At 69.8% G+C, this 56574-nt stretch carries 51 protein-coding genes, 3 tRNA genes and 1 pseudogene (2 of these 55 cut by a window edge); 24 read left to right on the top strand and 31 right to left on the bottom strand.

Annotated elements, in window-relative coordinates:
• Nucleotides 1-50 carry the 5' portion of a cell wall anchor protein gene (locus tag AAHG09_RS21250; RefSeq protein WP_342109481.1) on the bottom strand. The gene continues 547 nt to the left of window position 1, outside the view, so only the first 50 of its 597 coding nucleotides appear in the window; the start codon lies at nt 48-50; its stop codon lies beyond the left edge, outside the window.
• A 535-nt stretch (nt 51-585) separates the two neighbouring features.
• Between AAHG09_RS21250 and AAHG09_RS21245 the strand changes: the two are divergent.
• Nucleotides 586-768, top strand: a pseudogene (locus tag AAHG09_RS21245) (hypothetical protein).
• Nucleotides 769-833: 65 nt separating this feature from the next.
• Nucleotides 834-1151, top strand: a complete 318-nt coding sequence (locus AAHG09_RS21240; RefSeq protein WP_342109480.1) for a hypothetical protein — start codon at nt 834-836, stop codon at nt 1149-1151.
• A gap of 296 nt (nt 1152-1447) precedes the next feature.
• Here the strand turns inward: AAHG09_RS21240 and AAHG09_RS21235 are convergent, their stop codons facing one another.
• From AAHG09_RS21235 to AAHG09_RS21225, 3 genes are all read right to left on the bottom strand, one after another.
• Entirely contained in the window at nt 1448-2605 is a 1158-nt protein-coding gene (locus AAHG09_RS21235; protein ID WP_342109479.1) for a GGDEF domain-containing protein, read from the bottom strand.
• Nucleotides 2606-2760: 155 nt separating this feature from the next.
• Entirely contained in the window at nt 2761-3789 is a 1029-nt protein-coding gene (locus AAHG09_RS21230; RefSeq protein WP_342109478.1) for an acyltransferase family protein, read from the bottom strand.
• A 348-nt stretch (nt 3790-4137) separates the two neighbouring features.
• Nucleotides 4138-4213, bottom strand: a tRNA-Asn gene (locus AAHG09_RS21225).
• A 457-nt stretch (nt 4214-4670) separates the two neighbouring features.
• On the opposite strand from AAHG09_RS21225, the gene AAHG09_RS21220 reads away from it, so the two are divergent.
• Entirely contained in the window at nt 4671-6350 is a 1680-nt protein-coding gene (locus AAHG09_RS21220; protein ID WP_342109477.1) for a methyl-accepting chemotaxis protein, read from the top strand.
• A 96-nt stretch (nt 6351-6446) separates the two neighbouring features.
• Here AAHG09_RS21220 and AAHG09_RS21215 read toward each other — a convergent pair.
• From AAHG09_RS21215 to rocF, 3 genes are all read right to left on the bottom strand, one after another.
• Nucleotides 6447-6520: transfer RNA gene (locus tag AAHG09_RS21215), tRNA-Cys, on the bottom strand.
• 117 nt (nt 6521-6637) lie between these two features.
• Entirely contained in the window at nt 6638-7489 is an 852-nt protein-coding gene (locus AAHG09_RS21210) for an urease accessory protein UreD (RefSeq protein ID WP_342109476.1), read from the bottom strand.
• A complete protein-coding gene (gene rocF, locus AAHG09_RS21205; RefSeq protein WP_342109475.1) occupies nt 7489-8457 on the bottom strand; it encodes an arginase in 969 nt (322 codons plus the stop codon). The genes AAHG09_RS21210 and rocF overlap by 1 nt, the downstream gene beginning before the upstream one ends.
• A 365-nt stretch (nt 8458-8822) precedes the next feature.
• On the opposite strand from rocF, the gene AAHG09_RS21200 reads away from it, so the two are divergent.
• A complete protein-coding gene (locus AAHG09_RS21200; RefSeq protein WP_342109474.1) occupies nt 8823-10979 on the top strand; it encodes a methyl-accepting chemotaxis protein in 2157 nt (718 codons plus the stop codon).
• A 108-nt stretch (nt 10980-11087) separates the two neighbouring features.
• Here the strand turns inward: AAHG09_RS21200 and AAHG09_RS21195 are convergent, their stop codons facing one another.
• Together AAHG09_RS21195 and AAHG09_RS21190 are read right to left on the bottom strand one after the other, a co-directional pair.
• Entirely contained in the window at nt 11088-12497 is a 1410-nt protein-coding gene (locus AAHG09_RS21195; RefSeq protein WP_342109473.1) for an ATP-binding protein, read from the bottom strand.
• Nucleotides 12494-13249 (bottom strand): response regulator, encoded by a 756-nt coding sequence (locus AAHG09_RS21190; protein ID WP_342109472.1) that lies wholly within the window; start codon nt 13247-13249, stop codon nt 12494-12496. The genes AAHG09_RS21195 and AAHG09_RS21190 overlap by 4 nt, the downstream gene beginning before the upstream one ends.
• A gap of 280 nt (nt 13250-13529) precedes the next feature.
• Here AAHG09_RS21190 and AAHG09_RS21185 point away from each other — a divergent pair, with 280 nt between their 5' ends.
• Complete coding sequence (locus AAHG09_RS21185) at nt 13530-15395, top strand: glycoside hydrolase family 15 protein (RefSeq protein ID WP_342109471.1); 1866 nt, start codon at nt 13530-13532, stop codon at nt 15393-15395.
• Between the two features lie 50 nt (nt 15396-15445).
• Here AAHG09_RS21185 and AAHG09_RS21180 read toward each other — a convergent pair whose 3' ends face one another.
• From AAHG09_RS21180 to AAHG09_RS21165, 4 genes are all read right to left on the bottom strand, one after another.
• Nucleotides 15446-16960 carry a DUF2336 domain-containing protein gene (locus AAHG09_RS21180; protein ID WP_342109470.1) on the bottom strand — a complete coding sequence of 505 codons (1515 nt, stop codon included), beginning with the start codon at nt 16958-16960 and terminating at the stop codon, nt 15446-15448.
• On the bottom strand, nt 16957-18042 hold the full coding sequence (locus tag AAHG09_RS21175) for a lytic transglycosylase domain-containing protein (RefSeq protein ID WP_342109535.1): 1086 nt from the start codon (nt 18040-18042) through the stop codon (nt 16957-16959). The genes AAHG09_RS21180 and AAHG09_RS21175 overlap by 4 nt, the downstream gene beginning before the upstream one ends.
• A 90-nt stretch (nt 18043-18132) precedes the next feature.
• The gene (locus AAHG09_RS21170) at nt 18133-18762 is read right to left on the bottom strand and encodes a flavin reductase family protein (protein WP_342109469.1); all 630 of its coding nucleotides are present in this window, start codon (nt 18760-18762) and stop codon (nt 18133-18135) included.
• 158 nt (nt 18763-18920) lie between these two features.
• Nucleotides 18921-19484 carry a nitroreductase family protein gene (locus AAHG09_RS21165; RefSeq protein WP_342109468.1) on the bottom strand — a complete coding sequence of 188 codons (564 nt, stop codon included), beginning with the start codon at nt 19482-19484 and terminating at the stop codon, nt 18921-18923.
• A 149-nt stretch (nt 19485-19633) separates the two neighbouring features.
• Between AAHG09_RS21165 and AAHG09_RS21160 the strand changes: the two genes are divergently transcribed.
• Entirely contained in the window at nt 19634-20557 is a 924-nt protein-coding gene (locus AAHG09_RS21160) for a hypothetical protein (protein WP_342109467.1), read from the top strand.
• A gap of 13 nt (nt 20558-20570) precedes the next feature.
• On the opposite strand, the gene AAHG09_RS21155 is transcribed toward AAHG09_RS21160, so the two are convergent.
• Complete coding sequence (locus tag AAHG09_RS21155; RefSeq protein ID WP_342109466.1) at nt 20571-21464, bottom strand: DMT family transporter; 894 nt, start codon at nt 21462-21464, stop codon at nt 20571-20573.
• A 266-nt stretch (nt 21465-21730) separates the two neighbouring features.
• On the opposite strand from AAHG09_RS21155, the gene AAHG09_RS21150 reads away from it, so the two are divergent.
• Nucleotides 21731-22129: a PRC-barrel domain-containing protein gene (locus tag AAHG09_RS21150; protein ID WP_342109465.1), complete on the top strand. Its 399-nt coding sequence runs from the start codon at nt 21731-21733 to the stop codon at nt 22127-22129.
• Between the two features lie 87 nt (nt 22130-22216).
• Here AAHG09_RS21150 and AAHG09_RS21145 read toward each other — a convergent pair whose 3' ends face one another.
• Nucleotides 22217-22459, bottom strand: coding sequence for a hypothetical protein (locus tag AAHG09_RS21145; RefSeq protein ID WP_342109464.1), 243 nt, complete (start codon nt 22457-22459; stop codon nt 22217-22219).
• Nucleotides 22460-22725: 266 nt separating this feature from the next.
• On the opposite strand from AAHG09_RS21145, the gene AAHG09_RS21140 reads away from it, so the two are divergent.
• The 5 genes from AAHG09_RS21140 (at nt 22726) to AAHG09_RS21120 (ending at nt 26121) form a co-directional block, all read left to right on the top strand.
• Nucleotides 22726-23220 (top strand): phosphohydrolase, encoded by a 495-nt coding sequence (locus AAHG09_RS21140; RefSeq protein ID WP_342109463.1) that lies wholly within the window; start codon nt 22726-22728, stop codon nt 23218-23220.
• Nucleotides 23221-23406: 186 nt separating this feature from the next.
• A complete protein-coding gene (locus AAHG09_RS21135) occupies nt 23407-23898 on the top strand; it encodes a DUF2231 domain-containing protein (protein ID WP_412760067.1) in 492 nt (163 codons plus the stop codon).
• Nucleotides 23899-23924: 26 nt separating this feature from the next.
• Nucleotides 23925-25247 (top strand): sorbosone dehydrogenase family protein, encoded by a 1323-nt coding sequence (locus tag AAHG09_RS21130; RefSeq protein WP_342109534.1) that lies wholly within the window; start codon nt 23925-23927, stop codon nt 25245-25247.
• A gap of 25 nt (nt 25248-25272) precedes the next feature.
• Nucleotides 25273-25473 carry a hypothetical protein gene (locus AAHG09_RS21125; protein WP_342109461.1) on the top strand — a complete coding sequence of 67 codons (201 nt, stop codon included), beginning with the start codon at nt 25273-25275 and terminating at the stop codon, nt 25471-25473.
• Nucleotides 25474-25962: 489 nt separating this feature from the next.
• Nucleotides 25963-26121 (top strand): hypothetical protein, encoded by a 159-nt coding sequence (locus AAHG09_RS21120; RefSeq protein ID WP_342109459.1) that lies wholly within the window; start codon nt 25963-25965, stop codon nt 26119-26121.
• A gap of 554 nt (nt 26122-26675) precedes the next feature.
• Here AAHG09_RS21120 and AAHG09_RS21115 read toward each other — a convergent pair.
• The 3 genes from AAHG09_RS21115 to AAHG09_RS21105 all read right to left on the bottom strand — a co-directional run bounded on the left by AAHG09_RS21115 (nt 26676) and on the right by AAHG09_RS21105 (nt 29030).
• Complete coding sequence (locus AAHG09_RS21115; protein ID WP_342109458.1) at nt 26676-27083, bottom strand: hypothetical protein; 408 nt, start codon at nt 27081-27083, stop codon at nt 26676-26678.
• 207 nt (nt 27084-27290) lie between these two features.
• Nucleotides 27291-27366: transfer RNA gene (locus AAHG09_RS21110), tRNA-Lys, on the bottom strand.
• Nucleotides 27367-27467: 101 nt separating this feature from the next.
• Nucleotides 27468-29030: a 2-isopropylmalate synthase gene (locus AAHG09_RS21105; protein ID WP_342109457.1), complete on the bottom strand. Its 1563-nt coding sequence runs from the start codon at nt 29028-29030 to the stop codon at nt 27468-27470.
• A 414-nt stretch (nt 29031-29444) separates the two neighbouring features.
• Between AAHG09_RS21105 and leuB the strand changes: the two genes are divergently transcribed.
• The 3 genes from leuB to ubiB all read left to right on the top strand — a co-directional run bounded on the left by leuB (nt 29445) and on the right by ubiB (nt 33067).
• Nucleotides 29445-30554, top strand: a complete 1110-nt coding sequence (gene leuB, locus AAHG09_RS21100; protein ID WP_342109533.1) for a 3-isopropylmalate dehydrogenase — start codon at nt 29445-29447, stop codon at nt 30552-30554.
• Nucleotides 30555-30660: 106 nt separating this feature from the next.
• Complete coding sequence (gene ubiE, locus AAHG09_RS21095; RefSeq protein ID WP_342109456.1) at nt 30661-31446, top strand: bifunctional demethylmenaquinone methyltransferase/2-methoxy-6-polyprenyl-1,4-benzoquinol methylase UbiE; 786 nt, start codon at nt 30661-30663, stop codon at nt 31444-31446.
• 58 nt (nt 31447-31504) lie between these two features.
• On the top strand, nt 31505-33067 hold the full coding sequence (gene ubiB, locus AAHG09_RS21090; RefSeq protein ID WP_342109455.1) for a 2-polyprenylphenol 6-hydroxylase: 1563 nt from the start codon (nt 31505-31507) through the stop codon (nt 33065-33067).
• A gap of 11 nt (nt 33068-33078) precedes the next feature.
• Here ubiB and AAHG09_RS21085 read toward each other — a convergent pair whose 3' ends face one another.
• The gene (locus AAHG09_RS21085; protein ID WP_342109454.1) at nt 33079-36039 is read right to left on the bottom strand and encodes a response regulator; all 2961 of its coding nucleotides are present in this window, start codon (nt 36037-36039) and stop codon (nt 33079-33081) included.
• On the bottom strand, nt 36036-37268 hold the full coding sequence (gene zapE, locus AAHG09_RS21080) for a cell division protein ZapE (RefSeq protein WP_342109453.1): 1233 nt from the start codon (nt 37266-37268) through the stop codon (nt 36036-36038). Before zapE ends, AAHG09_RS21085 begins: the two co-directional genes overlap by 4 nt.
• A gap of 306 nt (nt 37269-37574) precedes the next feature.
• Between zapE and AAHG09_RS21075 the strand changes: the two genes are divergently transcribed.
• Nucleotides 37575-38174, top strand: coding sequence for a GNAT family N-acetyltransferase (locus tag AAHG09_RS21075; protein ID WP_342109452.1), 600 nt, complete (start codon nt 37575-37577; stop codon nt 38172-38174).
• A gap of 11 nt (nt 38175-38185) precedes the next feature.
• On the opposite strand, the gene AAHG09_RS21070 is transcribed toward AAHG09_RS21075, so the two are convergent.
• Both AAHG09_RS21070 and AAHG09_RS21065 read right to left on the bottom strand, forming a co-directional pair.
• On the bottom strand, nt 38186-38947 hold the full coding sequence (locus AAHG09_RS21070; RefSeq protein ID WP_342109451.1) for a ComF family protein: 762 nt from the start codon (nt 38945-38947) through the stop codon (nt 38186-38188).
• Nucleotides 38948-38973: 26 nt separating this feature from the next.
• Nucleotides 38974-39219, bottom strand: a complete 246-nt coding sequence (locus tag AAHG09_RS21065) for a hypothetical protein (RefSeq protein WP_342109450.1) — start codon at nt 39217-39219, stop codon at nt 38974-38976.
• Between the two features lie 167 nt (nt 39220-39386).
• Between AAHG09_RS21065 and AAHG09_RS21060 the strand changes: the two genes are divergently transcribed.
• On the top strand, nt 39387-40277 hold the full coding sequence (locus AAHG09_RS21060) for a methyltransferase domain-containing protein (protein WP_342109532.1): 891 nt from the start codon (nt 39387-39389) through the stop codon (nt 40275-40277).
• Complete coding sequence (locus AAHG09_RS21055; protein WP_342109449.1) at nt 40274-40636, top strand: DUF427 domain-containing protein; 363 nt, start codon at nt 40274-40276, stop codon at nt 40634-40636. Before AAHG09_RS21060 ends, AAHG09_RS21055 begins: the two co-directional genes overlap by 4 nt.
• Nucleotides 40637-40648: 12 nt before the next feature.
• Here the strand turns inward: AAHG09_RS21055 and AAHG09_RS21050 are convergent, their stop codons facing one another.
• Nucleotides 40649-42142 carry a DUF6880 family protein gene (locus AAHG09_RS21050; protein WP_342109531.1) on the bottom strand — a complete coding sequence of 498 codons (1494 nt, stop codon included), beginning with the start codon at nt 42140-42142 and terminating at the stop codon, nt 40649-40651.
• A gap of 108 nt (nt 42143-42250) precedes the next feature.
• On the bottom strand, nt 42251-42490 hold the full coding sequence (locus AAHG09_RS21045; RefSeq protein ID WP_243996681.1) for a hypothetical protein: 240 nt from the start codon (nt 42488-42490) through the stop codon (nt 42251-42253).
• A gap of 140 nt (nt 42491-42630) precedes the next feature.
• Between AAHG09_RS21045 and AAHG09_RS21040 the strand changes: the two genes are divergently transcribed.
• Nucleotides 42631-42882: a hypothetical protein gene (locus AAHG09_RS21040; protein WP_342109448.1), complete on the top strand. Its 252-nt coding sequence runs from the start codon at nt 42631-42633 to the stop codon at nt 42880-42882.
• A 6-nt stretch (nt 42883-42888) separates the two neighbouring features.
• Here the strand turns inward: AAHG09_RS21040 and fabI are convergent, their stop codons facing one another.
• The 3 genes from fabI to fabA all read right to left on the bottom strand — a co-directional run bounded on the left by fabI (nt 42889) and on the right by fabA (nt 45988).
• Nucleotides 42889-43719, bottom strand: a complete 831-nt coding sequence (gene fabI / locus AAHG09_RS21035; RefSeq protein WP_342109447.1) for an enoyl-ACP reductase FabI — start codon at nt 43717-43719, stop codon at nt 42889-42891.
• A 365-nt stretch (nt 43720-44084) separates the two neighbouring features.
• Entirely contained in the window at nt 44085-45311 is a 1227-nt protein-coding gene (gene fabB / locus AAHG09_RS21030) for a beta-ketoacyl-ACP synthase I (protein WP_342109446.1), read from the bottom strand.
• Between the two features lie 140 nt (nt 45312-45451).
• Nucleotides 45452-45988, bottom strand: a complete 537-nt coding sequence (fabA, locus tag AAHG09_RS21025; RefSeq protein WP_342109445.1) for a bifunctional 3-hydroxydecanoyl-ACP dehydratase/trans-2-decenoyl-ACP isomerase — start codon at nt 45986-45988, stop codon at nt 45452-45454.
• 256 nt (nt 45989-46244) lie between these two features.
• On the opposite strand from fabA, the gene irr reads away from it, so the two are divergent.
• Entirely contained in the window at nt 46245-46760 is a 516-nt protein-coding gene (gene irr, locus AAHG09_RS21020; RefSeq protein ID WP_342109444.1) for a Fur family transcriptional regulator Irr, read from the top strand.
• Nucleotides 46761-46960: 200 nt separating this feature from the next.
• On the opposite strand, the gene AAHG09_RS21015 is transcribed toward irr, so the two are convergent.
• Nucleotides 46961-47524 carry an SH3 domain-containing protein gene (locus tag AAHG09_RS21015; protein WP_342109443.1) on the bottom strand — a complete coding sequence of 188 codons (564 nt, stop codon included), beginning with the start codon at nt 47522-47524 and terminating at the stop codon, nt 46961-46963.
• Between the two features lie 251 nt (nt 47525-47775).
• On the opposite strand from AAHG09_RS21015, the gene AAHG09_RS21010 reads away from it, so the two are divergent.
• Nucleotides 47776-48774 carry a 2-hydroxyacid dehydrogenase gene (locus AAHG09_RS21010; protein WP_342109442.1) on the top strand — a complete coding sequence of 333 codons (999 nt, stop codon included), beginning with the start codon at nt 47776-47778 and terminating at the stop codon, nt 48772-48774.
• 10 nt (nt 48775-48784) lie between these two features.
• Here AAHG09_RS21010 and AAHG09_RS21005 read toward each other — a convergent pair whose 3' ends face one another.
• The gene (locus tag AAHG09_RS21005) at nt 48785-49411 is read right to left on the bottom strand and encodes a Crp/Fnr family transcriptional regulator (protein ID WP_342109441.1); all 627 of its coding nucleotides are present in this window, start codon (nt 49409-49411) and stop codon (nt 48785-48787) included.
• A gap of 90 nt (nt 49412-49501) precedes the next feature.
• Complete coding sequence (locus AAHG09_RS21000; RefSeq protein WP_342109440.1) at nt 49502-50788, bottom strand: flavin monoamine oxidase family protein; 1287 nt, start codon at nt 50786-50788, stop codon at nt 49502-49504.
• A gap of 177 nt (nt 50789-50965) precedes the next feature.
• On the opposite strand from AAHG09_RS21000, the gene AAHG09_RS20995 reads away from it, so the two are divergent.
• The gene (locus AAHG09_RS20995; protein WP_342109439.1) at nt 50966-51676 is read left to right on the top strand and encodes a sulfate transporter family protein; all 711 of its coding nucleotides are present in this window, start codon (nt 50966-50968) and stop codon (nt 51674-51676) included.
• 87 nt (nt 51677-51763) lie between these two features.
• Nucleotides 51764-53035: an efflux RND transporter periplasmic adaptor subunit gene (locus AAHG09_RS20990; RefSeq protein ID WP_342109438.1), complete on the top strand. Its 1272-nt coding sequence runs from the start codon at nt 51764-51766 to the stop codon at nt 53033-53035.
• 275 nt (nt 53036-53310) lie between these two features.
• Here AAHG09_RS20990 and AAHG09_RS20985 read toward each other — a convergent pair whose 3' ends face one another.
• A complete protein-coding gene (locus AAHG09_RS20985; RefSeq protein WP_342109437.1) occupies nt 53311-53628 on the bottom strand; it encodes a cupredoxin domain-containing protein in 318 nt (105 codons plus the stop codon).
• Between the two features lie 272 nt (nt 53629-53900).
• On the opposite strand from AAHG09_RS20985, the gene AAHG09_RS20980 reads away from it, so the two are divergent.
• Nucleotides 53901-56574, top strand: partial view of an EAL domain-containing protein gene (locus AAHG09_RS20980; RefSeq protein WP_342109436.1) — the 5' portion only. Its footprint extends 200 nt past the window's final position; only the first 2674 of its 2874 coding nucleotides appear in the window; the start codon lies at nt 53901-53903; the stop codon falls past the right edge of the window.

Genomic DNA, 56574 nt, shown 5'->3' with positions numbered 1-56574 from the left:
CCGACGAGATCCTGCCTGAGACTCGTTCCCGATACCGCATTCACCGACATGATCAGCCCTCGAACTCTTGCCGGGGTTCTGGCAGGCACGGGGCGTTCCAGAAATTCGCTTTGCATTTCAAGGACCCGTCCGGGTGGGAGGCCGGCAGGATCGGCCGCGCGGCAAATCCTGCCGGGGCGGCTGGCCCGTACGGGACCGACCGGGGCTACAGACCGGGGGTGGGCGAGGAACACCGGGAGCACGACGTTCGGCAGCGCGCGGAGCCGTACCAGGACGTCGGGTGCCCGCCGCAAGCTCGGAGCGGTATCGGCTCGACCCGCACACCCCAACCCCTGCGACGTTGCGTCAGGGCCCGCACGGCCAATCGCGTTGTGGTGCCGGCGTTACAAGCTGATCTGAAGAACTGCCACCGTTTGACGCTCATATTGATGTCGACGGTCTAAATAGAACGCAATGTTGTTGCGCTCTGCTCCCAATCAAACGGGCCAAAGATCGTGAAGCTTTGCAGGAAAGGCTTCGCCCGGAACGATGCGGCCGGCTCCGGGTTTGCCTTTCACTCGAACGTCACGCCCAGACGGGGATCCCATGACCACGAAGCCACCGCCCGTTCCGCCGGCGAACCGGTCCGACAAGGGGCCTGGAAGCGCGACCGAGGCGCCAAGCGTCTAAGGGCAGGCAGGCACGCAGTCGAAGGACCCCGACAAGGTCGGGCAGGCGGGGAACGCAAAGGTGAATACCACCCACCAGGGCTATCAGCAGGCTCGCTGACGGCCGGTCGCGACGACATTTGGCGTCGCCGTCCAGGAATCCAATTCTCGCAGCGGAGAGTGAACATGGCCAATGCAAGTCGGCACAAGGTCGGTCCGGGCGCGCAAGGCAAGGGGGATGGGAGCGGTGCCCTCGCGGAACTGCCGGAGGGCGTGCTGCCGGAGAACATGGTGCTCAGCAACCGGGACAAGTCGCGCCACAGCGATGAGCGGGGGCTCGATAGCAAGAATGTTCAGACCGAGCAGTATCAGGATCATGCCGGCAATCGGCAGATCGAGGCCGGCACCTCACCGGACGCGGACGGCAATACCAGCGGGCTGGCCAATCCGCAGTCGGACGAGTCGGGCGCGCAGAGCAGTCTGAAGACACAGCAAAACGGCTAACCCGATGTGCCACCACCGGAACGGGGCCATGCTGCGCCTCCGTGCCGGTGCTGGCGCGGGCGGGATACGGATCGTGATCAGGCCTGGCCGCGCTCCTGACCTCCCGGGCTTCCATCGCCGCCACGATCGGCCGAGAGGTGCATTCGGTCGCCGCATACCGAGACCGCGCAGTCGAACACTCTCCTGGGGCTGCCGCTCCTGATCCGCGTCCGTGCGAGCGTCGCCCGTTGCCCGCAGGCGGCGCTCGAGAGAGCCCCGTTACGGCTTCGGCCTAAGCTGCGTTTCCGGGAGCCGAATCAGGACACCGCACCCGCGTGCAGGTTCGGCCGCGGGTTGATGGTCTGACAAGCCGCTCGCCGCGTGGCCGCGTCGCCCTTGCCCGCCTTCGCGCGGTAGAGCGCGGCATCCGCTTCGGCCATGAGAGGATCGAGTTCCAGCGAACCCGGCGGCGCGGTGGCGATGCCGATGCTGGTCCCGATGTGGATTTCCCGACCCTGGATCAGGAACGGTTCGGCGATCGCCCGGTCGACCTGCAGGGCGAGGCGCTCCGCATCGCCGGGCTGCAGGACCGGTCCGTGGACGATCACGAACTCGTCGCCACCGACACGGGCGACCGCGGCCCTGGGCGGGGCGACGGCCCGCAGCCGGTCGGCGATCGCAAGGAGGACCTGATCCCCGGCCGCATGGCCATATTGGTCGTTGACCGGCTTGAAGCCGTCCAGGTCGAGGCAATGCACGGCGATCACGGATCCGCGCGCCTCGGCGGCGACGCCGCGGAATGCCTCGCGCAGTCCGAGGCGGTTCAGCAGATGCGTCAGCGGATCGTTCTTGGCGAGCGTCGCCATATCGTGCCGCAGGATGATCTGGCGACGCGTGTTCAGGTAGAGATACCGGATGGTCTCCAGGCCTCCGCAGAGGAAGACAGTGAACATTGTCGCGATCACGAGGCTGGTCGCATCGCCCCGGTAAGCCGCCGCCGCGATGGCCGGAACCGTGACGATCCCGACGGCAGCGCTCGCGATGAGCGGCCTGAAGGCGAGGCGCGTCACCGCCCCCGAGCAGTAGCCGAAGATCAGTCCGGTCACGAGGACGGGGAACGCAGGATCGGCAGCGAGGAACCCGCGCGCGGCGACCCAGCCGATATGGACCGTGAAGCCGAAGGTGAGTGCGGCATGCGCCATCTCCCAGCGCAGCGCCCGCCGGCGTGTCCACGGGCCGTCGTTGAGGGCGCGCTGGTGGCGCCGTTTGAGGCCGCATTTCGAGGCTTCGACGAGCGTGCCGGTGACGGCGATCAGCAGCAAGACCGAAGACTTGAGCCGGAACGCGATGAAGCTCGCGACGCCGCAGTAAGTTGCGGCCATGATGGCGGCCGGAAGCATCCCCGTCGCGAGCTCGTTCACGAGGGCGATGAACAGGCTGTCTGTTTCAGAGTTGTGGCCGACTCGACGCAACATGCCGCATTTATCGCGCGTCCGGCTTGGGAATTGAAGCACGCCGTCGCGTTGGCCGGCCGATTGCGGTCGGGTTATTCAGCCTTGAATCGGCGCGCCAAGGCCATCCGATTCACGGGCCATCGCCCGCGACGGACGCGGGCGCGGAGGCCGCTTGGTCACTCTGCCGGTTGACCGATGCCCTGTTCCACCGGGCCAAGCCTCATGCGGCTGCGCACCCAGGCATGCCGCATCCGATTGATCGGCCGATCCCACACCGCCCAGATCGCGACGCTGACGACGAAGACGACCCCGATGGCGAGACCGGCGTAAGGCAGCCTCTGCACCGGCGGAAGCGATCCGAAGTGGTTGTGGACGAAGATGAATGCCGGCCAGTGCATCAGATAGACGATGTACGAGAGATCACCGAACGCCCGATCCAGCTTGGACGACTTCACGTGGACCGTCGATATCGCAAGCGGAACCGCAGCGAGCGCCAGCACCAGGTTGAACACCGGATTGTAGACGAAGTTCGCACCGGCGTTGCTTCCGCCGAGGATCATATCGCGGATGGCGGGTACCCCGGCCCCCACACCCAGCATCCCCACGACGAGGGCCAGCGATGTGAGGACCAGGCGCCGTGAGGGGACCCATCGCCACCGGGCCGCCGCCGCGCCGATCATGAAGAGGACGAGAATTTGCGGAAGCGGCTCCGTCATCACGGCGCCGCTCCTGACGTAGAGGATCGCGACCGAGAGCAGCGCCCAACAGGCCAACGCGGCCACGGCCACGCGGCGGTCGGCTCGGTAGAACAGCAGATAGAGGAGCGGAAATATGATATAGAATTGCAGTTCGACATCCAGCGACCAGGCGGGCACGATGGGCAAGTGCTCCAGGTTCCGGTACCCGATGACGAACAGGCTTGACGCGATCGCGGTGTACTCAGTCGGAATGTACTGAGGATACAGCGCAAACGTTATGGCCGAGCACAGGAGGAACGTCGGGACGATCCTCCAGAACCTCGAGACCAAGAACGTAAAATATCTATGCTGTGTGTGGGAGTATTGCTTCTCCCACATGATGAAAATCCAGTAGCCGCTCAGCACGAAGAATAGGCACACGGCAGCATCGCCGAGGCTGACGCGACTGAAGTGCTGTACGACGACCACCAGGGCAAGGCACAAACGGAAGAAGCCCGGAAATAACAACGTGCGGCACTCCCAACGCCAAGCCGAGCTTTTTTAGATCGATTGTCTTTTTGTATATGATCGCAAACCGATTTGCAGTCCAGTTCGCGGATGTAATCTACCGATCAGCACAATGGCATCGCGGCTTCTATCGTGCGGAACGGCGGACGGTTCCCCTGTGATCGCCCGCGGGCGCCGAGGCGGGCGGGTGGGGCGCGTTGGCTGCAACGGCCACAGACGCAAACGTGTAGGGTTCGGGCCGGAGCGCGTTCCAGTCGCCGCTTCGCTAAGCCGCGTTGCGCACGACGGTCGATCGATCGGCACATCGCTGCGCCGGTAACAATCGCATTGGGCAGTCAGGAGGATCGGTGGCTCCCCGAGCAGGACTCGAACCTGCGACAAGGCGATTAACAGTCGCCTGCTCTACCAACTGAGCTATCGGGGATCACGGAGGCGTCTCTACACACCGGCGCTGCCGGACGCAAGGGCTTTGATGTCAATCGCAGCATCCAATCCCGCAATGTGGCGTGACGTCCGCGGTCGGGGGTTTCGGTTGCGGGACGCCGGCCGGGGCCTCGTCGCACCCGCCCGGCACCCCCGGGGTCCCGGATGTCTTCCCACTGGACTGAACGCCACGCGCGCAACGCGCCGTATTCCGGATCGAAGGACGTTTTTCGGCGAGGTCGAAGCTCTAACCGGGGTTTGGCCCCTGAGCATCACGTTATTTCCAGGTACGAAGCTGAGATTTGGTCGTGGGACTGGACCGTAATACCCGCATAAATTCGTCAAAATCAGCAGCATTCAATTTTTTATGCTTTTGCCGGCTACGGTTCACTGCGGAAGACATCGGATCGCGGTATGGCTCCTCTCGTCGAACCCCATGCAGTAGCGGCCTCGCCTCCATGCGCATTTCCTTGGGCCTCAAGCTCTCAGTCGTCGTCGGCCTCCTGGCGGTCGTGGCCATCGGCATCGCGATCTTCGCGTTGCGCCAGTCCGCCCTGGAGCAGGAGCGCGCGGCCGCGACCGACAAGATCTGGAATGCCGGGCTGCAAGCCGGTGCGCTCGGGCAGGCGATCGAGCACGCAGTGGGGCAGGCGACGGCGCTCTTCACGTCCGAGGACGTGACCGAGGCCCGGACCCGCCTGTCCGCGCTCCATGAGGCGCTCGCCACCGTCGAGCAGGTGCGTGTGCCGTTTCTCGAAGCCATGCAGGACCAGCTTCCCGAGGATCGGCGCCGTCGGTTCGATCTCTTCGTGAAGGAATTCATCGCCTATCAGAACGACACCGCCGAGCTCGGCCTCACGGTCTCGCCCAAAGCCGCCCTCATCCAGGCGACCGATGAGGCGACGGTGAAGAACCGGGAGCACATGGTGGCGGAGATCGGCTTGCTGGGGCGGGAAGTGCTCAGCCGGTTGAACGCCCGGCGCGCCGCGGATGCCGCCGACCGCAGGCAGGCGCGGATCACGCTGATCACCGTACCGGCCATCGCCCTCGCCTTCGGGACGCTCGCGGCGATCTGGATCATCCTGACGCAGGTCCGGCAGCCCCTGAATCGCCTGAAGGCGAGCATGACGGCTCTCGCCAACAACGCGTTGGGTCAGCCGATTCCCTTCACGCATCGCCGCGACGAGATCGGTGAGATGGCCGGATCGATCGCGGCCTTCCAGCGGGCCCTCATCGAGAAACGCGATCTCGATGCGGATGCGCAGGCCCGGCGCGACCGCGATCGCGTCCGGGCCGAGAAACTGGTGGCGGCAACGGACGCGTTCGAAAGCGAGACGCAGCGCGCGGTCGCCGATCTCGCGGGGTCCGCGGAGGCCATGCAGGCGGCGGCCGACACGCTTTCGGGCAATGCCAGCGACATGGCGGCCCGGGCGACCGTGGTGGCGGATGCCTCCAGCCAGACCGCGGGCATCGTCGACAGCATCGCCGGTGCCGCGGAGGAACTGTCGGCGTCGGCCCGCGAGATCGAGGGGCGGGTCCGCCACACGAGCGAGATCGCGTCCGCGGCGCTGACCGACACGCGGGGCCTGGAGCAGACGGTGCGGTCACTCTCCCAGGCGGCGGAGGAGATCGGTGCGGTGGTGACGCTCATCCGCGACGTTGCCGAGCAAACCAATCTGCTGGCGCTGAACGCCACCATCGAGGCGGCCCGTGCCGGTGCCGCCGGTCGCGGCTTCGCGGTGGTGGCGGCCGAGGTCAAGGCGCTGGCCGGCCAGACCGCCGTCGCCACCGACCGTATCACCGGGCAGGTTGGTTCCATTCAGGGCGCCGCCGACCGGACCGTCAGCGCCATCGAGGCCATCGCGCAGACGATCGCCCGCATGAGCCTGATCGCATCGGAGGTCGCGGAGGCGACCGATCAGCAGGGCAGCGCCAGCCAGGAGATCGCCCGGGCCATCGTGAGCGCTGCGGCCGACGCCCGGAAGGTGTCGGAGAGCGTCGCCCGCGTGCGCGCCGCCGCCGCCTCCAACGAGGCGCAGGCCGGTCAGGTGCGCGGCAGCGCGGCGCGGGTGAACACCGGGACGCACAGCCTGCAGCAGGCGATCGAGACCTACATGATCCAGGTCCACGGCGCCTGAGCCTTGGGCCCGGAGGCGATCGCCGTCTCTCGGACGGGCGCTGCGCGGCCCGCAGCGTCGCGGGCCGTGCGAAAGGTCTGATGTCAGAAGGAAGAATGGAGGCCTCGCCCGGAATCGAACCGGGGTGCAAGGATTTGCAGTCCTCTGCGTAACCACTCCGCCACGAGGCCATCCTGACGGCGCGTCGGCGCCGTGCGGAGCTTGGCGGACAGCTCCGGGTGCGCGTCTCTAGCAGAGGTCGATGGCCCCAGGCAACGGCTTCGATGCGGCCGTTGTGCAGGATCGCGTCAGCACTGCCAGACCCGCGGCATCGGGCGACCGCCATAGGGGGTGAGAAAGCGAGCCGTCACGGCCCGCAGGGGACCCACGGCCTGCGCGAGGATGCGGATCACGAGATGCCCGTTCCAGGCGCTCGCCGCCGCCTCGATTCCCGGCTGATCCGCCGCCGCCAGGAGGGCGCGGGCCTCGTCCAGGCGGGCTTCCGCACCTTCGGAGACGTCGAGGAGCGTCGCGCAGGCACGCGCGCCGCCGCCGATCGCCGGGCGGGCGAGGAGGTCGCTGATGGGTCCCTCGATCCGGAAGGTGTCGGCATAGATGAGCCGGCCGGCGCGGCGTACGCGCCACGAATCCGAGAACAAACCGGCGGTCAGCCGCTCGCCCCGGGCCACGCGGCCGAAGGCGACGATCTCCACGGCGAGCAGGGCGGCGGCGGGGGCGAGATCGGCCTCGAAGGATCGGCAGATCCTGGCCTGATCGAACAGGATCGTCTCCTGAGGCAGCCAGGCGAGACGTGCGCCGGCGCCCAGGCTCAGGCGGTTCTCGATGCGGCTCACCGGCCCGTCGGACCGGTAGATCTTCTCGGCCGCCGTGGTGGTGAGGGTGAGGTCCCCCGCGGGTTCGAGATCCAGCGCGATCGTGAAGCTGTCGCCGCACGCCACGCCGCCGGCCGTGTTGACCAAGACGGCTTCCAGGGGGCCCTCCCCGCGTGGGAAGCGCAGGCGCGCGGGGCCCGCCTCCGCCAGGTCGAGGATCCGCGTCGCCCCGCCCGCGACTGCCGGACCGGCGCGCAGATGGACGCGGCCGTTCGAGCGCTGGCGTGTGGGTGGGGAAGGGTCCGCAGCCGCGAGAGGATCGTGCATCAGGCGCGCTCGGCCGCGTCGCGCGACACCGCCTCGATGGGGACGGTCGGGCGATCGAGAATGCGACGCCCGAACAGGCTCGCCGCCAACTCGACCAGCACCTTGGCGCTGCGGCCGCGCTCGTCGAGGAAGGGGTTCAGCTCCACGATGTCCAGCGAGCGCACGAGGCCGGAATCGTGCAGCATCTCCATGATCAGGTGGGCTTCCCGGAAGGTGGCGCCGCCCGGCACCGTCGTGCCGACGCCCGGGGCGATCGCGGGATCGAGGAAATCGATGTCGAAGCTGACATGGAGATGCGCACCCTGGGCTTCGACCTGCGCGAGGATCTTCCGCAGGGGCGCGACCACGCCGAACTCGTCGATGGTGCGCATGTCGGTGACGCCGACATGCCGGGCCGTGACCAGGGCACGCTCGCCGGCATCGATGGAGCGTAGGCCGAACAGGTGGACGCTGGTGGGGCTGAGCGCGGGCGGCGCCGGCTCGGCGAACAGCTGAGGGAAGCCCGCCTCCCCGCACAGGGCGGCGAGGGGCATCCCGTGGACGTTGCCGGAGGGGGAGGTCTCCGGCGTGTTGAAGTCGGCATGGGCATCGAGCCAGAGCACGAAGAGCGGCCGGCCCTGCCGGGCGCAGTACCGCATGACGCCATCGATCGAACCGAGCGAGAGGCTGTGATCGCCGCCGGCGGTCACCGGCACCGCCCCCCGATCGAGCACGTCCTCGACGATGCGCGACAACGCGCGTGTCCAGGCGGCGACGGCATCGAGGCCGCGGCCTCCGGCCGGGCCATCGGGGGCGATGTCGCCGTGGTCGGTGACCGAACAGCCGAGATCGGACAGGGCGCGGACGAGGCCGGCGGTGCGCAGGGCGGTCGGCCCCATCAGCGCGCCGGGTTCGCTGGTCCCCACCTCGATCGGCGCGCCGATCAGCGCGATGCGGCATTCCCCGCCGGGGCTGGCCTCGCTCGTCATCCCGTCTCCCGCAGATCTTCAAACCCCTCCCGCTCTAGCAGGCGGCGGGCCGCTGTTCGATGACGCGTCGCGGCCGGAGCAGCGGATGGTGGGGCGGAGATCCGACGCCGGCCCGGCGGACGGGTTGCGGCTCGCTGGCGAAATCTATCGCAACCTGTCTTCGTCGATCTATGACTTCTACAGCCCACATGGTTAAGTCCGAACAGCAGTCAAATTTGGTCGATCGGCGTCGGCGATCGCAAGTATTCAATCTTTCAGGTTGATTCTGATCGGCTTGTTTGGCGCGCTTCGTCGCCGTCACCAAAACTTAAAGGCAATGATGCGATATAGCGTGCGATTATCCCCTCAAATGGTCGCAGAAAAATATGTCCCTGTTGTCCCGGTTAAATGTGCGGCTTCCCGCGATGATCATCGGCTTGGCCTTGCTGAGTGCGACCGTCATGGGCGGGTTCAGCTGGTATACGGCGCGGTCCGGACTGATTCGCGCGGCATTGGAGCGGCTGCAATTGGCGGCCGTGGCACGCCGGGACGGCATCGAACTGGTGGCGGATCGGATGCAGGCCGATCTGCTCGCGGTCGCGGCCCATCCCCAGATCGTGTCCAACTTCCCGGATCTGATCGAGACCCTGGACCTCGGAAAACCCGACACCGCCGCGCTCGTCGAGACCTTCCGGGCGCCTCAGACGGCCGCGGAGCGGGTCGCGCTCGACGGCAGCGGCATGCCCGCGATGTACGCGCGCCGGCACATCAAGGTGCAGGAGGTGGCGCGCAAGCTCGTGGCCCAGCCGGGCTATGCCGATCTGCTCTTCGTCGATGAGGGCGGCCGTATCGTCTACACGACCACCAAGGGCGCCGACTTCGCCAAGGCGGTCTCGGATTCGGACCTCGCGCAGACCGGCCTCGCCCGCCTTGTGGCCCGCTTGAAGACGGCTGAGCCGGGCACGGTCCTGTTCGAGGATTTCGGTGCCTATCCGGTGGATGGCGTTCCGGCCGCCTTCATCGGGCGTGCCATGACCAAGCGCGCCAACGTCGCGATGGGAACCGCGCAGGCGGCGGAGCGGATCGGCGTCATCGTCATGCGGGTCACGCCGGCCCTGTTCGATCAGACGCTCGCCAAGCGCACCGGCCTCGGTGAGACGGGGCAGATCTTCGCCGCCGGCGTCGACGATCGCCTGCGCAGCGATCCGCCGCTGAATCCCGGCGTGAAGGCTGGCAGCAGTCTCGCACCCCTGGGGATCGCGGTCGATCGTCTCAAGGCGGACGGCAACTTCGACTTCATGGCCCCCGATGGACCGCACCTCGCGGCGGCCTCCAGGCTCAACGTGCTCGGCGCGCCGTGGACGATCGTGGCGGAGCAGTCGGAGGCGGAAGCGATCGTGGCGGTCCGCGCCCTCTCGTACACGTTGTTCCTGATCGGCCTCTGCATCCTGGCGGCGACGGCCGTGCTCGGCCTCCTGATGGCCCGCTCGATCGTCGCGCCGCTCGGTGCGCTGACGCGGGCCCTGAAGGCGCTCGCCGACCGTCAGGCGCTGACCGATGTGCCGGGCAGCAAGCGGCGGGACGAGATCGGCGATATCGCCCGGGCCGTGGTGACGATCCACGACATGTCGCTGGAGGACGCCGCCCAGCAACTGCAGACGCGCGAGGCCGTGCGCCTGCGGGAGGAGGAGGGCCGGCGCGCCATGCTGCAGGATCTCGCCGACGGTTTCGAGCGGTCCGTGGGCGGCATTGCCGGGGACCTCGCGGAGGCCGTGTCGGCGCTTCAGGATGCGTCCGACACCATGCGGGTCGCCGTCGCCGGCACCTCGGAACGCTCCACCAGCGTCGCCGGCACGGCCCGCCAGACGGCCGGCAACGTCGATACCGTCGCGGCGGCGGCCGAGGAACTCGGCGCGACCGTGCGGGAGATCGGCCGTCAGGTCGAGCAGGCGACCGGCCTGTCGTCCACGGCCGTCGGGGAGGCCCGGCGCGCCGAGCAGACCATGACCGACCTTGCCACGGCGGCGACGCGGATCGGTGACGTCGTCGGGATCGTCTCGACCATCGCGGGGCAGACCAACCTGCTGGCTTTGAACGCCACGATCGAGGCGGCCCGGGCCGGCGATGCCGGGCGCGGGTTCGCGGTGGTCGCGGCCGAGGTGAAGGAGCTCGCCACCCAGACGAGCCGCGCCACCGAGGAAATCGGGCGGCAGGTGGCGGCGATCCAGACGGTGACCGGAGATGCCGTCACGGCCATCCGGGAGGTCGCTTCGCAGATCGAGGCCATGAACGCGGTGTCGACCGGCATCGCGGCAGCCGTGGACCAGCAGGGCGCCACCACCCAGGACATCGTCCGCAGCATGAGCGAGGCGTCCGCCGGGACCGGCATGATGACGGCCGACATCGCGGAGGTCGCCCGGGTCGCCGACGATGCCGGCCAAGCCGCCGCGTCGGTGGCGCAGGCTTCGGATACCCTGGCGGCCCGCGCGGAGCAGCTTCGCGCCCAGGTCGCCCAGTTCCTGGGCCATATCCGGGCGGCGTAGGCCCGGCCCGGATCGCGTCACGCTCGGGAACGGCCCTCGGTCCTGAGTGTGACGCGCTCGCGCTCGATTGGTGTCCTCTCCGGCGGAGCGGGCCCTCGCCGGGGTCGATCAGGCCGCCTCGGCCGCGGCCGGCGCGGCGTGCCGGGCCGCCTGTCCGGCGAAGACCTGCGCCGCGAGGGGCAGTTCGATCACGGCATTGAGGCCGCCTTCGCGGCCGTTCTCCAGCCCCAGCCGACCGTCATGGGCCTCGACGATGGCCTGCACGATCGAGAGGCCGAGGCCGAAGCCGCGCGCCTCGTTGAGGTTCCGGGCCCGGTCGCCGCGGACGAAGGGCTGCAGCATCGCTTCCCGCTCGGCCTCCGGGATGCCGGGACCGGCATCGCGCACGCAGACGCGGACTCCGCGTTCGGACGCCTCCATGTGGACTTCCGCGCGGCCGCCATACTTCACGGCGTTGTCGACGAGGTTCGTCACCGCGCGCTGCAGTTCCTCGGGCCGGCCCCGCACGAGCACGTGCCGGCTGCGGCCGACGCTCACCGGCGCGCCGATATCCGAGAAGTCGTCGCAGACCGTCTGAACCACCGAGGCGAGATCCACCAGGGTGAAGCTGCTGGCATCCCGCACCTGACCGTCGCGCACGAAGGACAGCGCCGCCTCCACGAGGCCGTTCATCTGGTCGAGGTCGCGCAGGGTGGCGGCGCGGGCATTGTCGTCCTCGATGAACTCGGCGCGCAGGCGCAGGCGGGTGATCGGTGTGCGCAAATCGTGGCTGATCGCCGCGAGCATCTGGGTGCGGTCGTCGATCAGGCGGCGCACCCGCAGCCGCATCCGGTCGAGCGCCCGGGAGACGGCCAGCACCTCGCGCGGGCCCGCTTCCGGCAGGGCCACGTGATCGTCGCGGGTTCCGAACGCCTCGGCGGCGCCCGCGAGGCGCTTCAGCGGCGCCGTGAGCGCGCGGGTCGCCCAGACGCTGAGCAGCGCCAGGGTGAGTGCCAGGAACACCACGGTGAAGATCAGGGCGCCCTGCTTCGGCCCCCGGAGCGGATCGTTCGGCAGGGTCGCCTGGAGCGTCGCCCCGCCGGCCGTGACGATCCCGACATGGAGCCGGTCGGAGGAGCGCACCTGCTCCGGGTCGGCGCCGGACAGATCGACGAGCGTGACAGGCCGGCCGGCGCCGTTGCGCAGGCGGCGGATGACCGGGAGATCCGGCGCCGGCCCGGCCCCGGGCGGGGCCTTGCCGTCCCAGGCTTCGACATGGATCAGCGGCAGGCTGCGCGCGCTGGCCAGCAGCGCCGGCCGGGCCGCCGGATCGACCGTATCGAGGAGCCGGGCCAGCATGCCGAGGCGGCTCGCCGCGACGCCGGGCAGCGTGTCCGGGTTCTGGGATTCATGCAGCAGCAGGAACGCGGCTGTCGCGACCACGTGTGCGACCGCGATGCCCGCCACCACGAGCAGCGCGATCTGGCCCGCGATGGTCGTCGGCCGCAACCGGACGCGCAGCCGGCGCAGGATGCTCATGACCGGGTGACCTCGGGCGTGAACAGGTAGCCGCCGGAGCGGATCGTCCGGATGAATTCCGGGTTTCGGGTGTCGCGCTCGATCTTCTGGCGGATGCGCGAGATCAGCACGTCGATGCTGCGCTCGAACGGGCCGGCGGCCCGGCCCTGCGTCAGGTCGAGGAGCTGATCGCGCGACAGGACCCGCCCGGGGCGCAGGCACAGGGCGTGCAGCAGGTCGAACTCCGCCCCCGTGATGGCGATGCGGGCGCCCTCGGGCGAGAGCACCTGCCGCAGGGAGATGTCCAGCGTCCAGCCCGAGAAATGCAGGCGGCGCCGGTCATCCGTGTCGGGCGCCTCGGCGGCGACCCGGCGCAGGATCGCGCGGATGCGGGCGAGCAGTTCCCGGGGATTGAACGGCTTGGTGAGGTAGTCGTCGGCGCCGAGTTCCAGCCCGAGGATCCGGTCCACGTCTTCCGACTTGGCCGTCAGGATGAGGATCGGGATCTGCGAGGTCTCGCGCAGGCGCCTGCACAGGCTCAAGCCGTCCTCGCCGGGCAGCATCAGGTCCAGCACGATGAGGTCGATGCGCGATTCTGTGAGTGCCCGGTCCATTTCGGACCCGTCGCCGGCGAGGGTCACGCGGCAATCGTTCCCGCGCAGATAGCGCGCGATCAGGGTCGAGATTTCACGATCGTCCTCGACGACGAGGATATGGGGTGTCGCCGGTGTCGTCATCGCGACGGAGTCTGTGTGCGGGTCGGCCTGCATCATGGGCCTATCATGCCCTGAACGCGCGATTATTCGAAGATGGCTGGCGGAACCAATTTGTAAGCGCGTGTTTCCCTGCTGGCTTCTGAAACGACCCGCCGGGAGTCCAACAGCTCCCCTCCATGGGTCGAGGAACATGATTCACGTCGGTGCCGCCGCGGTCCCGGCGCTTTTCCGCACTGCGGCGAATCGTCGAGCCGGACTCCCAACGCGGTGCACCCCGGCTAAGTCCCCGGATCAGCGCGCCCAGCGTGACGGGCGCGGCCGCTATTCGGAAGCCTCCGTGTCGAAGCCCATCAGCGACTACGCCCTCATCGGCGACACTCATTCCTGTGCGCTGATCGCCCGCGACGGCTCGATCGACTGGCTGTGCTGGCCGCGCCACGATTCGCCGGCCCTCTTCGTCAAACTTCTCGACGACGAGAAGGGCGGTGCCTGCAGCGTGGCGTTCGATAACCTCGATGGGACGGCCCGGCGCTACCTGCCCGACACCAACATCCTGGAGACCACCTTCACGACGCGGACGGGGCGGGCGCGCCTGGTCGACGTGATGCCGGTGAATCCCCCGAGCCCCGAGCCCGAGGAAGGGCCGGACGGCGAGGGCGAGAGCCGGCTGATCCGCATGCTGACCTGCGACGCGGGCAGCGTCAGCGGGACTTTCCGGGTGCGCCCGACCTTCGATTACGCACGCCGACCCTGCATCCCCAGTGTCGATGGGGCGTCCGTGCTGTTCGAGGCGGGCGACTGGCGCCTGCGGGTCAACGCGCACCCGCAGCCGGCCTTGATCGATGATCGCGCCGAGATCCGCTTCACCCTGTCGGCTGGCGAGACCGCCTATTTGGTCCTCACCCACGGTGAGGACCAGCAGGACGCCTCGATCGACGATTTCGCGGGGGCTCAGCGCCGCCTCAAGACCACGGAAGAGTACTGGCACCGCTGGTGCGCCCGCAGCACGTATGACGGGGCCTACCGCGACGTGGTGATGCGTTCGGCCCTCTGTCTGAAGCTCCTGACCTATTCGCCCTCCGGCGGTATCCTGGCCGCCGCGACCGCGGGGCTGCCCGAGGCGGTCCCGGGCAACCGCAACTACGATTACCGCTTCACGTGGATGCGCGACGCCTCCTTCACGGTGACGGCCTTCGTGATGCTGGGCTACGTGCGCGAGGCCTCCGAATTCCTGCGCTTCCTGCGCGAGCGGGACGGCACCTACGGCCGCGAGACGCGCCTGATGTACGGCATGGCGGACGGCATGCCGCCGGAGGAGGAACTCGACCATCTCTCCGGCTGGAACGGCGTGGGCCCGGTGGTGATCGGCAATCTGGCCGAGGGGCAGGACCAGCACGACATCTACGGCGAGTTGCTGCGCGCCCTGTGCGTCTTCCTGGAGGCGGTCGATTACGACCCGCCCGAGAAGGTCAACGACCGCCTGCCGGAGGTGCTCGACAACCTGACGGCGCGGGCGATCCGCCACCGGCACGATCCGGACAACGGCATCTGGGAACTGCGGACGGGTCCGCGCCATCAGATCCACACCAAGGCGATGATCTGGGTGGCGCTGACCGATGCGGCCCGGATCGCCCGGAACATCGAGGGCGTCCCTGAGGCGAAGATCGCCGTGTGGGAGCGCATCGCCGCGGAGGTGCGGGCGGAGTATCTCGAGCGCGGCTGGAGCGCGGAGAAACAGGCGTATGTCGGCGCCTACGATTCGCATCACCTCGATGCGGCCGTCCTCCGCGTCGCCTTGTTCGGTGCCCTGGAGCCGCGGGATCCGCGCACCCGCGCGACGCTCGCCGCGGTGGAGCGGGAACTCGGCGTCGGCGACCTGATCTACCGCTACCGCATGGAGGACGGCCTCGTCGGCGACGAGGGCACCTTCACGGCCTGCGCGTTCTGGCGGGTCGGCTGCCTCGCCCTCGACGGGCGCACGTCCGACGCCAAGGCGGCCTTCGAGCGGCTGATCGCCCGGGGCAACGATGTCGGGCTGTTCGCCGAGGAGATCGACCCGGAAACCGGCGAGCAGCGCGGGAACACGCCCCAGGGATTCTCGCACATGGCGCTGATCAACGCGGCGCTGCGCCTAGAGGACAGCATCGCGCGCTACGGCCTCGGGGATGGGACGGATGTCGCGACGGCCAAGGCGGCCGAGTAGTCAGCGCCTTCCGGCCGGAGAGTGGTTCAAAGCCCGATGTCCTTTGGACCTCAGGCGGCGATCTTGTCCGCCTTGTCAGCCTCGCCCGTTCCAGCGCTGGGTGCCACGACGCCGCGGCTGGCGCGGAACTGATCCAGCAGGCTGTCCCCGAGGCCGTTGAGCACGGCTTCCGTGGCGGCTTCCGCTGCCGGGTCGGATGCCGGCGCCTCGGTCCGGTACCACGCCAGGATCTGCTCCGGCAGCGCATCAAGGATCGCGCCCACCGGGTTGATCGACTCGGATGCTCCGGCGGTCGCGGTCCCGACCACGCTTTCCGCGACGACGATCGGCGTGGCCTCGGACGAGAAGGCGGTCCGGCGCTGATCATCCAGGGCGGCGCGCCACGTGGCGTCCAGGGCCTCGGCCTCCCGGCGCGCGGTCTCGCGCGCGACCGCAGCCGCCGCGATGGCGCGGGCGGCCTCCCGGGCCTCGTCGCGGGCGGCCTCGGCCTCGTAGCGGTTGAGCAGCACCAGGACCGGCTGCATCTCGGCCCCCGGCAGGGTGCTGCAGGCGTCGATGGCGCAGGCGATGATCCGCTGCGACAGGCCGGTGCCGCGGACGGGGGTCGCGCGCCGGGCGACGTCCTGCCAGGCCCAGAGTGCGGCCTGCATCGCCGGCAGCAGCGCGTCGGGCAGCCCGGCCCGATGGTGAAGGTCGGCGAAGGCCCGTGGATCGCGCATGGCGCGGGCGACGCCGGCATGATCCTGGCCGGACAGATCGGCCAGGGCCGCGAGGGCGAAATCGGTCCGCCCCGACAGGACGGCGCGCAGGATCAAGCCCGCGGTCAGCTGATGGCTCGTGCGCAGATGCGTGATGAGCCGGGCGATTCCGGCGGCCCCCGAGCCTTCGCAGACTTCGAGGGCCACGCGCTCACCGACTTCCCGGCGCAGCCGGTCGCAGCGCTCGTTGCCGAGCCAGCCGCGATCGATCACGAACGACGAGAGCGCCTGCGCCACGGCGAGGCCGATCGCGTGCCGCACCTCCGGGGGCAGGTCGGCGCGGCCGAGCAGGGCCTCGCGCAGATCGGCCTCCTCGCCCCGACGCTCGATCATGCGCAGCATCCGGCCCGCGGTGATCTTGGCGGTCGGGTTGCGAACGAGCGCGATCAGGGTCTCGACCTCGCCGATCTCGGCCAGCGCCCCGGACACCGTGTGGGACAGGTGGTGCCGGCCCGCGATCACGGCGCGCGTCGCCTCGTCGCCGAGGGCGGCCGCGTCTACGAGGTCGGCATCGGTGAGCACCGGCGAGCGCGCCAGGACCAGACGCGCCACCTGCGGCACGTCGCAGGAGAGCGCGACCACCAGGGGCCGCGGCGTCCGCGCCGACGCCGCGCAGGTTTCCGCCAGGGCCCGGCGCACGACCGGCGAGGGATCGTCCAGGAGGGTGAGCAGCGCGGTCTTGGCTTCCCAGGCCTCGTCCGGGGCGAGATTGCCGTAGAGGTAGGCCCGCGCCAGCACGGTGGCGGCCTCGGCGCGCCGGGACGCGGAGGCGGTCTGCGTCCGGGTCAGGAACTCGCGGATGATCATGGACCCCTCCGGGGTGCGAACAGGCTGTTCCTGACGCCGGCCGTGGAATTCGCCGCGGCGAGTTCGGCCGGGCGGCGCGGCGGCAAGGGTGGGTTGGCAAGCGCGTTGCCGGGCGGCGTGGCCACGGGCGCAGCGAGCGCGCTGGTCACCGCCGGATCCGGATCGGGTGCGCCCGTGAACGGATCGGAGCCGGTCCGCGGGAAATAGGTCGGCGCGGCGTGCGCGGGCTGCTGCGCCTGGACGCGCGCCTGCAGGTTCCGCGCGGCGGCATCCGTGGCGGCCACGCGCGGATCCGTCTGGAACAGGCTGCGCAGGTCGCTGGTGCCGCCGAAGGCCGTCGCGGTGCTCGTGTAAGCCGAGACCGCCTGCGGCGCGCCCGTTTCATCCTGGCGCAGGCCGGTGAGATCGGTGGCGGCGGCGCCCTGGGCGGCCGCTGCGAGGCTGGCGTAGAGTTCGGCCGCGCTGCGCGGGCGGCCGGTGCGGTCGTAGAACAGGGCGCGGTTGGCCGCGGCGGCCTCCGGCAGGTCGAGGGCGGCGGCCCGGGCCGGGAAGGCGCGCGCCGTGGCGATCAGCGCGGCCGCGCCCTTGGCGCCGAGGACGTGGGCCACGTAGAGGTCGCCCGGGGTCGGATCGCGGCCGAGTGCCCCCGCGAGCGCCTCCGCGTTCTGCTGCGTCAGGGCGCCGGCGAGCGTCGCCGAGACCTTCGGGTCCCGGCGCAGATCGAGGATCGCCTGCCGCTGCCCGGCATCCGCCACCGCGTAGCTGCCATCCGCCTGCCGGGTGATGGCGTCGGCCTCGGCCTGAAGCCCGAGCCGCGGCCCGGCATTCTTCATCACGCCGAGCCACGTCTGCTCGATGAACTGGAACAGCCCCGTGGCCGACGAGGTCCCGGCCTTGGCGGCGGGATCGAGGGCGGATTCACGCCGTGCCGTGGCGAGCAGGTAATCGAACCCGACGCCGCTCGCCATGGCCCCGTCGCGGATCGCCTGGACCACCGGTCCGGAGGCGGCCGAGCCCGGCATCACCCGTGCCGCGGGCGGCGGGCTCTCCGGGGGGCTGGACGGCGTGGTGAACAGGAACATCCGGGCGCGCACGGGGGCTGGAGACCCCGGGAATCTGCGCTCCCTATGGTAAACAAGTCCTCAATCGCACGCGCTGGACCGGGTCCGTTTTCAGGACGAAGAGAACTCGCCCGCGCCCTTCGGCCGGCGCATCTGGAACCGGGTTTCCTCGGTCGCATGGAAGTAATCGAAGTAACCGCCGCGCATGATCGGGTGCATGGCCCCGGTATCCACCATGCCATCCTTCACGAAGGCCGCGTCGACATAGATCGAGACCACTTGGCCGATGATGAGGAAGTTCTCGGCCTCCCCGCCTTCGAGCGGGACCAGCGGCACGGTCTGCAGCCAGCGGCATTCGAGGGCGGCCGGCGAGGCCGCGACCCGCGGTGGGCGCACCTTCTGCGAGGGGGCGGTCGCGAGGTTGGCGAAGGCGAACTCGCTCTCGCCGCGCGGCAGCGGCGCCGAGGAATCGTTCATCCCGTCGCGCAGGTCCCAGGTGGCGAGGCTGCACACGAATTCGCGCCCCTCCTCGGCGAACGTCATGGCGTCCTTCCGGCCCGAGGAGGAGAACGCGACCATGTTGTCGGCCACGGCGTTGAAGAACGAGTAGGGCGCGAGGTTGAGCTTGCCGTCGCGGCTCATGGAACTGATCCAGCCGATCGGCCGGGGCGCGACGATCGCCTTGAGCGGGTTATGCGGGAGCGTGCGCGCTTCGCGCGGAATTTCGAGATCGTAATGCACCGGTGACCTCCAGGGCGCCGCCGGCACAATCTCCGGTAGCGACACAGACGGTTCCTTAACGCATGAGCGCTCGCGAAGGGCGCCCGATCGGCGTCTATTCCGCAACTGATTGTGTCATCGAAGCACCCGTAAGCGCCGGATGGACCCCCGCGGGCCGTTCAGAGATAGGTGACGATCGTATCGAGCGCCGGGCGCGGCCGATCGGAAGGCACCTCTCGGGCCCGGCCGATATGGACGAAGCCCGCGAGCTTCTCGGACGGTGCCAGGCCCAGCGCGTCCAGCACACGCCGGTCGTAGGCGAACCACTCCGTCAGCCAGGACGTCGCAAACCCGGCCGCGTTGGCGGCGATCACGAGGTTCATGGTGGCGGCGCCGACGGAGAGCACCTGCTCCCATTCCGGGATCTTCACGTGCGGTCCCGCCCGCGACACCACCGCCACCGCGACGGGGGCGTGCGCAAGCCGCCCGCGCTCCTGCGCGAGGCGCTCGGGGGTGGCGTCCGGATTGTCGGCCGCGAAGGTCGCCGCGATCGTTTCGCCGACCCGGTCCCGCGCCGCGCCGGCAATCACGATGAAGCGCCAGGGCGCGAGCTTGCCGTGATCGGGCACGCGGGAGGCCGCCGTCAGGATCGTCTCGAGCTGCGCCTTGTCCGGACCGGGCTCGTCCAGCAGCGGCGGCGGCACCGAGCGGCGGCTCTTCAGGAGATCGAGGGTGGCGGTCATGCGCTCCGTCCCGGGTTCGCGATGCGAACGGGATGTGGCATGCGCCGGCCGCCCGGGGAAGAGCGGCCGGCACAGTACGGCCTTGCCGCCGCCATGGTCCGGATGCAGAGGCGGGGCGAACCACCGGACAGAGGCAAGGGGTCCGATCGATGTGCAGGAGGCTGGCCGCGACGGCGTTGGCGATTCTCGTCACGGGATCCGCGCTCGTGCCTGCCCGAGCCCAGCAGGACCCCCTCCAGAACCGGCTCGGTGGCCCCCTGCCCTCGCCGTCGATCACGACGCCGGACCTGCCGCCCGCCCTCCCCTCGGCCGAGCCGGAGGCGCCGCTGTCCCTGTCGGCGCTGTTGTCGGGACCGGGGACATCGCTGCGGCAGGGCCTCGCATGGCGGATCTACGAGGAAGCGGGCGACGGCGTGCGGCCTTCGATCGTCGCGCGGTCGACCGAGGCCGAGCCGCGCTTCGTCCTGCCGCCCGGCACCTACACGGCGACCGTGACCTACGGCTTCGCCAGCGCCGCGAAGCGCATCGTCATGGCGGGCCAGCCGATCACCGAGACGTTGCGCGTCGCGGCCGGCGCCCTGAAGCTCGCCGGTGCCGTCGGCGACCAGAAGATTCCCCCGGGCCAAGTGACATTCTCGGTCTTCGTGCCGGTCGGAACCAATTCGGAGGGCCGGCTCGTGCGCTCCGGCATCAAGACCGGCGAGCTGCTGCGGCTGCCGGAAGGCACCTATCACGTCGTGTCGATCTACGGGGAGTCCAACGCGATCCAGCGGGCCGATCTCCGGGTCGAGAACGGCAAGGTGACCGAGGCGACCCTCAACCACCGTGCCGCGACCGTGACCCTCAAGCTCGTTTCCGCGCCGGGGGCGGAGGCCTTCGCGGGCACGGCCTTCTCGGTGCTGACGCCCGGCGGCGACACGATCCGCGAGGCGATCGGCGCCTTCCCGCAGGTCACGCTCGCGGAGGGCGACTACGTGCTGATCGCCCGCCACGACGGGCAGGTCTACACCCGCGAATTCAAGGTCGAGAGCGGGCTCGACCGGGACATCGAGGTCGTGGCCAAGACGGGTTGAGGCAAAGCCCGCATCAGGCGAACCGGCGCGCCAGGGCCACGCAGAGCGCGACCGCGACCGCCGCGGCGATCATCGCGGGCTCGATCCGTTCGCCCAGCACGAGGGCGGCGACGCCGAGCCCCAGGAACGGCTGCAGCAGCTGGAGCTGCCCGATCGCCGCGATCCCGCCCCGGGCGAGCGCCCGGTACCAGAACACGAAGCCGATCAGCATGCTGAACAGGGCCACGTAGGCCAGCCCCGCCCAGGCCGTCAGCGGGATCGCCGAGAACGCCGCCGGTCTCAGAACCAGCGCCAGCGGCAGGCTCACCGGCAGCGACAGGACGGTCGCCCAGGCGATTACCTGCCAGCCGCCGAGCCGTCGCGCGAGGACGCCCCCCTCGGCATAGCCGAGGCCGCAGACCAGGATTGCGGCGAACATCAGGGCGTCCCCGGCCCCGAGCGGCGTCTCGAGCCCGCGAGCGGCGAAGCCGACCGTGACGAGGGCGCCGCAGATCGACAGCAGCCAGAACACGGGGGACGGCCGTTCGCCGGAGCGTAGGGCCCCGAACAGCGCGGTGGCGAGCGGCAGCAGGCCGACGAAGACGGTGCCGTGGGCCGCGCTGACCGTCCGCAGGGCGAGCGCCGTGAGCAGGGGGAAGCCCACCACCACGCCGGCCGCCACTATGAGCAGCGCCGAGATGTCTTTCGCGCGCGGCCGTTTCTCCCGGAAGGCCGCCAGGGCTGCGGCGCCGGCGATCCCGGCGAGCGCAGCCCGCGCGGCACTGAGGAACAGGGCATCCATGCCGGTCAGCGCGAGCCGCGTCGCCACGAGCGACGCGCTGAAGATGGCGACGCCGATGAGGCCGTCGATCCATGCGCCCGCAGGGCGCTGCCACACCGACGTCGTCTGAACCGCCTGCCCCGCCACGCGTCCCTCCCCCTGATACCAGGGCGGTCCGGTGACACCGCGCGGCAGGCGCAGCCAGAGACGATGCCGCGCCGGATGATCGATCTGTCCCGGCGGGGGGCCAGTACGGTTGGACCCGATGCGCGTCACGACGCTCGCCGGATCGGCGCCGGCGCGACGGCTGCGAATCGTTCCATGTTCCAGCGATTAACATTTCCGCGTGCAGGCGGAACGATACCAGGGGCCGGGGCTTACCAGCGACCCATTTCGGGCACTTGGAGACTCAGATGCGCCGCCTCGTCCTCGCCACCCTCGCCGCCGCAGCCCTGGCCGGCCCGGCCTTCGCCGCCAATGCGGCGCCCCCGACCGTCGCTCCGAAGTTCGAGTCCGTCCCGCAGGACGCGGTGCTGAGCTACAACCTGATCGGGCTCAACATCACCGACGCGCAGAACAACACCGTCGGGGAGATCAAGGATCTCGTGATCGATCACGACAAGCTCACCGGCTACATCGTCTCGGTCGGCGGCTTCCTGGGCATGGGCGAGCACTACGTGGCGGTTTCGCCGTCCTCCATCGCCCTTGGCTACGACGCCAACGCGAAGAAGTGGAAGGCGATCATCGGCGCCACCAAGGATCAGCTGAAGGCGGCGCCCGAGTTCAAGTACGACGGCAAGTTCAAGCGCTGATCTCGTAGCGGAGATACACTGCGCGCGCCCCCGTCTGCACCGCAGGCGGGGGTGACTGCCGCGCCTGTCCTGCGGCACACAGCCGGCTCAGATCTGCTCGTCGAGCGCTTCGCGCGCCATGCGCGCCACCAGGGCGTCCCGCCGGGCCTGACGCAGGATGATGCGGGCTGCGGCCCGTGCGTTGGCCGCGCGGAGAGTCGCCTGCGGACCACCCTCCCGCAGGACTCGCCACGCCAGGGCCCGGAACCATTTCACGTTGGCGAGCGCCGCCGCCCGGCGGCTGATCGGTCCACCAACATCGAGCGGCTTCGCAAGAGTAACGGACGCCATTGGCTCAATCCTGGACTGCGATCCATCGCTTGTCCGCTTCCGAGACAAGAAATGGCGTTGCTCGAGCGTTTCGGCAATAGAGATGCCAAAGATAACGTTCTGACGGATCGCGAAAATTCGGCATCCCTGAAACGTGGTACGCCGCTGGCCAAGCCGACTTGTGCGTGCGGCCCTCTCCGCGCGGGAACGTGGTGCCGCGGCGGCGATTTCCCGCTCTGGAACGACTGGCACATTCGTGTCGCCGGCGGTCTGCGGAGGGGAGACCCGTGTCGACGATCTTCGATGCCCATACCTTCGCTCTGACCGCGCATGCGGGCCAACTCGACAAGGGCGGGGAGCCCTGCATGCGGCACCTGGAGCGCGTCGCCAACGCCGCCCTCGCCCGGGCCGGCCACGCCCGGCTGGTCGACGATCTGGATGTCGACCCGATGCAAGTCATGCAGTCCGCGCTGCTGCACGATGTGCTGGAGGACACCCCTTGTACGGCATCGGACCTGCGTGCGGCCGGCTTTGGGCCTGCGATCGTCCGGACCGTGACGCTTCTCACGAAGCCGACGACGCGGGTCGCCTACTCGGAGCGCATCACGACCTTGATCGCGGCCGATGATCTCCCGGCGATCCTGGTGAAGATGTCGGACACCGAGGACAACCTCGTCCCCACGCGGATCCCACCGTCCGCGACCTTTCTCCGGGAGCGCTACGCGACCGCCTTCGCGCGCCTCAGGGAGGCGGCGGCCGCGCGGGGCTACACGGGAGGTTGAGCCTGGAGGTGCCGGTTCGGCCGCCGACGGGCTTCACCGGGATCCCAGCAGCAGCGATCGGGAAGCCGCAACGCCGCGGGTGCCGCATCATGACAGCCCGGCGCCCCGCTCCGGCGAGAGGTTGCCTGAAACCCGGCTGGAGCGCCCGGGAACATTCATGCGGACGCGCGGTAATCCAGGCGCCGCATGAGTTCCCCCGTCACGAAGGACGCGCGCTTGAGTCAGCTCAATCCGCAATCGACCGCCCAGGTCGCCGGGCATCCGATCCACGCGATGCTGGTTCCGATCCCGGTCGTGTGCTTCGTCGGTACGCTGGTGACCGATATCGCCTACTGGTTCACCGCCAACATGCAGTGGGCGAACTTCTCTGTTTGGCTCCTCAGCGTCGGGCTGATCGGGGCGGCCTTGGCGGCTTTGGCCGGAATGATCGATTTCTTCGGCGACCGGCGGATCCGGCGCATCCGGACGGCTTGGATCCATGCGGCCGGCAACGCGGTGACTCTGGCCCTCAGCATCATCAACGTCTTCGTGCACAGCCGCGACGCCTACACGTCGGTGGTTCCGACCGGGCTGATCCTGTCGGCCGTCGTTGTGTTGATCCTGGGGCTCACCGGATGGTTGGGGGCTGGCCTCGTGCATCGATACGGCGTGGGCGTGCAGGCGGGAGAGCGGGCATGAGACAGGGTATGATCAACGGCCGTCCGATGATCGCCGCCGCGATCCTGCTGCCGCTCTGTGCCTGCGGGCCGGATCCGATCGATCCGCAGACCCAGGTCGGGGCGAATCCGCCGCTGCCCGAGCCGCACCAGTATCTCCTTCCGCCGATGCACGTGTCGAAGGCCGTCGGCTGGAAGGACGGGGAGACCCCGCAGGTCGCCTCGGGGCTGGCGATCAAGGCCCTGGCCACCGGCCTGAAGAATCCGCGCTCGATCCTCGTGCTGCCGAACGGCGACATCCTCGTGGCGGAGAGCGGCGGCCCGAACCCGCCGGTCAACCGGCCCAAGGAGATCATCATGGGCTGGCTGGAGCGGAAGTCCCACTCCGCCGAGACCCCCGGCCAGCGGATCACCCTGCTGCGGGATGCCGATGGCGACGGCGTGCCGGAGCAGCGCTCCATCCTCCTCGACAAGCAGAACTCACCGTTCGGCATGGCCCTGGTCGGCAACGACCTCTACGTGGCCGAGACCGACGCGGTGATGCGCTACCCCTACAAGACCGGCGAGACGACGATCACGGAGCCCGGAATCAAGCTCACCGAACTGCCGGCCGGCCACATCAATCACCACTGGACCAAAAGCCTGACCGCCAGCCCGGACGGGACCAAGCTCTATGCGGGCGTCGGATCGAACAGCAACATCACCGAGAACGGAATCGACGAGGAGAAGGACCGGGCGGCGATCTGGGAGATCGACCGGGCGACCGGCGCGCACCGGCTCTACGCCACCGGCCTGCGCAACCCGAACGGCCTGACCTTCGAGCCGCAGACCAAGACGCTCTGGTGCGTCGTGAACGAACGCGACGAACTCGGACCCGATCTGGTACCCGACTATATGACCTCGGTGAAGGACGGCGGCTTCTACGGCTGGCCGTACAGCTACTGGGGCCAGCACGTCGATCCGCGGGTGATGCCGCAGCGGCCGGAGCTGGTCGCCTCCGCGATCATGCCGGATTACTCGCTGAGCTCGCACGTCGCGCCCCTCGGGATGACCTTCTACACCGGGTCCGCCCTGCCGCAGACCTATCAGGGCGGCGCTTTCGTGGGCGAGCACGGCAGCTGGGACCGGGACCCGCTCAACGGCTACAAGGTGATCTACGTCCCGTTCGAGGGCGGCAAGCCGGCCGGCAAGGCCCAGGACGTGGTCACCGGCTTCGTCACCGACGCGCGGGAGGCCCGCGGACGGCCGGTGGGCCTCGCAGTCGACAGCCACGGTGCCCTTCTCATCGCCGACGATGTCGGCGGCACCGTCTGGCGGGTCACCGGTGCGCGCGCACAGTCGCAGGCCGCGCCGGGTCCGATCGTCCGTTGATCGCGCCGAGCACGAGGAACGCCGCGTGACCATCCTGGCGCGTTCACCCACCGCCGTCAGCGACGAGGGCCGGCACGCACGCGACCGCGGCGATCCGGTCACCGCCAACCCCTATGCGCCGGGTTCCGATGAGCGTCGCATCTGGGAGCGCGGCTACACCATGCCCGACGAAGAGGCATCCGCGGCAGCGCCGGGAATGACGGGTGAGACCGACCGAGCGTCGTGACGGGACCACCCGATGACGGGCCCAGGAACAGCCGTGGTGTCGCAGGGTTCCCCAGAGGACCGGGTCCGCTCACGAAACGGCGACCGGCCCCTGAGGGAGACACGCCATGAAGCTTATGACGCTGGCGCTCGCCGGCCTGATCGCCGCCGCTACGCCTGCCTGGGCCGCCGAGAGTGGTGGTGCAACCAGCCGCTCCGGCACGGCCAACAGCACCGGCCCGAATGATGCCGGCTCGGGATCGAGCCCGGGCGCGAAGGGCAGCGGGCCGTCGACGGGATCGATGAGCCGTTCCGGGACGACCAACAGCACGGGCCCCAACGACGCCGGATCCGGATCGAAGCCCGGTCCCACGGGCCGCCGAGAGACGGGAATCGCCGGTGAGACGATGTCCCGCCCGGCGGTCGCCGGAGCGGGACTGATCATCGCGATGCGTAAGGGACGCCGTCGGGCGATTGCTCGACGGTCGGGAGTCGCAATACGGGAGGATCCATGCCGACCATCAAACGGATTGCCTGCCTCGGCCTTCTGGTCCTCGGCCTAGCGGCCTGCGACGACAAGCAGGCCCAGAACAACACGCCGACGAAGGCCGACACCCAGAAATTGGAGCCGCAGACGGATCAATCCGCGCCGGGCAATCAGAAGCCGTAGCGGGCCCCGCTCCGACACGTCGACACCAGTTCGCCGCCCGGCTCGGTTTGACGGGCGCGTCGTCGTCCGGACCGACGGTCATCGGAGTTGCGGATGCGGAGCCGGGGCTGACTCGGCGATCGGAGCGTCGAAGCCGCCCGCGACAGGCAGGGCGTGATCCGAGACCCGGTGCGGCATCCGGATCATCATCGGCCCCCCGCGCGTCGAGCGCGCCGCGGTTGGCTGGCGGCGCCTCAGGGTTTGCGCCTGATGCGGAATGCGTCGTCCGGGGTCAGACGAAATGCAGCGGCAGGGCGCGGTCCAGCATTTCGGCGTAGGTGCCGGCCAGGACGGCGAAGGTCGCGGCGGCGGCAGCGGCGGCGACGGTGATGCGGGTGGTGAGGGTCATCGCTGGTCTCCATCGGGTCCGCGGTCAGCGTCGCGGCGTGTCTCCGATGTAAGCTCAAGCTTTCAGGATCGAAGTGCTCCGGCACACGACGGCGGAGTGGCCCAGGCCAGTCGCGCGATCCACACGGCGCGCCCAACCTGACTGCGCCGGGTGCGCCTCATCGGGCTCAGCAGTTCGCACAGATCGGCTTGGCGGTCCGCTGCCCCTCGCGTTCGAGGCGGTCCATGGCGGCGTCCTGTCCCCGGGCCGGCGGTGCGGCGCCCCGCCGAGTTCCGTCACCGCCGGGCGGCGTACTGGCCATGCCGTTCGGGCCGGACCCGTCATCAGAGCCCGCGCGCCCCACAGTCCGGGTCCGCGCGATCGCCGAGCGACCGACCGGTTCACCGCCGATCGGCGCCCAGCCGGCCCGATCGCGGACGGAGGCGTCGAGCTGGGCGGTCGGATCGATACCGCCGCCGGCGCCGAGGCCGGGTCTGAGGAGCTGGCCGGGCTCGGCGTTGCGCGGCAGGGCGCCGTTCGAGATCGCGACGGGGGCAAGAACCGCCGACGGTGGCGCAGTCGGAGACGTTCCCACGCAGGCACCGAGGGCCGTCGAACAGCAGAGCAGGATCGAGATCCGAAGCGCGACGATGGCGGGCTCCTCACGATTCGCGTTCCGACCCTGAGGCCGGGGAACTGCGGGCCGCGGCCTAGGCAGGCGGCATCAACGTTGAGCGTGACACAGGCCGAAGTCCGGCTTTGCTTTGCCGGATCTCATGAACGCTGTCTGATACTGAAAGGATGGTGGGCGCACTAGGGTTCGAACCTAGGACCCGCTGATTAAGAGTCAGCTGCTCTACCAACTGAGCTATGCGCCCGATCGCATCTGCGATCCGCCCCGGCGGCCACCAAGTCCGCTGGGGTGGCGGGCTGATACCAACGTGGCCGGGGACTGTCCACCCCCGGCCCGCGTTTTTTCTCATTCCGCCGCCGCATGCTGTGCATGCACGCGCACCGCATGGGCCGCGAGTTTGTTCAAGGCCGAGAGATACGCCTTCGCGGAGGCGACCAGCGTATCCGGGTCGGCACCGCGGGCCGTGACGCTGCGGTCCCCGTCCCGCAGGCGCACGGAGACCTCGGCCTGGGCATCCGTGCCGCCGGTCACCGCGTGGACCTGGTAGAGCTCCAGCTGCGCCTGATGCGGCACCAGGGCCGAGATCGCGTTGAACACCGCATCCACGGGCCCGTTGCCGTCCGCCTCCTCGATCCGCGTGCCGGTCTCGTCGGCGATGCGCAGGGTCGCGCGCTGCGGGCCCCGGGTGCCGGCGATCACCGACAGGGAGACCAGCCGGATCCGGTCGTGCGCCGTGGCGAGGTTCTCGTCGACCAGCGCCGCGATGTCCTCGTCGTAGACGTGCTTCTTGCGGTCGGCGAGCGCCTTGAACCGCTCGAACGCGTCCTGGAACTGGTTGTCCGACAGGTGCAGGCCGAGATCCTCCAACTTGGAGCGGAAGGCCGCCCGGCCGGAATGCTTGCCCATCACCAGGGAGGTCTTGGTCAGCCCGACCGAGGCCGGGGTCATGATCTCGTAGGTCTCGGCGTTCTTGAGCATGCCGTCCTGGTGGATGCCGCTCTCATGCGCGAAGGCGTTGCGGCCGACGATCGCCTTGTTGAACTGCACCGGGAAGTTCGTGGCGTGGCTCACGAGCTTCGAGGCGCGGGTCAGCATGGTCGATTCGACGCCGGTCTCGTAGGGCAGCACGTCGGCGCGGGTGCGCAAAGCCATCACGATCTCTTCCAGCGCCGCGTTGCCCGCCCGCTCGCCGATACCGTTGATCGTGCACTCGACCTGCCGGGCGCCGCCCTCGATGCCAGCGAGCGAGTTGGCGATCGCCAGCCCCAGGTCGTTGTGGCAATGGACCGAGAACACCGCCTTGTCGGCGTTCGGTACCCGCTCGCGGACATTCGCGAACATGTCGCGGTACTCGGAGGGCGTGGCGTAGCCCACCGTATCGGGCAGGTTGATCGTGGTGGCGCCGGCCTTGATGGCCGCCTCGACGCAGCGGCACAGGTAGTCGATCGGCGTGCGGGTCGCGTCCATGGCCGACCACTCCACGTCCTCCACGAGGTCGCGCGCCTGGGCCACGGTCTTGAGGATGATCTCGACCACCTCGTCCTGGCTCTTGCGCATCTGGTGCGCGAGGTGGATCGGCGAGGTCGACACGAAGGTGTGGATCCGCGCGCGCTTGGCGTGCCGGACGGCCTCGCCGGCCCGGGCGATGTCGGCGGGGATCGCCCGGGCGAGGCCCGCGATGGTGGCGCGCTTGGTGCGCTTCGCGATCTCTGCCACGGCCTCGAAATCACCGACCGAGGCGATCGGGAAGCCGGCCTCGATGATGTCGACGCCCATCGTGTCGAGGAGTTCGGCCACCGCCAGCTTCTCGTCGAACGTCATGGTGGCGCCGGGGCATTGCTCGCCGTCGCGCAGGGTGGTGTCGAAGATCAGGATGCGGTCGCGGGCGGTGGTGCTGGTTGTGGTCATGGTCTTACCCTGTCGCGGGCCGCCCGGCGTGTGGCGCGGCGCGGCGTGATGCCCAGGCGGGCGGGTTCGCGAATGTCGAACAATCCCCTGAAGGCCCAGGCGCGCGCCCGGACGGCCCTCAGGGGCGGGTAAGCAGAAGCGGAAGGCGAAGCCCGGCGCGGCGCGCACGCGACCGCGGCGCCGGAACGGCGGCCTTGGCGGTCTCGGTCGCTGAGCCGGCTCTGGCCAAGGCTCGTCTCTCCCGGGTCGGGCGCGGACGGCATGGGCAGCATCCGCGCGATGGGTCGGAGACGTAGCGCCCGGCCGTCCGAAACACAAGAGCGGCCGCCGCTTCGGCCGACTCTGCGCCTTGCCAATGGCGGTCCCGCCTCGATAAAGCCGCCTCACCGTCGAGACTTAACCCGCGAGACCATGATGGCCAGCTACAAGCTCCTGCTCCTCCCCGGCGACGGGATCGGCCCGGAGGTGGCGGGCGGCCTGCAGGTCGTGCTGGATGCCCTCAAGGAGACCGGCCTCGCGACCTTCGAGACCGAGACCGACCTCGTCGGCGGCTGCGCCCTCGACGCGCACGGCGTTCCCCTCGCCGACGCGACCCTGGAGCGGGCCAAGGCCGCGGACGCGATCCTGCTCGGCGCCGTCGGCGGTCCGAAATGGGCGGGCGTTCCTTACGAGAACCGGCCCGAGGCCGGGCTTCTGCGCCTGCGCAAGGATCTCGACCTCTTCGCCAACCTGCGCCCGGCGATCTGCTACCCGGCGCTGGCCGAGGCCTCGGCCCTGAAGCGCGAGCTTGTCGAGGGCCTCGACATCATGATCGTCCGGGAACTGACGGGCGGCGTCTATTTCGGCGAGCCCAAGGAGATCACCACGCTCCCGGACGGATCCAAGCGTGCGGTCGACACCCAGGTCTACACGACCGGCGAGATCGAGCGGATCGCCCGGGTCGCCTTCGACCTCGCGGGCAAGCGTTCGGGCCGGGTCGCCTCCGCCGAGAAGCACAACGTGATGAAGTCCGGCGTGCTCTGGAAGGAGGTCGTCACCAAGCTTCATGCCGAGCATTACGCCGACATCCAGCTCGAGCACATCCTCGCCGACAACTGCGCCATGCAGCTCGTGCGCCGGCCCAAGCAGTTCGACGTGCTGGTGACCGACAACCTGTTCGGCGACGTGCTGTCGGACCTCGCCGCGATGCTCACCGGATCGCTCGGCATGCTGCCCTCGGCCTCGCTCGGCGCGGTCGATGAGAGCGGCCTGCGCCGGGCGCTCTACGAGCCGTGCCACGGCTCGGCGCCGGATATCGCCGGCCAGGACAAGGCCAACCCGATCGCCATGATCGGCTCGCTGACCATGTGCCTGCGCTACTCCTTCGGCCTGGGCGACGCGGCCGACGCGCTGGACGGGGCCATCACGGATGCCCTGGCCGGGGGCGCGCGCACCGCCGACATCGCCGGCACGGGTACGAACCCGATGGGCACCCGCGCCATGGCTTCGGCCGTGGCCGATGCCCTGCGCGCCCGCGTGGGCTGACCGTCCTGAGACAGGTGCCGGGGGATCACCGGCACCCGTGTGTTTCGACGCATGGCGGAGTACCGCGCGCTTCGCTAAGACGCGCCGATCGAGAAGCGGGAGCGTCATGAAGGTCGAAGACGGGGCGTCCGAGCGCGCGAGCGCGGATTTCGGCTTCGAGCGCGTCGCGCTCGACGAGAAGCAGGGACGCGTCGATAGCGTGTTCCACTCGGTGGCCCGCCGCTACGACATCATGAACGACCTGATGTCGGCCGGCCTGCACCGGGCCTGGAAGGCGCAGCTCGTCTCGATGCTGCGGCCGCCGCAGACGCGCGCCTTCGCGCATCTCGACGTGGCGGGCGGCACCGGCGACGTGGCGTTCCGGGTGCTGGCCGCGGGCGGTCCGCGCACCCGCGTGACCGTGCTCGACATCAACGAATCGATGCTGCGCGTCGGCGCCGAGCGGGCGCGGGAGCGCAAGCTCGATGAGGCCGGCGACCGAATCGCCTTCGTCACCGGCAATGCCGAGACCCTGCCGCTGCCGGATGCCGCCTTCGACGCCTACACGATCGCCTTCGGCATCCGGAACGTGCCGCGGATCGAGGTGGCGCTTGCCGAGGCGCGGCGGGTGCTGAAGCCGGGGGGGCGCTTCCTGTGCCTCGAATTCTCGGCCGTCGACATCCCGCTCCTCGACCGGTTCTACGATGCCTACTCGTTCAACGTGATCCCCCGGATCGGCGCCCGGGTTGCCGGCGATGCGGATTCGTACCGTTATCTCGTCGAATCGATCCGGAAGTTTCCGACGCGCGGGGCCTTCGCCGGCATGATCGAGCGCGCCGGCTTCCGCCACGTCACCGACCGGCCGCTCACGGGCGGCATCGTGGCGATCCATTCGGGCTGGAAGGTCTCTTGAACTTGCTTCCAACGCGCGCGCTCCCCTCCCCCGCAGAGGGGGGAGGGAGATTGCGGCCATGATCAGCGCCGCCATCAACCTTCTTCGCGGCGCCAAGGTCGGCTTCGTGCTGGCGCGCGAAGGGGCGCTGGCCTTCGCCGACCCGTCGGACATGCCGCCGCACCTGCGGCTCGCCCTGCGGATCGGACGCCTGCTGGAGAAGCCCGGCCGCAGCGACGGCGCAGTCGGATTGTCGGCGGCGATGACCCGCCTCGGCCCCTCCTACGTGAAGTTCGGCCAGTTCCTGGCGACGCGGCCCGACATCGTCGGCATGCGGGCGGCCTTCGACCTGGAGAAGCTGCAGGACCGGGTCCCGCCCTTCCCGCAGGAGGTCGCGCTGCGCACGGTCGAGGCTGCGCTGGGCAAGCCCGTGAGCGCGCTGTTCGTCTCGTTCAGCGAGCCGATCGCCGCCGCCTCGATCGCGCAGGTCCACAAGGCGGTCGTGCAGGATGCCGACGGCACGCAGCGCGCGCTCGCCGTCAAGGTGATGCGGCCGGGGGTGCGGGAGCGCTTCATGCGCGACCTCGAGGTCATGCGCTTCATGGCCCGGGTGGTCCACGCCCTGTCGCCGCAGGCGGAGCGGCTGCGGCCCCGCGAGGTCGTGGAGATCCTGGCCCGCTCCGTCTTGATGGAGATGGATTTCCGCCTGGAGGCGGCCGCCGCCTCGGAGATCGCCGAGAACACCAAGAACGACCCCGATTTCCGTGTCCCCAAGCCCGAATGGGAGCTGACCGCCCGCGAGGTCTTGTCAGCGGAGTGGATCGAGGGGACCCGCCTGCACAGCGCCGCGGAACTGGTCGCCGCGGGCCACGACCCGCAGGCGATCGGCCGGACCGTGATCCAGAGCTTCCTCCGGCAGGCGATCCGCGACGGGTTCTTCCACGCCGACATGCACCAGGGGAATCTGCTGGTCGATGCCGAGGGCCGGCTGGTGGCGGTCGATTTCGGCATCATGGGCCGGCTCGGGTCGAACGAGCGCCGGTTCCTCGCCGAGATCCTGCTCGGCTTCATCCTGCGCGACTATCGCCGGGTGGCGAAGGTGCATTTCGAGGCGGGCTACGTGCCGGCCCACCATTCCGTGGAGGATTTCGCGCAGGCCATCCGGGCGATCGGCGAGCCGATCCACCAGCGCCGGGCCGACGAGATCTCGATGGCGAAGGTGCTGACGCTCCTGTTCGACATCACCGCCCTGTTCGACATGAGCACCCGCACCGAACTGGTGATGCTGCAGAAGACCATGGTGGTGGTCGAGGGCGTCGCCCGCTCCCTCGATCCGCGGCTCGACATGTGGACCACCGCCGAGCCGGTGGTGCGCGCCTGGATCGCCCGCAACATGGGGCCGGTGGGCCGGGCCCAGAGCGGCCTGGAGGCCCTGCGGGTGGTCTCCGACGTGGTCGGCGACATCCCCGATCTCGCGATGCGCCTGAAGCGCGTTCTGGTCCGTCTGGACGAGGCCGGCACCGGCGATGCCCGCCGGCTGGAAGGCTTCGCCCGGGATGAGCGCCTGCGGGCGATCTGGTCGACCCTCGCGCTCTGGGGCATCGCCATCGGGGCGCTGGCGCTGGCCTTCCGCGGGCTCTGAGCGGGAAACGATCAGGCCGCGTCGGCGTGCGCCGGCAGCAGCGCGCGCAACTCGCGGACGAGTTCGCCGAGCCCGGTCTTACCCTTGGCGAGGACCCGATCGGCCTGACCGGCCAGACGTCGCCGATCCTCCGCGGTGATGTCCTTGGCGGTGAGCACCACCACCGGCACGTCGCGCCAATCCGGGCGCTCCCGTAGCAGGCGCAGGAAGGTGAAGCCGTCCATCTCCGGCATCATCAGGTCGAGGAGGATCAGCCCCGGCCGCGCCTCCGCCACGCGATCCAGCGCCTGGGCACCGTTCTCGGCCTCGCAGATCGGAAAGCCCTCGCGCTGCAGGTAGGCGCAGATATGCGCGCGAACATCCGCCTCGTCCTCCACCACCAGGATCGGGCCCTCGCCGCCCGCCGGCCGGAACCGGTCGACGATCTGGCGCAGGTTGCCCCAGTCGATCGGCTTCTGGAGATAGTCGGTCGCGCCGAGCGAGAAGGCGAAGTTCTGCTCGTCGAGGATCGTCACCATCACGATCGGCGTCGCTCCGATCTCGGGGTCGGCCCGCAGCGCCCGCAGCACGTCCCACCCGTCCATCTGCGGCATGGTCACGTCGAGCAGCACCGCCCGCGGCCGGAGGCTCCGGGCCAGCTCGAGGCCCCGCCGCCCATCCTCGGCGACCGTCACCGAGAACCCCTCGCGCTCCAGGAACCGGGCGAGCAGGTCGCGGGTCGCGGCATCGTCGTCGATCACCAGAACGGCGTTGCGGTCGGGGAGGATCGCGCCGGTTTTCTCGGGGACCGCGAGGTCCGCGCCCGCAACGCGCAGCGGCAGGGTGAGCGTGAAGGTCGTGCCCTCCCCTTCCCGGCTCGCCACCGTGATCCCGCCGCCGAGCATCTCGGCGAAGGCCCGGGTGATGGCCAGCCCCAGGCCGGTGCCGCCGAAGCGCCGCGTGGTCGAGGCGTCGGCCTGGGTGAAGCGCTCGAACAGCTTGCCGACCTGCTCGGCATTCATGCCGATGCCGGTATCGACGACATCGAAGCGCAGCGCGTCGCCGGCGCGGGCGACCGCCAGGGTGATGCGGCCGTTCTCGGTGAACTTCGCGGCGTTGCTGAGCAGGTTGATCAGGCACTGACGCACCTTGGTGACGTCGGTATGGGCGGTGCCGAGGTCGTCGGCCAGATCGAGCGCCAGGCTGTTGCCCTTCTTGGCGATCAGACCCTCCACGGTCGTGGCGACGTCGCGCACCACGGCGGCGACCTCGAAATCCTCGGCGTAGATCTCGATCCGGTCGGCTTCGATCTTCGAAATGTCGAGGACGTCGTTGATCAGGCCGAGAAGATGGCGGGCATTCGACTCGATCTTCTTCATGTCGGCGATCAGCGCGGCCTCGCCGAGGTCTTCGAGCTCCTCCTGCACCATCTCGGAATAACCGATCACCGCGGAGAGCGGCGTGCGCAGCTCGTGGCTCATGTTGGCCAGGAACTGGCTCTTGGCGGTGTTGGCCGCCTCGGCGGCCGCGCGGGCGGCCTCGATCGCGGCTTCCGCCTCCTTCCGCTCGGTGATGTCGGTATGCGTGCCTACCCACTCGCGCAGGGTGCCGTCGGATTCGAGGATCGGCACGGCGCGGACGCTCATGTGCCGGTAGGCGCCGGAGGCGGCGCGGAGCCGGTGCTCCGTGACGTAGGGCTGCAGGGTTGCGACCGCCTTCGACCAGGCGATCCGGGTGTGCTCCCGGTCCTCGGGATGGACGGCGTCGAGGAAGCCGAGGCCGGCATAGGCCGCCTCGTCCTGCCCGGTGAACCGGCTCCAGGTGGTTTGCCGGCGCTGGAGGCTGCCCTCGGGATTCGCGGTCCAGACGATCGCCGCGGTGGCCTCGATCAGCGACCGGAAACGCTCCTCGCTGCGGCGCAGCCGGGCCTCCGCCAAGTGGCGGATCGTCTCGTCGACCACGACGAGGCCGACACCCTCGACGGCCTGTTCGGCCGTACCCGACCCGGCGTCGGTGCCGCGCAGCGGGTAGAAGCTCATTGAGAACTGGCGCAATCCGCCCGGCGCCGAGGGAGTCGGGACCGCCACCGGCACGTTGGGCGAAACCAGACCCTCCTTGAGGGCCGCGGCCAGCTTTGGCGCCAGCTCCTCGCGGAGCGTCGGCAGCATCGCCCAGATCGGTGCCCCGAGATCGGCCCCGAACCCGCGCTCGCTCATCGTGGCGAGCGCGCGGTTCATGTGGCGGATCTGCAGGTCGCGGTCGAGGAAGCCCAGCCCGACAGGGGCGTTCGCCAGCACGCCGTCGAGGAGCCGCGACATGCGCAGCGATTCCTGGCGCCGCACGAGGGCGAGGCGGGCGAGCAGCAGAATGGCGCCGAGCGCCGAGATTCCGGACAGCAGGAACAGGATCAAGCCGCGCCGATGCGTCCGAACCTGAAGCGCGGCGAGGTCGGCGGCGGCGACGTCCTGGCGGGCGGCGGCCTCCATGCGGATCGCGTCCATCAGGCGCTTGCCCTCGCCCGTCCGGACGAGATCAGTCGCCGCGTCGAAGCCCTGCGCGCGGCGCGCCGCGATGACCCGGGTGGCGAAATCCCGCTTCTGCGCGATCAGGCCCGCGAGCGAGGCGCCGCCGGCGCGGACCGGCTCCTGCGCGGCCGAACCGAGGCTCGCCAGCTCGGCCTCGATCCTCGGCAGGGCGGCCGTGTAGGGCGCGAGGTATTCCTCGCTGCCGACCAGCACGAAGCCGCGCTCGGACGTCTCCAGGTCCTTCACCTCGGAGATCAGGCGCTCGACATCGGCGATGACGGCGTTGGCGCGGGCGGTGGCCGCGCGGTCGGACTCGCCGGACAGGTAGTTCGCCGTGCCGGCCGCCAGGGCCATGATGAGCAGAGCGAAGGCGGCGGGCGAGCTCAAAAGCGGCCCCAACGGTCCGGCAGCGCGCCAGTTGCGCCGCCGCAGGCGGAAGATCGATCCGATCCCAGGGCGCGCGTTCATGTCTCGACCAAGCCCGTGCTCGCCCCTGACGCTTCCGAATCCGGTTTGCCGTGCGGCATCGCGAGGTATTCCCGCGAGCGCATCTCGATCAGGCGGGAGACAGTCCGATCGAACTCGAAGGCCTCCCGGCCGGTCTGGGCGGTGTAGAGGTCCTGCGCCTCGGCCTCCGCGGAGGCCACGAGCTTCACGTGCCGATCGTAGAGCGTGTCGATCAGCGTGATGAAGCGCTTGGCCTCGTTGCGCTCGGCCTCGGCCATCACCGGGATCCCGTCGAGGAGGATCGTGTGATAGGCGCGGGCCAGGGCCATGTAGTCGGAGGCGCCGAGCGGCTTCCGGCAGAGATCGTCGAAGCCGAAGCGCGCCACGCCGCCGGCCGCCTCGGGGATTTCGACATCCCGCCCGTGGACCGTCACGGTCGCCGGCCGGCCCTTCGCCTTGCCGGTGAGCCCCCTGAAGGCGGCATCGAGGGCGGCGCGGGCTTCGGGCCCGGCCGGCACGTGATACACGGCCGCCCCGCCGAGCTTCTCCAGCCGGAAATCGGTGCGGGAATCCAGGCGGAGCACCTCGACCCGCTCCTTCAGCGTCTCGATGAAGGGCAGGAACAGGGCCCGGTTGAGTCCGCCCTCGTAGAGCCGATCCGGCTCGACGTTCGAGGTCGCCACGACGGTCACGCCCCGCCGGAACAGGTGGCCGAACAGCCGGCCCAGGATCATCGCGTCGGCGATGTCGGTCACCGTGAACTCGTCGAAGCACAGGAGGGTCGCCTCGTCGGCGAGCTGGTCGGCCACGGGTCCGATCGGGTCATCGCCCTTGACGGTGCCGGCTTTCAGCGCCTGGCGATAGGCGTGGATCCGCTCGTGCGCGTCGGCCATGAAGCCGTGGAAGTGGACGCGCCGCTTCGGCTCGGGCGCAGCCTCGTGGAACAGGTCCATCAGCATCGTCTTGCCGCGCCCGACCGAGCCCCAGATGTAGAGCCCGCGCGGCGTTTCGGCCTCGTCCTTCCGGCGGAACAGCCAGCCCAACGCGCTGGTCTTGCTGGCGCGCTTGCGGCGCTGGAGATCCTGGATCAGCCGATCGAGACCGCGGACGAGGCGGGCCTGCGCCGGATCCCGCTCGATCGCCCCCGTTGTGACGAGGGCCTCGTAGCGCTCGTGCACGGGCCCCGGCGAAACGGCCCCGGCGCGCGCCTCCGGCGATGGCGTGGTCTGCAGGCCGGATCTCTCGTTCACGCCGCTGGTCCCTCGCAGCCCTCTGTCGCGCCGTCCCGGCGCCCGCCCGCATCGCGAAAACCGACGGTCCGTGCCCTCCCCTGTGCCGGGGAAGGCCAAGGTGAATCAAGTCCGGGGCGCGGATCCGGTCGTGACAGCGACGGGGCGATTACAAGGATCGGCGGGTCCGCGCTTGGTGGCGGCACGCATGGCCGACCCCGCACTTTGCTGCATTGCACAACTGCCGGGGGGATGCGAAATCCCCGATGATTCTTGGGAGGGACGTCCGGAATTTCTGCGCGCGAGCGCTCAGACCGGAGACCCAACATGGCCGTTTTAGCGCGCGACGAACCGGTCCGCACCGTGAGGCGGTTGTGGCCGGCGGACCGCGATGCGGTGCTCGACTACTTCCTCCGCCTGGATCCCGAGACCCGGGCGAGCCGCTTCATGGGCAATGTCAGCGAGGCGGGCGTGCGGGCCTATGCCGCGCAGGCCGTCACCTCGGACGGTCTCATGTACGGCGCCTTCGTGGACCGCGTGCTTCGCGGGCTCGGCGAATTGCGGCCGATGGGGCCGTGCCCGTCCCGCTACATGCTGGGCCCGCAGGCCGAGGCTGCCTTCGCGGTGGAGCGTGCCTTCCGCCGCCGCGGGCTCGGGGCCGACCTGTTCGCGCGGATCGCCCGGGCGGCGCGCCACCGCGGCGTGGTCGATCTGCACGTGCGCTGCCTGTCCGGGAACGGGCCGATGCTTCGGCTCGCGGCGAAGCATGGGGCCGCCCTCCAGCATGCCGGCAGCGAGATCGACGGCGCCCTCCATCTGGAGAGCCCCACGCCGTTCTCGCTCTGGTACGAGGGCATCGCCGAGGCGTTCGATTTCAGCCTGGCGGTCAGCTTCCCGAACCGGTCCGGATCCGGCACCGCGGCCTGAGACCACGTCGCTCAGCCGATCGGATCGCCCACCAGCGCGAAGGTCAGGAGATCGACGGAGGCCGCCCCACCGCGCAGGAGTGCCCGGGCGGCGGCGTTGCCGGTGGCGCCGGTCGTGGTGACGTCATCGACGAGCAGGACCCGGCGTCCGCGGATTCGAGCGGCTTCGGCGGGCGGCACACGGAAGGCGCCGCGCAGGTTCTCGGCCCGGGCGGCACGACTCAGCCCGACCTGCGAGCGTGTCGGCCGAATCCGTTCGAGCGCAGTCGGGACAAACGGGAGCGCCGCGGCCGCGGCGATCGTCCGACCCAGCAAGGCGGCTTGGTTGAATCGGCGGCGCCAGAGGCGGGCGCGGTGGAGCGGAACCGGCACGAGGCACTCGGCCTCGGCGATCAGGGCGCGCCCGCTCGCGCTCATCATCCGGGCCATGACCTTTGCGAGATCGAGGCGGTCCTCGTATTTGAGGCGGTGGATCAAGCGCCGCGCCTCCCCGTCATAGAGTGCCACGGCCCGGCAGCGGTCGAAGACGGGCGGGTCGGCGATGGCCCGGGGCGAGAGCAGCGGGCCGATGCCGAGATCGACCGCGAAGGGGGTTCCGTATCGCGGGCAGACCGGCTCTTCGATCAGGCGCAGGCCGGACCAGCAGTTCGGGCACAGGGCGCCGGGATCGGCCGTCGCCGCACCGCAGCCCGAGCAGGTCGGCGGGTAGATCAACGACAAAGCCCCGCGCGGAATCCCGCGCAGGGCCGCGGCGACCGTTTGGATCGCCGTCATCCTGACCGTGGCTCGGTCAGCCGAACTTACTGGGCCGAGACGGGCCGCGCCTGCGGCCCCATCTGCTGCTGATCCATCTGACGGGCGCGGGCATTGGCCCGGTGGCGGCCGATGGCGCAGCCGGCGGCGGCGCCGACGAGGCCGTGATGCCCGGCGTAATGGCCGGCGATGCCGCCGACGATCGCGCCCTTGATGCAGCCCTTGGCCTCGGCGCCGCCCGCGGCGGTGAGGGCGGCGAGGGCGATTGTGGCTCCGAGGAGGGTGCGCTTCATGGTGACTTCTCCCGATCAATCTCGGCCATACGGCCAGCTGGAGCAGCAACAGCGCGACTGCCGAGTCGTTCCGGCCCTCCAGCGTACCTCACGAATCCGTGCATGCGCGGCGGCATCATGCCCTCGGGGTGCTGGCGGGAAGCCGTCGTGTGCGCCATCTGCGCGGGATGGATTCCTCCGCCACCCTGTTCGATACGGCCATCGCCCGGCTGCGGCTCGCCCGGGCCGTCCGGAGCGGCTACGCCGGCTTCCTCTTCGACCGGCTTGCCGAGGATCTGGACGACCGGCTGGGCGCCGTGCTGCGCAGCTTCTCGACTGTGCTGGATCTCGCCACGCCGATCCCGGTCGCCGCACCGATCCTCGGACGCCGCTATCCGCAGGCGCAACATATCCGGCTCGCACCGCTGCCCGAGACAGGCGGCGACCGGATCGTCGGCGATCCGGAATTGCTGCCGCTGGCGCCCGAAAGCCTCGACCTCGCCGTCTCGCTGCTCGCCCTGCACGGCGTGAACGACCTCCCGGGTACCTTGATCCAGCTCCGCCGCGCCCTGCGGCCGGACGGTCTGTTCGTCGGATGCCTGCTCGGCGGCGCCACCCTCACTGAGCTGCGCCAGAGCTTCGGGCAGGCCGAGAGCGAGATCGAGGGCGGCATCAGCCCCCGGGTGGCGCCCTTCGCGGCCGTTCGCGAGGCGGGTGCCCTGCTGCAGCGGGCGGGCTTCGCGCTCCCGGTGGCCGACACCGACATGCTGACGGTGCGCTACGCGGATCCTTTCAGCCTGATGCGCGACCTGCGCGCCATGGGCATGACCAACGCCCTGACCGAGCGGCGGCGCACGCCCCTGCGGCGTGCCACCCTGTTGCGTGCCGCCCAGATCTACGCGGAGCGCTTCTCGGATCCGGACGGGCGCGTGCGCGCGACTTTCGAGGTGCTGTGGCTCTCGGGCTGGGTGCCGCACGCCAGTCAGCAGAAGCCGTTGCGGCCGGGCAGCGCCAAATCGCGCCTGGCCGATGCCCTCGGAACGATCGAGCTGAAGCCGGAGGAACCAGGATCGCCATGAAGATACCCGGACCCGATCACCCCATCACCATCACGCCGGAGCCGCGCCGCGTCCGCGTCGTGGTGGCCGGCACCGTCGTAGCGGAGACGCGCGACGCCCTGCGGCTGGAGGAGGCAAGCTACCCGCCTGTCTTCTACGTGCCCCGCCGCGACACGCACGCCGCGTTCTTCAAGCCGTCGGCGCGAACCAGCCACTGCCCCTACAAGGGCGATGCGCGCTATTTCGATCTCGACGTGGCTGGAACGCGGCGGCCCGACGCGGTCTGGAGCTACGAAGCGCCCTATCCCGCGGTCGCGGCGATCCGCGACTGTGTGGCGTTCTATCCGGATCGGGTCGACGCCATCGACGTGACGGACTGATCGCCGCGGGGCTCAGGTTCGAACCAGGGACCAGAAGCCGGACTTGCGTCCGTGCTGCTGCCGAAGCTTCGCGCGGTAACCTTCGGCATCCGGCGCGATCGCATCGACATCGAGCCGTGGCGCCAAGCCGTCGAGTTCCGCGAGGTAGCGCGCCGCGTGCGGGTAAGCCGGGCTGCGGCCGTAATCGAGGATCCCGTCGATCAGCCGCCGGTACAGGATGACGGCGGCCAGGGGATGGTCCTGGGCCAGAACCTCGGCGGCCGGTGCCAGGATGGCGTAGCGCAGGCTTCCATCCCAGATCGCCGGCCGATCGGTCACCAGCCGTGCGGCACGGCGCAAATCCGGCCACGCCGTCAGGAAGGCGAGCGCCCGGTGGTGATCGGGGAAGGCGGCGGCATGGTCGAGGGCGCGGTGGAGCGCCTCCTCGTCCTCGAAATCCGGCAGCTTGGCGAGGAAGCCCCGCAGCATCGGCGCATCGAGCTCCTGCTCGAATCGCTTCCAGCGCAGATCCTGCGCCTCCGCGCCCCGGTCGAGCGCGTCGAGGATGTCGATTTCCACGACCAGCCGCTCGCGCTCGGGGATCCGCGGATCGAAGAAAGCGATCAGGTCTTCCCGCGTCGTCGCCCGGCGTTTGTCGGGATCCTGCTTGCGCCGGATCCAATCCAGGGCGTCCTGCGCGCGGCCCGCGCCGAGCAGGCGCCGGGCGATCTCCGCTTGGTTCTCGGCCCCGGGGTCGATCTCGCTCTCGAGGGCCAAGTAGGCGTCCGGGTCGCCCCGGCGGTCGGCGATGGCCTGTCGCAGGCGCAGGATCGCGCTGCGATTGTCGAGGCGGTAGCGGGCAGAGTGCGTGCGCCTGTTCCGGTCGGCCTCGGAGCGCCTTGCCGCCTCGGCGAGGCGACTATCGATCTCCGCAAGGGCGTCCACCGCGAGCACCGAGACCATCTCGCTCAGGAGCGCACCGAGCGGCCCCGACGGATCATCCGTGAAGGGACCTACGAGACTCAAGGCGACGCCGGCTGCAGCAACGGGCGGTAATGCGCCCGCGATCTCGACGAACCCCGCGGCGGCGCGGTCGAAGATACCCTGGATCGCGCCGTTCCCGTCGTCGACCCGGTCCAGCACCGCGTCGGCATCGTCGAGGAACCGGCGGAGACGGTCGAGGGCCGCCGCGGGATCGAGCGGGCGCAATTCATCGAGGATGATCGTGACGAGGGCGGTGAGATCGGCCGCGAAGGCCCGGCGCCGCTGCCAGTCGATGTAGCTCTCGGCCCCTTCGAGCGCCGTCAAGCGCCGGTCGATGATCGCCGCGACGGCCTCCGGACCTTGGAGCGAGGCCAGCGCCGCCGTCACGAGCTTCTTGAAGCCGGCGTTGCGCGCCGTCTCGCCGAGGATGAGGCCGATCAGCCGGTCGGTTCCGAGCGCCGCGAGCGTCTCGGGCGACGGCGTGGTGCGCCGCGCGCCCTTTGGGAGAGCCGGTGCCTTCGTCGACGGCGTCTTCGACGGCACCTTGGCTGACGGCGCCTTTGTTGACGGGGCGTTGCCCTTCACCGCACGCGTTCGCGCCACGACCGCTCCTGTCGATGTGCGCGAATCCGCACGCCGCCCCGCCGAGATCTACTCGACGACCTTGGCGCGCGGCCGGTCGCTACCCTGGGCGGTCTCGTCGTGCCAGCCGCCGGCCTGATCCTGGTAGCGGATCCCCTCCGTCGAGCCCGGCACCTGCTGCTCGGCCGCCGCCGCCTGAGCCGCCTGCAGCGCCTCCTCCCGGCTCGGGAAGGTCTCGGAGAAGACGTCGCCGACCTTGTAGGCGAAGCCGCCGTCATGCTCGACGATGCGATAGGTAACCTCAGACATTACGCCTCCTGTACGCGCCCGTTCTCGTTGAGCGCGAACCCGCCGGATGCGCCACGGTTCCAGGCGTGTTCTCGCATCGGCCTCCGATCCGCCGGAAAGTGCCGCTAAGGCCGTCGGATCCCATTGGCGCCACGACGAACATGCAGCTCAGAACGATCCTCGCCCTGACGCTCCTGCTGGCGGCGCGACCGGCCAGCGCCGAGGACGGCTTCTTCGACAAGCTGTTCGGCGGTTCCTCGCGGGGGGCGCCGCCCAATCCCTTCGCGTCGAACTATCCGTCGGCGCCGCCCACGGCCGATGACATTCGGGCCGAGCGCCAACGGCGCGCCGGCCGCGGCGAGCGCGGGACGCATTCCGCGCCGCTGCCGCCGGGGCGCATCCCCGAGGAGTGACGTGGATCAGGAATCGCCGACGACGCCGGCCGCATCCTGTGCCTGGAGCACGTCCGGGCGTGGCATCGAGATGATGTTGTAGCCGGCATCTACGAAGTGGACCTCGCCGGTGACGCCACCGGACAGCGGCGACAGCAGGTAGAGGGCCGAGCCGCCGACATCCTCCAGGCTAACCGTGCGCCGCAGCGGGGCATGGGCGCGCTGGTGGTTGAACATCAGCCGCGCGTCGGCGATCCCGGCGCCGGCCAGCGTGCGCATCGGGCCGGCCGAAAGGGCGTTCACGCGGATCCCATCGGGACCCAGGTCGCCGGCGAGGTAGCGCACCGACGCTTCAAGCGCCGCCTTGGCCACGCCCATCACGTTGTAGTTCGGCATGACACGCGTCGCGCCACCGTAGGTGAGCGTCAGCAGGGAGCCGCCCGGCTTCATCCGCTTGGCCGCGCGCTGGGCGATCTCCGTGAAGGAGAAGCACGAGATCGTCATCGTGCGCACGAAATTCTCGCGCGTGGTGACGTCGACGTAGCGGCCCTTCAGCTGCGCCTTGTCGGAGAAGCCGATGGCGTGGACCACGAAGTCGAGCCCGCCGTCGAACCGCGCGTCGAGCGCCTCGAAGGTGGCGTCCACCGAGCGCAGATCCTCGACGTCGCAGGGCAGGACGATGTCCGAATCGAGCTGGGCGGCCAGAGGCGTCACACGCCGGCCCAGCGCCTCGCCCTGATACGTGAAGGCGAGTTGGGCGCCCTCGGCATGCAGGGCCTTGGCAATGCCCCAGGCGATCGAGTGATCGTTGGCGACACCCATGATCAGGCCGCGCCTGCCCGCCATCAAACCCGTCATGCCGACCTTATCCTGAACGAGCCCGCCGCGCCCGGACGGCCGGGCCGGGTCGCGATGCGCTCGACCGAACCGCGACAGGGTGCCTTAGCGCGCCTCGCCCCACGCTCCAAACGTGCCGACGCTTCGCGGCGAATAAAAAAAGCCCCACCTCACGGCGGGGCACTCAGATTTCTGCAGACCGCGTCAGAAGTGGCCGTCGGTCTGCGCTCTGGCGTCTTCGAGCAGCGCCTGTTTGGCGTAGATCGCCGCGCATCCGGCGATCATCAATCCGCTCAGCGTTCCGAGGAGAAATGTCCCCATGGCCCCCACCAAATCTCAACGCCCGGTAAACGCCGACCGCGCCTGAGGGGTTCCGGCAGGCCCGGTCAGGCGTCAACGTGCTTCAACACCAGCGTCGCGTTGGTGCCGCCGAACCCGAAGGAATTCGTCAGCACGTGGCCAAGCTTGGCATCGTCCCGGCGCTTCCGCAGGATCGGCATGTCGGCGAAGGCCGGATCGAGCTCATCGATATGCGCGCTCTCGCAGATGAAGCCGTTGTTCATCATCAGGAGGCTGTAGATCGCCTCCTGAACGCCGGTGGCACCCAGGGAATGGCCGGTCAGCGACTTCGTGGCGGCGATCGGCGGGCAGGCCTCGCCCCGGCCGAACACCTCGCGAATCGCCTCGATCTCCTTCTCGTCGCCCACCGGCGTCGAAGTCGCGTGCGGGTTGATGTAGTCGATCCGCGCGCCCTTGAGCCCCTCGATCGCCTGACGCATGCAGCGCATCGCGCCCTCGCCCGACGGCGCCACCATGTCGTGCCCGTCCGAGGTCGCGCCATAGCCGGCGATCTCGCCGTAGATCCGCGCGCCGCGCGCCTTGGCGTGCTCTAGCTCCTCCAGCACGAGGACGCCCGCGCCGCCCGCGATCACGAAGCCGTCGCGGTTCGCATCGTAGGCGCGCGAGGCCCGGGCCGGGGTGTCGTTGTATTTCGACGACATGGCGCCCATGGCGTCGAACAGCACCGAGAGGGTCCAATCGAGATCCTCGCAGCCGCCCGCGAAGATGATGTCCTGCCGGCCGCCCTGGATGATCTCGGCGGCGTTGCCGATGCAATGGTTCGACGTCGCGCAGGCCGACGAGATCGAGTAGTTCACGCCGCGGATCTTGAACCACGTGGCGAGGGTCGCCGAGGCGGTCGACGACATCGCCTTGGGCACCGCGAACGGGCCGATGCGCTTCGGGCCCTTGTCGCGGGCCGTCGCGGCGGCATCCACGATCACCCGGGTCGAGGGACCGCCCGAGCCCATGATGATGCCGGTACGGGCGTTCGAGATATCGCCCGCCTCCAGCCCCGCATCGGCGATCGCCTGATCCATGGCGACGTGGTTCCAAGCGGTGCCGCCGCCGTGGAAGCGCATGGCGCGCCGGTCCACCACGCCCTCCGGATCGAGGCTCGGCGCGCCGGAGACTTGGCTGCGGAAGCCATGCTCGGCGTAGCTGGCGTCGCGCGCGATGCCCGAGCGGGCTTCGCGCAGGGAGGCCAGCACCTCTTGCGTGTTGTTGCCGATGGACGAGACGATGCCCATCCCGGTGATGACGACACGGCGCATGATGGTGACGATACCTCCGTCGCGGCGTCGCTCGTCCGCGCCGCGTCCCGGTCAGCTAAGATGACGCGGCCACAATCTCAACCGCCGAAACCGTCCGGCGTTGCAGCCGAGCTTGCGAGCGCGCCGTCGAAACGGCGTCTTCAGCTCTGGAACAGGCCGACGCGCATGTCCTGGACCTGGTAGACCCGTTCGCCGTCCGCTTCCAGCCAGCCGTCGCCGATCCCGAGCACGAGCTTGCCCTGCCGGACGCGCTTGACGTCGACATTGTAGACGACCCGCCTCATCGTGGGCAGCACTTGGCCGGCGAGCTTCACCTCGCCGACGCCCAGCGCCCGGCCGCGGCCGGGCGAGCCCAGCCAGCCGAGATGGAAGCCGAGCATCTGCCACAGGGCGTCGAGCCCCAGGCAGCCGGGCATCACGGGGTCGCCCTGGAAATGGCAGGAGAAGAACCAAAGGTCCGGGCGGATGTCGAGTTCCGCGGTCACATGGCCCTTGCCGTGGGCGCCCCCGTCGGTGGCGATCGACGTGATCCGATCGAACATCAGCATCGGCGGCAGGGGCAGCTGCGCGTTTCCGGCTCCGAAGAGTTCGCCCCGCCCGCAGGCCAGGAGATCCTCGTAGGAATAATGCGAGCGGCGGCTCGCGTTCGGCGCAGAGGTGTCGGCGTCTGACGGCATTGCGTGGGCTGTTTCCTCGGATTTCGGATGCGATTGCGTGCGGGCGGACCGAAACGCGCGGGCGCCGGCAAACGGTCGGGTGACGATCCTCACCCTGCTCTGGCGCGCGGGTTAGCACGGGGCGGTGCGCGTTCAAAGCCATCGTCCGCCGGCCGGGCCTGTGCGGTGCGGCGACGCTCGGGTTGCGACCACATGGCCAGTTCCATATACTGAGTGGAATCTTCGTCAGGCCCCTCGTCGAGCGTTCAGTCCAGCGATGTCCGAACCGGTGCCATTTCAGGCCGTCTTCAACGGGCGGGTCCCGATGCCTCAGCTGGAGGCAAACGGGACTCCGCGCCGCGGCTGCCCCCTCTCCGACCTGCGCGACCGTCTGCGCCGGGCCGGCCTGCGGCCGACGCGGCAGCGCCTGTCCCTGGGCTGGCTCCTGTTCGGCCGGGGTGACCGCCATCTGACCGCCGAGATGCTCTACGACGAGGCGATGCGCGCCAAGGTGCCGGTCTCCCTGGCGACGGTCTACAACACCCTGCATCAGTTCACCGAGGCCGGGCTGCTGCGCCAGCTCGCGCTCGACGGGTCGAAGGCGTATTTCGACACGAACCCGAGTGAGCACCACCACTTCTACCTGGAGGACGAGAGCCAGGTGATCGACATGCCCGATTGCGGCATCACGGTCGATTCGCTCCCCGAGGCGCCCGAGGGCATGGAGATCGCCGGCGTCGAGGTGATCGTCCGCCTGCGTCGCACCCGGCCGAACGCGCGCCGTCAGGGCTGAACCGGCGGCCCAAACCGCAAACCTATCGACGAGGCCCGGCATTGTCCGGGCCTTTCTTCATTGCGCGACCAGCGTTCAATCTCGGGGCGTGAAACGCGCACTCCCCCTCTCCCCGCAGGCGGGGCGAGGGGTTTAAAGCCCGGCCATCGCAAGCGCGGCGAACGATACAGCCTCCGCGTGCGTCGGCTCTGTGCGGATTTCTACTCCACGACCTCGTTCGGGTAGACGCCCCAGAGCCGGTTCTGGCGGATGTAGCCGTCGACATCCCGCTTGTTCGGAAGCGCCACGATCAGGCGGCACCACGTGCCGGTGCAGCTCTTCACGCTGCCGATCACGCCGGTCTGGAGCTTGGCCTCGTCGTCGGCGCCATCATCGGCCTTGGCGCGCAGCGAGATGGCCGCCTTCTCGATGCCCCTGTCGGGGCCCGCGTTGACGATCGCCGTCCGCCGTCCCGAGAGCAGCGAGTGCAGGACCCAGCCCTCGGTTCCCTCCGAATCGCGGATCCGGCGCCAGTTCTCGAACTCGCCGACGATCTCGACCGGCAGGCCGGCGCGCTGGAACACCCAAAGGGTGCGGTGATCCTTGGAGGGCCCCTCGCGCAGGTTGACGCGATCGGTCTTCAGACTGGCATAGCGCGGCAACGGCAGCTTGGTCACCGGGCCGATACCGGTTTCGATCGGGGCGGCGGGGGCCGCCAGCGCTTCAAGCGCGGGGCTGCCCGCCAGCAGCGCCGCCACCGCGAGGCCGAGGCGTAACACGCGCATGGTCATCTCCCTGTCCGGTCGGGCCGATGGTCGGAAACGGGCTTGTCGAAAGCGAGGCCTTATCGGCGTGTGGGCCGTGCCGGCATCCGATTGTGTTCCGGCCCACCTCTGGTAGAGAGTCCAGAGGACCGGGACAGGCTCCGGAACCGGCGCCGCGCGACCGGTCCTGTCTGGCCGAATTCGGTTAACGGACGCTTGCGCGGGGAAGTCCCACCGAGCGCCAGGGCCGCAGAGCTGACGGGGAGAGAGACGTGTCGAAGCGCAAGCCGCTGGTGGTCGTGACGCGGCGGCTGCCGGATGCCGTCGAGACGCGGATGCGCGAGCTGTTCGACGTCCGCCTCAGTTCCGACGATGCGCCCATGGCGACCGACGCGATGGCCAACGCCCTGCGCGAGGCCGATGTTCTGGTCCCCACCGTCACCGACGAGATCGATGCCGGGCTGATCGCCCAGGCCGGGCCGAACCTGCGGCTGATCGCCAATTTCGGCAACGGCGTCGACCATATCGACGTGGCGGCGGCGCTGGAGCGCGGCATCACGGTCACCAACACGCCCGGCGTGCTGACCGAGGACACCGCCGACATGACCATGGCGCTGATCCTCGCGGTGGCCCGCCGGATCACCGAGGGCGCGCGGATCATCCCGGACGACGAGTGGACCACGGGCTGGTCACCGACCTGGATGCTCGGGCGCCGCATCACCGGCAAGCGGCTGGGAATCGTTGGCATGGGCCGCATCGGCCAGGCGCTCGCCAAGCGCGCCCGGGCCTTCGGCCTGCAGGTCCACTATCACAACCGGCGCCGGGTGCCGGCCGCGATCGAGAGCGCGCTCGACGCGACCTACTGGGAATCGCTTGACCAGATGCTGGCGCGGGTCGACATCGTGTCGGTGAACTGTCCGCACACGCCCGCGACCTATCATCTGCTCTCGGCGCGCCGGCTCAAGCTGCTCAAGCCCGAGGCCGTGGTGGTGAACACCGCCCGCGGCGAGGTGATCGACGAGAACGCCCTGGCGCGTCTGATCGAGGGCGGCGAGATTTCGGCCGCCGGCCTCGACGTGTTCGAGCAGGAACCCGCCGTGAGCCCGCGCCTCGTGAAGCTCGCCCGCCAGGGCAAGGTGGTCCTGTTGCCCCATATGGGCTCGGCGACCTACGAGAGCCGCATCGACATGGGCGAGAAGGTCATCATCAACATCAAGACCTTCATGGACGGCCACCGGCCGCCGGATCGGATCCTGCCCAGCATGCTCTGACGGCGCACCGTCAGAGCGCGTCGCCGGCCACCACCTGCGGCTTGGCCATGCCCTGCACGCCCTGGAACAGGCGCTCGCTGGTCAGCCGCAGGAAGTAGAACCCGAATTCCGGATTCTGGTAGTAGAGCTGCTTGACGTCCGAATAGGACACGCAGAGGGCGTGTCCGGCCTCGACGCAGACCAGCGAGGCCGTGCGGGCGTTGCCGGGGGACAGCAGGCCCAGCTCGCCCACGATCCCGCCCGCGCGGACCTCGATCCCGACTTCGGGGATCCGGAACACGCCGCTCTCGACGTAGTACATCTCGTCGGCTGTATCGCCCTTGCGAAACACCACCTCGCCGATGCCGAACGGCCGCCGCGACCCGAACGGGCGCAGCCATTCGAGGGAGAGGTCGTTGTCGGCGGCCGTCTCGACGTCGCGGACGAGGCGCAGCATCTGCCAGAGCCGGTAAGCATTGAACGGCATCTGGATCAGCTCGGTGAGCACCACCGGCATGCTGCCGATCATGCTCCCGTAGGTGATCACCACGCAGCTCGCGCAGAGCGAGATGATCCGCAGCGGGATCATCGTGCTCATGGCGGTGGCCGAGATCGTCAGTGCCGTGCCGAGGTAACCGATCGCCTCGATCCAATCCATGGTCGCCCCCAAGCCGTTTATGGCCGGGGGATGCCCGTCCTGCCGGGCCTCGGCAAGACGTCTGGCGGGCTTCCGGCCGGGTTGCGCGCGTCAGGCTGACCCCGCGCCGAGATGCCGGGCGACCGCCTCCGCGGTGCGCGTGCCCTCGGCATAGGCCCCCCCGACCGTGCCCCATTGCTCGCGCGACAGGGCTTCCCCCGCGAACCAGACCGTGCCACCCACCGATTCGTGGAGGTATCGCCGTGCCGGCGCGTGGCCGGGCGGGACCACGGCCCAGGATCCCCGTGACCAGGGATCGTGCCGCCACGCGCTGACCGCCGGGATGCTCAGGTCGCGCAGACGATGGTGTCCGAACAGGTCGCCCAGCACTGCCCGGACGTGCCGGCGCACGCCGTCCGCCCCGGACCCGGCCGCATCCAGGGCCGCAGCCTCGTGCAGGTCGAGTTCGTAGTAGTGGAACGGCGTTCCGTCGATGCGGGTCAGCAGGCCCGGCGGTGTGCGGCGCCGGCCGTGGACCGCGGCCAGACGGTCGCGCCCACGGAACGGGCTCGACGGCCAGTGCAGCACCGCGTGCTCGTAGATCCCGGTGGAGAAGCCGTCGATGGCGGCGCGGACGGCGTTCGGCAGCGGCGGCGAGAAGGCCGGGCCGTCGCGCAGCACCATCATGGGGATGGTCACGATCAGCGCCCGCGCCCGATAGACCGCGCCACCGGCGCTCTCGACCCGGACGCGGCCACCCGACCAGTCGATCCGCGTCACCGCGGTCTCCAGCGCCACCGGCAGCCCGTCGGCGAGGCGGGCCAGATAGTTCCCGTAACCGTCCGCCAGGAAGAAGTTGTCGCTGTACTCCATGCTGGGAAAGTCGTGGAGCGAGACCTCGTCGAGCGGCCGGCCGGAGACGAGTCCGTGGACCTGCGCCACCCGTGAGCCCCAGGGCCCGAGCCCCGGCGGCAGCGCGCGCGCGGCGGGACGATCCTTCCCGGGTCGCGCGGCACCCCCGGTCATCGTCCGATCCGCGCGCGCGAAGGCGCGGGCATTGGCACGGACCTCGTCGGGGCGCCCGGGGCGGCGTCCGACCCAGACATGGCTGTCCTGCGGCGCCCGGCGCAGTCGTTCGCCGCGTGCGCGGCCCAGGGCCACCAGGGGGTTGATCGGCCCGGCATGGAGCCAGTGGGCGCCGAGATCGAGGGCGTGGCCGCGCAGGCTCACCGTCAGCGCGCGCCCACCGACCCGGTCGCGCGCCTCCAGCACCGCGACCGAGACACCCTGGGCCGCAAGCGTCCGGGCCGCGCCGATGCCCGCCGCACCGGCCCCGATGATCAGGACCTCTGGCGCCTCGGGGAGAGGCGCAAGCCGGGGCCTGTAGGCGGGGCGCAAGGGAGGATCCGCACTTCGCGGAGCAGAGAACTCTCGTGTTGCGTCCCGCACGCGTGCTCCTTGTCCCCTCACCGACCCTGTCGTCGCCGGCCCTGCGGCACGGGCAGCCTTGCGCCGCCGGCCGCCCCGCTTCACAACGCGCCCGCGCCGCGACCGGCGTCGACCGGAATACTCCCGATGCTCGTCGAGTCCGCCGCGGCAGCGTTGCGCCAGACCTTCTCGCCGCCCCTTCGGGCGATCCTCTGGAAATCGCTGGGCCTGACCTTCGGGCTCCTGGTCCTGGTCTGGCTCGGCCTGACCCGGCTGGTCCAGGCGTTCCAGGCGAGTCATCACATCTCGTCCCAGTACCCGATCCTCGACACCCTCGCCTACTACCTCGCGGGCTTCGGTCTGTTCGTAGCGCTCGCCTATCTGATGCCGGCGATCTCGATCCTCGTGGCGGGCTTCTTCCTCGACGACGCGGCCGCGATCGTCGAGCGCACCGATTTTCCGAACGACCCGCCGGGCCAAGCGATGCCGCTCGGCACCGCGATGTTCTACGCGGTCCGGTTCGCCGGGGTGACGCTGCTGGTCAACCTCGCGGCGCTCGTGATCTTCTTCGTGCCGGTGATCGGGATCGCGGCCTTCTTCAGCGCCAATGCCTATCTGCTCGCCCGGGAATATTTCGAGATGGCGGCCGCCCGGTTCAGGCCGTTGCCCGAGGCCGCCGCCATGCGCCGCGCCTTTTCGGTCCGGACGCTCAGCGCCGGCTGCCTGCTCTCGGCGATGATGGTGGTGCCGATCCTGAACCTGCTGACGCCCCTGTTCGGGATTGCCCTCATGGTCCACCTGCATAAGCGTCTGAGCGGACGCGCGCGCCTCGCGGCCCCGCGCGATCATGGCGGTTGATGCGGCCAATACCCGCTCTGGTCGGGACGGGTTTGAGCCGCTACCTTCGCCGTAGCCGGGCGGGGGCCGGGGCGGAGAGCCGACCGAATGAAGGCGCACGACGCGGCGCAGGACGTCCCCCCGCCCCCCGGCATCACGCCATTCCTGCTCGTCGCTCTCGTCGGTGCGGGGCTGATCGCCTGGGGCGCCTACGGCCACTGGCAGCGGGACGCCGAGGCGAGCGCGACGCTGGAGCGGATCAAGACCCTGGTGCCGCAGGTACGGACCGTGACGGCGGAGCGTTCCGAGGGGCCGCTCGATCTGGTTCTGCCGGGTGAGATGCAGGCCTTCACCACGGCGGCGATCGCCGCCCGGGCCACCGGCTACATCGCCGAGCGCCGCGTCGATATCGGCTCGCGGGTCAAGGCCGGCGACCTCCTCCTGCGGATCGCGGCCCCGGACCTTGATCAGCAGCTTGCCCAGGCCGAGGCGCAGGTCGGTCAGCTGAAGGCGCAGCTCCTGCAGGCACAGGCGCAGGTCGAGCAGGCCCGTGCCAGCGTCAATCTGGCCAATCTCACCAACAACCGGACCACGACGCTCGCGACGCAGGGCTGGGCCTCCCGGCAGAACGCAGACACCGCGCAGGCCGGCGTCCTGTCGCAGGCCGCGACGCTGGCGGCCGCGGAAGCCGGCGTGAAGGTCGCGACCGCCAACATCAAGTCGCAGGACGCTGTGGTCGATCGCCTGAAGGCGCTCGCCGCATTCGAGCGCGTCGTGGCGCCCTTCGACGGCGTCGTCACGACCCGCAACGTCGACGTCGGCGACCTCGTCCGGGCCGACAATGGCGGCACACCGCTCCTGAGCATCGATCAGGACAGCATCCTGCGCATCACCGTGAACGTCCCGCAGAACGACGCAGTTGGCGTCAAGCCGGGGGTGAAGGCGGTGATCACCGTGCCGCAGATCCCGGGCAAGAGCTTCGACGGCTTCGTGGAGCGCAGCTCGGTCGCCCTGAACGCCGCCTCGCGCACGCTCACGACCCAGGTGGATGTGCCCAATCCCAATCGGCAATTGCGGGCCGGGCTCTACGCCTACGTGACCCTGAAGATCCCGCGCACGGAGCCCGGGGTCTCGGTGCCCGCGGAGGCGACGATCTTCAACGCGAAGGGTCTCCAGGTCGCGCAGGTCGGCGACGACGACCGGGTGACGTGGCGGACCATCAAGGTCCGGCGGGACCTGGGACGCACCCTGGAGCTGGAATCCGGCCTCTCGGCCGACAGCCGGATCATCTACAGCCCGCCGCCGGACCTCCGGGACGGTCAGGCGATCGAACGCCTCACGGCGCCGCCGCCGGCACCGATGCGTTCGGCCCAGCGCTGAACGATTGAGAAGATCCCAGAGCGAATTCTAGTGGCGTCGCATTACGGTCCACGACCGGAAAGCCTCTGATCGGTCTTCCAACCCTCGCCCTCATCCTGAGTGCCGGGGCGCAGCGGAAGCCTTGAAGGTGTCCTTCAGATGGCCCTGCGATCCCTGGAGCCCGCCTTCGAGGCGGCTCCGCCACGCCTCAAAATGCGGGGGTTGGATGGGATCATTCTGCTATCGGGCTCTCTCGCGTCCCGCGCGCAACGCGGTCGGCAACGGCTCGAGCAGCCTCAATTCACGCGGACGACGAGCTTCATCTTCGGGTGGATGCCGCACAGCACTTGGAACGTCCCGCGCTCGGTGAAGGTGATCGGCGTGCGGCTGCCCGGTTCCTGATCGCCGGAATCGAAGTTGAATGTCTCCGATTCGACGAAGACATGATGCAGCAGGTCGCTGTCGTCGTTGACGAAGGTCACGACCTCGCCCCGGGCGACCGACAGGTTGTCGGGGTGGAACATCCGGCCTTTCTGGGAGACGGCGATGCCGGAGGCCTGGATTTGCTGGGTCACCAGCAGGCCACAGGCTGCACCGAGCGCCAGGGCCAGCACGACGGGGACCGATATCGGCAACCGCAGGGTCGCGGCGATGCGGGATACGGAAGCGAACATGTGATCACTCAGGTTGCGAGGATCAGGGTCGCACGGACTTCATTGAAAAATCATTCATCGAAAGCCGAAGTTCGATCGCATTGGCATCGATCATTCGGAGTACGACCTGTTTCGACCGTGAAGTTAAATCGAATTGATCGATCCACGAGCTAAGCCCCTCTTAACATGTCGCAACTACAGATGGTCGAACCTGTGGCGCGGCGGCCGATGCGATGGAAGACCCCGAGACGGCGACGGTGGAGAGGAGCGCGCGGAAGCCGTTGGTTGCGGCGCGCGGCCTCTCGGGCTTCTTCACCACCATTCGCGGCCGGATCTTCGTCGCCTTCCTGAGCATGAGTCTGCTCTCCGGCGCGCTCGGCCTCTACGCGGTGATCGCGATCTCGCATGTCGGCACTCTGGTCAATCGGACCTACGACGAGTCGCTGATGTCCATCAATTACGCCCGGGCGACGGCGGCCGACTTTGCCAAGATGCGCGCGGCCTTCGCCCGCCGGATGCATATCCACAACGGCGCCGAGACGGCCAAGCTGAATGCCGAGATCGAAGACCTGTCGACGACGCTCGCCGAGGATCTGACGATCGCGGTCGAGCGCTCGCAATCCGATCGGGCGGTGCGCACCGCCGGATCGGTCCAGGCGGCCGTCAGTGCCTGGGAGGAGATGCGGCGCACGCTCGATCCCGCCACCGCCCGGCCGGAGCGCTGGGATGCGCTGGATCAGCAGGCCAGCGTGGTCGACAACCAGATCGATCTGCTCGTCAACTACACGGCCGGCGACGGCTTCACGTTCCGGCAGGCGGCGCGGACCCTCGTCGCCCGCGAGATGCACGTGAACGCGATCGCGACGGTGCTGGCGATCGTCGCCTGCGCGCTCGTCGCGTGGCTGCTCAACCGCCGCATCACCGGGCCCCTCGCCGCGGCCTCGGCGGCCGCCGAGCACATCGCCAGCGGCCGACTCGACGACCGGATCCCGGCGGGCGGGCGCGATGAACTCGGCAGCCTGCTTCGCTCCATGGCGGCCATGCGCGACAACATCCAGGCCATGATGGCCCGGGAGGTCAGCCAGCGGCGCCGCGCCGAGGCGCTGGTCACCGACGCGCTCCAGAGCTCGCGCGAGGCCGTCGTCGTGGTCGATGCGGCGGGACGGATCGCGCTGGCCAACGCCCAGGCCCAGCGCTTCTTCAACGGGCTGGGCGAGGCGATCGAGTCCTGCGTCTCCCTGTGGGGGAGCACGGAGGCGACGGAGACCGGTGCCTTCGTCGATTGCTCCCGGGCGCTCGCCCGTGATGGCGATATCCGGTTGGCGGACGGCCGGTGGCTACGGGTGAGCCGCAGCGCCACCCAGCAGGGCGGCTTCATCGCGGTGTGCAGCGACATCAGCCTGCTCAAGGAGCAGGAGGATCGGCTGACCGAGACCAACCTCCGCCTCGACGCGGCCCTCGACAACATGTCCCAGGGTCTGTGCCTCTACGACGCGCAGGACCGCCTGATGGTGGTGAACCGGCGCTACACCGAGATCTACGGTCTGTCTCCCGGCGCGGTGACCCCTGGCATGAGCGCCGTCGAGGTGATGAATGCCAGCCTGATGGCCGGCAACCACCCGGGCTGCGATATCGAGACCCTGCTGCGCGAACAGCGCGAGGCCTTCTACGGCGGCGTCTGGCACACGCATTTCCAGGAGCTGTGCAACGGCCGCATCGTGGCGATCGAGCGGCGCAAGACCGCCGACGGCGGCTTCGTCGCCACCTACGAGGACGTCACGGAGCGGCGGCAGGCCGAGGCGCGCATCGCCTTCCTGGCGCATCACGACATGCTCACCGGGCTGCCGAACCGCATCGCCCTCGGCCAGCAGATCGAGATGGCGATGGCGCAGGCGGGCCGCGATTACGGTTTCGCGGTCTTCGCCATCGATCTCGATGATTTCCGTCCGGTGAACGAGACCCTGGGCCACGGGGTCGGCGACGAGCTGCTCGCCGCCGTGGCCAACCGGCTGACCGCCTGCGTGCGCGAGATCGATTGCGTCGCCCGGCTCGGCGCCGACGAGTTCATCGTGATCCAGCGTGGGATCGATCGGCCGGAGGACGCCGCTGTCCTGGCGCGGCGGATCATCGAAGTGGTGGGTGCGCCCTACAGCCTCAGCAGCCACGAGATCAGCGTCGGTCTGACCATCGGCATCACCCTCGCGCCGAGCGACGGGACGAGCTGCGAGAAGCTCCTGAAGAACGCCGAGGTCGCCCTCGACCGCGGCAAGTCCGAGGCGCGGGGCTCGTTCCGGTTCTTCGAGCCCGAGATGGATGCCCGCCTGCAGGCCCGACGGATCCTGGAGCGGGACCTCCGTGAGGCGCTCGCCCGGGAATCGTTCGAGGTCTATTACCAGCCGATCTACAGTCTCGACGCCGACCGGATCTGCGGCTTCGAGGCCCTGCTGCGCTGGAATCACCCGGTGCGCGGCTTCATCTCCCCGGCCGAGTTCATCCCGATCGCCGAGGAGCTGGGCCTGATCGTGCCGCTCGGCGAATGGGTCCTGCGCCGCGCCTGCGAGGAGGCCGCCCGCTGGCCGGATGGCCTCAAAGTCGCCGTCAATGTCTCGGCCGTCCAGTTCACCTCGGCGAGCCTGATCAACGTGGTGCGGGAGGCGCTGCGCCGGACCGGCCTGCCCGGCCGGCGCCTGGAGCTCGAGATCACCGAGTCGGTGCTGGTGGCCAATCCCGGGGCCACCACCGCGATCCTGCACAGCCTGAAGGCGCTGGGCGTCCGGGTCGCGATGGACGATTTCGGAACCGGCTACTCGTCGCTCAGCTACCTCCGCAGCTTCCCGTTCGACAAGATCAAGATCGACCAGTCCTTCGTGCGCGACCTGTGCATCAAGAACGGCACCGACTTCATCG

It is taken from the genome of Methylobacterium guangdongense (genome assembly GCF_038442355.1).
Classification (GTDB): Bacteria; Pseudomonadota; Alphaproteobacteria; order Rhizobiales; family Beijerinckiaceae; genus Methylobacterium; species Methylobacterium guangdongense.
This window is presented reverse-complemented; position numbering and strand designations above follow the sequence as displayed.

Bases quoted from the DNA above. Each gene is read 5' to 3' on its own strand.
- AAHG09_RS21180 (WP_342109470.1), bottom strand. From the start codon at position 16,960: ATGATCATCCGCGAGTTCCTGACCCGGACGCAGACCGCCTCCGCGTCC.
- AAHG09_RS20990 (WP_342109438.1), top strand. From the start codon at position 51,764: ATGAAGGCGCACGACGCGGCGCAGGACGTCCCCCCGCCCCCCGGCATC.
- AAHG09_RS21065 (WP_342109450.1), bottom strand. From the start codon at position 39,219: ATGAAGCGCACCCTCCTCGGAGCCACAATCGCCCTCGCCGCCCTCACC.
- fabB (WP_342109446.1), bottom strand. From the start codon at position 45,311: ATGCGCCGTGTCGTCATCACCGGGATGGGCATCGTCTCGTCCATCGGC.
- AAHG09_RS21150 (WP_342109465.1), top strand. From the start codon at position 21,731: ATGCGCCGCCTCGTCCTCGCCACCCTCGCCGCCGCAGCCCTGGCCGGC.
- AAHG09_RS21075 (WP_342109452.1), top strand. From the start codon at position 37,575: ATGGCCGTTTTAGCGCGCGACGAACCGGTCCGCACCGTGAGGCGGTTG.
- AAHG09_RS21195 (WP_342109473.1), bottom strand. From the start codon at position 12,497: ATGAGCATCCTGCGCCGGCTGCGCGTCCGGTTGCGGCCGACGACCATC.
- AAHG09_RS21055 (WP_342109449.1), top strand. From the start codon at position 40,274: ATGAAGATACCCGGACCCGATCACCCCATCACCATCACGCCGGAGCCG.
- AAHG09_RS21040 (WP_342109448.1), top strand. From the start codon at position 42,631: ATGCAGCTCAGAACGATCCTCGCCCTGACGCTCCTGCTGGCGGCGCGA.
- AAHG09_RS21135 (WP_412760067.1), top strand. From the start codon at position 23,407: ATGAGTTCCCCCGTCACGAAGGACGCGCGCTTGAGTCAGCTCAATCCG.
- leuB (WP_342109533.1), top strand. From the start codon at position 29,445: ATGGCCAGCTACAAGCTCCTGCTCCTCCCCGGCGACGGGATCGGCCCG.
- AAHG09_RS20995 (WP_342109439.1), top strand. From the start codon at position 50,966: ATGCTCGTCGAGTCCGCCGCGGCAGCGTTGCGCCAGACCTTCTCGCCG.
- AAHG09_RS21145 (WP_342109464.1), bottom strand. From the start codon at position 22,459: ATGGCGTCCGTTACTCTTGCGAAGCCGCTCGATGTTGGTGGACCGATC.
- AAHG09_RS21190 (WP_342109472.1), bottom strand. From the start codon at position 13,249: ATGATGCAGGCCGACCCGCACACAGACTCCGTCGCGATGACGACACCG.
- fabA (WP_342109445.1), bottom strand. From the start codon at position 45,988: ATGCCGTCAGACGCCGACACCTCTGCGCCGAACGCGAGCCGCCGCTCG.
- AAHG09_RS21070 (WP_342109451.1), bottom strand. From the start codon at position 38,947: ATGACGGCGATCCAAACGGTCGCCGCGGCCCTGCGCGGGATTCCGCGC.
- fabI (WP_342109447.1), bottom strand. From the start codon at position 43,719: ATGACGGGTTTGATGGCGGGCAGGCGCGGCCTGATCATGGGTGTCGCC.
- irr (WP_342109444.1), top strand. From the start codon at position 46,245: ATGTCCGAACCGGTGCCATTTCAGGCCGTCTTCAACGGGCGGGTCCCG.
- AAHG09_RS21060 (WP_342109532.1), top strand. From the start codon at position 39,387: ATGGATTCCTCCGCCACCCTGTTCGATACGGCCATCGCCCGGCTGCGG.
- ubiE (WP_342109456.1), top strand. From the start codon at position 30,661: ATGAAGGTCGAAGACGGGGCGTCCGAGCGCGCGAGCGCGGATTTCGGC.
- AAHG09_RS21105 (WP_342109457.1), bottom strand. From the start codon at position 29,030: ATGACCACAACCAGCACCACCGCCCGCGACCGCATCCTGATCTTCGAC.
- rocF (WP_342109475.1), bottom strand. From the start codon at position 8,457: ATGACGAGCGAGGCCAGCCCCGGCGGGGAATGCCGCATCGCGCTGATC.
- AAHG09_RS21175 (WP_342109535.1), bottom strand. From the start codon at position 18,042: ATGTTCCTGTTCACCACGCCGTCCAGCCCCCCGGAGAGCCCGCCGCCC.
- AAHG09_RS21015 (WP_342109443.1), bottom strand. From the start codon at position 47,524: ATGCGCGTGTTACGCCTCGGCCTCGCGGTGGCGGCGCTGCTGGCGGGC.
- AAHG09_RS21220 (WP_342109477.1), top strand. From the start codon at position 4,671: ATGCGCATTTCCTTGGGCCTCAAGCTCTCAGTCGTCGTCGGCCTCCTG.
- AAHG09_RS21235 (WP_342109479.1), bottom strand. From the start codon at position 2,605: ATGTTGCGTCGAGTCGGCCACAACTCTGAAACAGACAGCCTGTTCATC.
- AAHG09_RS21005 (WP_342109441.1), bottom strand. From the start codon at position 49,411: ATGGATTGGATCGAGGCGATCGGTTACCTCGGCACGGCACTGACGATC.
- AAHG09_RS21165 (WP_342109468.1), bottom strand. From the start codon at position 19,484: ATGACCGCCACCCTCGATCTCCTGAAGAGCCGCCGCTCGGTGCCGCCG.
- AAHG09_RS21200 (WP_342109474.1), top strand. From the start codon at position 8,823: ATGTCCCTGTTGTCCCGGTTAAATGTGCGGCTTCCCGCGATGATCATC.
- AAHG09_RS21120 (WP_342109459.1), top strand. From the start codon at position 25,963: ATGCCGACCATCAAACGGATTGCCTGCCTCGGCCTTCTGGTCCTCGGC.
- AAHG09_RS21210 (WP_342109476.1), bottom strand. From the start codon at position 7,489: ATGCACGATCCTCTCGCGGCTGCGGACCCTTCCCCACCCACACGCCAG.
- AAHG09_RS21085 (WP_342109454.1), bottom strand. From the start codon at position 36,039: ATGAACGCGCGCCCTGGGATCGGATCGATCTTCCGCCTGCGGCGGCGC.
- AAHG09_RS21160 (WP_342109467.1), top strand. From the start codon at position 19,634: ATGTGCAGGAGGCTGGCCGCGACGGCGTTGGCGATTCTCGTCACGGGA.
- AAHG09_RS21240 (WP_342109480.1), top strand. From the start codon at position 834: ATGGCCAATGCAAGTCGGCACAAGGTCGGTCCGGGCGCGCAAGGCAAG.
- AAHG09_RS21130 (WP_342109534.1), top strand. From the start codon at position 23,925: ATGATCGCCGCCGCGATCCTGCTGCCGCTCTGTGCCTGCGGGCCGGAT.
- AAHG09_RS21045 (WP_243996681.1), bottom strand. From the start codon at position 42,490: ATGTCTGAGGTTACCTATCGCATCGTCGAGCATGACGGCGGCTTCGCC.
- ubiB (WP_342109455.1), top strand. From the start codon at position 31,505: ATGATCAGCGCCGCCATCAACCTTCTTCGCGGCGCCAAGGTCGGCTTC.